Annotated in this window: 49 protein-coding genes and 2 pseudogenes; 26 read left to right on the plus strand and 25 right to left on the minus strand. The window is 71.5% G+C overall.

From position 1 onward, the window contains the following. From F6X51_RS22915 to F6X51_RS22970, 12 genes and pseudogenes are all read right to left on the minus strand, one after another. Nucleotides 1-161 (minus strand): annotated as a pseudogene (locus F6X51_RS22915) (peptide ABC transporter ATP-binding protein); the annotation flags it as partial. Between the two features lie 17 nt (nt 162-178). Further along, a complete protein-coding gene (locus tag F6X51_RS22920) occupies nt 179-1,015 on the minus strand; it encodes an amino acid ABC transporter permease (RefSeq protein ID WP_246696967.1) in 837 nt (278 codons plus the stop codon). Nucleotides 1,016-1,059: 44 nt separating this feature from the next. Further along, nucleotides 1,060-1,806 (minus strand): amino acid ABC transporter permease, encoded by a 747-nt coding sequence (locus F6X51_RS22925; protein ID WP_150966000.1) that lies wholly within the window; start codon nt 1,804-1,806, stop codon nt 1,060-1,062. A gap of 102 nt (nt 1,807-1,908) precedes the next feature. Next, nucleotides 1,909-2,739, minus strand: a complete 831-nt coding sequence (locus F6X51_RS22930; RefSeq protein ID WP_150966001.1) for a transporter substrate-binding domain-containing protein — start codon at nt 2,737-2,739, stop codon at nt 1,909-1,911. A gap of 221 nt (nt 2,740-2,960) precedes the next feature. After that, the gene (locus F6X51_RS29080) at nt 2,961-3,266 is read right to left on the minus strand and encodes an FAD-dependent oxidoreductase (RefSeq protein WP_407658666.1); all 306 of its coding nucleotides are present in this window, start codon (nt 3,264-3,266) and stop codon (nt 2,961-2,963) included. Nucleotides 3,267-3,400: 134 nt separating this feature from the next. Beyond that, the gene (locus F6X51_RS22940; protein WP_246696968.1) at nt 3,401-3,562 is read right to left on the minus strand and encodes a hypothetical protein; all 162 of its coding nucleotides are present in this window, start codon (nt 3,560-3,562) and stop codon (nt 3,401-3,403) included. A 73-nt stretch (nt 3,563-3,635) separates the two neighbouring features. Then, nucleotides 3,636-3,992, minus strand: coding sequence for a gamma-butyrobetaine hydroxylase-like domain-containing protein (locus tag F6X51_RS22945; RefSeq protein WP_150966002.1), 357 nt, complete (start codon nt 3,990-3,992; stop codon nt 3,636-3,638). 1,433 nt (nt 3,993-5,425) lie between these two features. Next, the gene (locus F6X51_RS22950) at nt 5,426-6,373 is read right to left on the minus strand and encodes a 2-hydroxyacid dehydrogenase (protein WP_150966003.1); all 948 of its coding nucleotides are present in this window, start codon (nt 6,371-6,373) and stop codon (nt 5,426-5,428) included. Between the two features lies 1 nt (nt 6,374). Next, entirely contained in the window at nt 6,375-7,664 is a 1,290-nt protein-coding gene (locus F6X51_RS22955) for an NAD(P)/FAD-dependent oxidoreductase (RefSeq protein WP_150966004.1), read from the minus strand. A gap of 47 nt (nt 7,665-7,711) precedes the next feature. Beyond that, the gene (locus F6X51_RS22960; RefSeq protein ID WP_150966005.1) at nt 7,712-8,443 is read right to left on the minus strand and encodes an amino acid ABC transporter ATP-binding protein; all 732 of its coding nucleotides are present in this window, start codon (nt 8,441-8,443) and stop codon (nt 7,712-7,714) included. Beyond that, complete coding sequence (locus tag F6X51_RS22965) at nt 8,440-9,093, minus strand: amino acid ABC transporter permease (RefSeq protein WP_150966006.1); 654 nt, start codon at nt 9,091-9,093, stop codon at nt 8,440-8,442. Before F6X51_RS22965 ends, F6X51_RS22960 begins: the two co-directional genes overlap by 4 nt. Before the next feature lie 32 nt (nt 9,094-9,125). Continuing rightward, nucleotides 9,126-9,893 (minus strand): ABC transporter substrate-binding protein, encoded by a 768-nt coding sequence (locus F6X51_RS22970; RefSeq protein WP_150966007.1) that lies wholly within the window; start codon nt 9,891-9,893, stop codon nt 9,126-9,128. Nucleotides 9,894-10,118: 225 nt separating this feature from the next. Here F6X51_RS22970 and F6X51_RS22975 point away from each other — a divergent pair, with 225 nt between their 5' ends. The 3 genes from F6X51_RS22975 to F6X51_RS22985 all read left to right on the plus strand — a co-directional run bounded on the left by F6X51_RS22975 (nt 10,119) and on the right by F6X51_RS22985 (nt 11,398). Continuing rightward, nucleotides 10,119-10,727, plus strand: coding sequence for a cupin domain-containing protein (locus tag F6X51_RS22975; protein ID WP_150966008.1), 609 nt, complete (start codon nt 10,119-10,121; stop codon nt 10,725-10,727). A gap of 165 nt (nt 10,728-10,892) precedes the next feature. Continuing rightward, nucleotides 10,893-11,084 (plus strand): hypothetical protein, encoded by a 192-nt coding sequence (locus tag F6X51_RS22980; protein WP_150966009.1) that lies wholly within the window; start codon nt 10,893-10,895, stop codon nt 11,082-11,084. Between the two features lie 95 nt (nt 11,085-11,179). Beyond that, complete coding sequence (locus tag F6X51_RS22985; protein ID WP_150966010.1) at nt 11,180-11,398, plus strand: hypothetical protein; 219 nt, start codon at nt 11,180-11,182, stop codon at nt 11,396-11,398. Between the two features lie 28 nt (nt 11,399-11,426). Here the strand turns inward: F6X51_RS22985 and F6X51_RS22990 are convergent, their stop codons facing one another. From F6X51_RS22990 to F6X51_RS23005, 4 genes are all read right to left on the minus strand, one after another. Further along, entirely contained in the window at nt 11,427-12,269 is an 843-nt protein-coding gene (locus F6X51_RS22990) for an EamA family transporter (RefSeq protein WP_150966011.1), read from the minus strand. Beyond that, nucleotides 12,266-14,734 carry a GcvT family protein gene (locus F6X51_RS22995; RefSeq protein WP_150966012.1) on the minus strand — a complete coding sequence of 823 codons (2,469 nt, stop codon included), beginning with the start codon at nt 14,732-14,734 and terminating at the stop codon, nt 12,266-12,268. The genes F6X51_RS22990 and F6X51_RS22995 overlap by 4 nt, the downstream gene beginning before the upstream one ends. Before the next feature lie 77 nt (nt 14,735-14,811). Continuing rightward, nucleotides 14,812-15,612 carry a DeoR/GlpR family DNA-binding transcription regulator gene (locus tag F6X51_RS28935; protein WP_281407656.1) on the minus strand — a complete coding sequence of 267 codons (801 nt, stop codon included), beginning with the start codon at nt 15,610-15,612 and terminating at the stop codon, nt 14,812-14,814. A gap of 77 nt (nt 15,613-15,689) precedes the next feature. Then, nucleotides 15,690-16,565 carry a LysR substrate-binding domain-containing protein gene (locus tag F6X51_RS23005; RefSeq protein WP_150966014.1) on the minus strand — a complete coding sequence of 292 codons (876 nt, stop codon included), beginning with the start codon at nt 16,563-16,565 and terminating at the stop codon, nt 15,690-15,692. A gap of 112 nt (nt 16,566-16,677) precedes the next feature. Here F6X51_RS23005 and F6X51_RS23010 point away from each other — a divergent pair, with 112 nt between their 5' ends. From F6X51_RS23010 to F6X51_RS23060, 11 genes are all read left to right on the plus strand, one after another. Then, complete coding sequence (locus F6X51_RS23010) at nt 16,678-17,790, plus strand: 2-aminoethylphosphonate--pyruvate transaminase (protein ID WP_150966015.1); 1,113 nt, start codon at nt 16,678-16,680, stop codon at nt 17,788-17,790. Between the two features lie 25 nt (nt 17,791-17,815). After that, nucleotides 17,816-18,643, plus strand: coding sequence for a phosphonoacetaldehyde hydrolase (gene phnX / locus F6X51_RS23015; RefSeq protein ID WP_150966016.1), 828 nt, complete (start codon nt 17,816-17,818; stop codon nt 18,641-18,643). 240 nt (nt 18,644-18,883) lie between these two features. Beyond that, nucleotides 18,884-19,903, plus strand: coding sequence for a putative 2-aminoethylphosphonate ABC transporter substrate-binding protein (locus F6X51_RS23020; protein WP_150966017.1), 1,020 nt, complete (start codon nt 18,884-18,886; stop codon nt 19,901-19,903). A 78-nt stretch (nt 19,904-19,981) separates the two neighbouring features. Beyond that, nucleotides 19,982-21,082 carry a putative 2-aminoethylphosphonate ABC transporter ATP-binding protein gene (locus F6X51_RS23025; RefSeq protein WP_150966018.1) on the plus strand — a complete coding sequence of 367 codons (1,101 nt, stop codon included), beginning with the start codon at nt 19,982-19,984 and terminating at the stop codon, nt 21,080-21,082. Between the two features lie 8 nt (nt 21,083-21,090). Next, complete coding sequence (locus tag F6X51_RS23030) at nt 21,091-22,827, plus strand: putative 2-aminoethylphosphonate ABC transporter permease subunit (protein WP_246696969.1); 1,737 nt, start codon at nt 21,091-21,093, stop codon at nt 22,825-22,827. 32 nt (nt 22,828-22,859) lie between these two features. Further along, nucleotides 22,860-24,218, plus strand: coding sequence for a (R)-1-hydroxy-2-aminoethylphosphonate ammonia-lyase (gene pbfA, locus F6X51_RS23035; protein ID WP_150966019.1), 1,359 nt, complete (start codon nt 22,860-22,862; stop codon nt 24,216-24,218). Nucleotides 24,219-24,434: 216 nt separating this feature from the next. Next, the gene (locus F6X51_RS23040; RefSeq protein ID WP_281407657.1) at nt 24,435-25,325 is read left to right on the plus strand and encodes a LysR substrate-binding domain-containing protein; all 891 of its coding nucleotides are present in this window, start codon (nt 24,435-24,437) and stop codon (nt 25,323-25,325) included. 179 nt (nt 25,326-25,504) lie between these two features. Continuing rightward, complete coding sequence (locus tag F6X51_RS23045) at nt 25,505-26,257, plus strand: sulfite exporter TauE/SafE family protein (protein ID WP_150966050.1); 753 nt, start codon at nt 25,505-25,507, stop codon at nt 26,255-26,257. A gap of 289 nt (nt 26,258-26,546) precedes the next feature. Then, nucleotides 26,547-27,740, plus strand: a complete 1,194-nt coding sequence (locus F6X51_RS23050) for a CaiB/BaiF CoA transferase family protein (protein ID WP_150966020.1) — start codon at nt 26,547-26,549, stop codon at nt 27,738-27,740. Next, nucleotides 27,737-28,687: a hydroxymethylglutaryl-CoA lyase gene (locus F6X51_RS23055; protein ID WP_150966021.1), complete on the plus strand. Its 951-nt coding sequence runs from the start codon at nt 27,737-27,739 to the stop codon at nt 28,685-28,687. Before F6X51_RS23050 ends, F6X51_RS23055 begins: the two co-directional genes overlap by 4 nt. Nucleotides 28,688-28,784: 97 nt before the next feature. Continuing rightward, a complete protein-coding gene (locus F6X51_RS23060) occupies nt 28,785-30,107 on the plus strand; it encodes an MFS transporter (protein WP_150966022.1) in 1,323 nt (440 codons plus the stop codon). A gap of 49 nt (nt 30,108-30,156) precedes the next feature. On the opposite strand, the gene F6X51_RS23065 is transcribed toward F6X51_RS23060, so the two are convergent. Continuing rightward, the gene (locus tag F6X51_RS23065) at nt 30,157-30,624 is read right to left on the minus strand and encodes an Lrp/AsnC family transcriptional regulator (protein WP_150966023.1); all 468 of its coding nucleotides are present in this window, start codon (nt 30,622-30,624) and stop codon (nt 30,157-30,159) included. Nucleotides 30,625-30,744: 120 nt separating this feature from the next. Here F6X51_RS23065 and F6X51_RS23070 point away from each other — a divergent pair, with 120 nt between their 5' ends. Both F6X51_RS23070 and F6X51_RS23075 read left to right on the plus strand, forming a co-directional pair. Next, nucleotides 30,745-33,120 (plus strand): transketolase, encoded by a 2,376-nt coding sequence (locus tag F6X51_RS23070; protein ID WP_150966024.1) that lies wholly within the window; start codon nt 30,745-30,747, stop codon nt 33,118-33,120. Nucleotides 33,121-33,258: 138 nt separating this feature from the next. After that, nucleotides 33,259-33,492 (plus strand): hypothetical protein, encoded by a 234-nt coding sequence (locus tag F6X51_RS23075; protein WP_246696970.1) that lies wholly within the window; start codon nt 33,259-33,261, stop codon nt 33,490-33,492. 13 nt (nt 33,493-33,505) lie between these two features. Here F6X51_RS23075 and F6X51_RS29085 read toward each other — a convergent pair whose 3' ends face one another. From F6X51_RS29085 to F6X51_RS23100, 6 genes and pseudogenes are all read right to left on the minus strand, one after another. Further along, nucleotides 33,506-33,751 carry a PTS sugar transporter subunit IIA gene (locus F6X51_RS29085; protein WP_246696971.1) on the minus strand — a complete coding sequence of 82 codons (246 nt, stop codon included), beginning with the start codon at nt 33,749-33,751 and terminating at the stop codon, nt 33,506-33,508. Nucleotides 33,752-33,872: 121 nt separating this feature from the next. Further along, on the minus strand, nt 33,873-34,568 hold the full coding sequence (locus F6X51_RS23085) for a response regulator (protein ID WP_150966026.1): 696 nt from the start codon (nt 34,566-34,568) through the stop codon (nt 33,873-33,875). A 125-nt stretch (nt 34,569-34,693) separates the two neighbouring features. After that, nucleotides 34,694-36,504 (minus strand): annotated as a pseudogene (locus F6X51_RS23090) (DUF4118 domain-containing protein); the annotation flags it as partial. Between the two features lie 21 nt (nt 36,505-36,525). Then, entirely contained in the window at nt 36,526-37,131 is a 606-nt protein-coding gene (locus F6X51_RS23095) for a K(+)-transporting ATPase subunit C (protein ID WP_150966027.1), read from the minus strand. Between the two features lie 19 nt (nt 37,132-37,150). Next, nucleotides 37,151-37,294 carry a hypothetical protein gene (locus F6X51_RS28135; protein ID WP_191970221.1) on the minus strand — a complete coding sequence of 48 codons (144 nt, stop codon included), beginning with the start codon at nt 37,292-37,294 and terminating at the stop codon, nt 37,151-37,153. Between the two features lie 175 nt (nt 37,295-37,469). Further along, complete coding sequence (locus tag F6X51_RS23100; RefSeq protein ID WP_150966028.1) at nt 37,470-39,410, minus strand: PhoX family protein; 1,941 nt, start codon at nt 39,408-39,410, stop codon at nt 37,470-37,472. 917 nt (nt 39,411-40,327) lie between these two features. On the opposite strand from F6X51_RS23100, the gene F6X51_RS23105 reads away from it, so the two are divergent. Next, on the plus strand, nt 40,328-40,630 hold the full coding sequence (locus F6X51_RS23105; protein ID WP_150966029.1) for a hypothetical protein: 303 nt from the start codon (nt 40,328-40,330) through the stop codon (nt 40,628-40,630). Between the two features lie 13 nt (nt 40,631-40,643). Here F6X51_RS23105 and F6X51_RS23110 read toward each other — a convergent pair whose 3' ends face one another. Together F6X51_RS23110 and F6X51_RS23115 are read right to left on the minus strand one after the other, a co-directional pair. Beyond that, the gene (locus tag F6X51_RS23110) at nt 40,644-41,699 is read right to left on the minus strand and encodes a zinc ribbon domain-containing protein (RefSeq protein ID WP_150966030.1); all 1,056 of its coding nucleotides are present in this window, start codon (nt 41,697-41,699) and stop codon (nt 40,644-40,646) included. Nucleotides 41,700-42,016: 317 nt separating this feature from the next. Then, nucleotides 42,017-44,731, minus strand: a complete 2,715-nt coding sequence (locus F6X51_RS23115; RefSeq protein ID WP_150966031.1) for an ABC transporter ATP-binding protein — start codon at nt 44,729-44,731, stop codon at nt 42,017-42,019. Between the two features lie 171 nt (nt 44,732-44,902). Between F6X51_RS23115 and F6X51_RS23120 the strand changes: the two genes are divergently transcribed. The 9 genes from F6X51_RS23120 (at nt 44,903) to F6X51_RS23160 (ending at nt 56,728) form a co-directional block, all read left to right on the plus strand. Then, a complete protein-coding gene (locus F6X51_RS23120; protein WP_246696972.1) occupies nt 44,903-46,168 on the plus strand; it encodes a glycosyltransferase family protein in 1,266 nt (421 codons plus the stop codon). Further along, entirely contained in the window at nt 46,165-47,469 is a 1,305-nt protein-coding gene (locus F6X51_RS23125; protein WP_150966032.1) for a glycosyltransferase family 4 protein, read from the plus strand. The genes F6X51_RS23120 and F6X51_RS23125 overlap by 4 nt, the downstream gene beginning before the upstream one ends. Then, nucleotides 47,451-49,400 (plus strand): glycosyltransferase, encoded by a 1,950-nt coding sequence (locus tag F6X51_RS23130; RefSeq protein ID WP_150966033.1) that lies wholly within the window; start codon nt 47,451-47,453, stop codon nt 49,398-49,400. Before F6X51_RS23125 ends, F6X51_RS23130 begins: the two co-directional genes overlap by 19 nt. After that, nucleotides 49,397-51,247 carry an ABC transporter ATP-binding protein gene (locus F6X51_RS23135; protein ID WP_150966034.1) on the plus strand — a complete coding sequence of 617 codons (1,851 nt, stop codon included), beginning with the start codon at nt 49,397-49,399 and terminating at the stop codon, nt 51,245-51,247. The genes F6X51_RS23130 and F6X51_RS23135 overlap by 4 nt, the downstream gene beginning before the upstream one ends. Then, nucleotides 51,247-52,164, plus strand: a complete 918-nt coding sequence (locus F6X51_RS23140) for a hypothetical protein (RefSeq protein ID WP_150966035.1) — start codon at nt 51,247-51,249, stop codon at nt 52,162-52,164. The genes F6X51_RS23135 and F6X51_RS23140 overlap by 1 nt, the downstream gene beginning before the upstream one ends. Then, nucleotides 52,161-54,062, plus strand: coding sequence for an ABC transporter substrate-binding protein (locus tag F6X51_RS23145; protein ID WP_150966036.1), 1,902 nt, complete (start codon nt 52,161-52,163; stop codon nt 54,060-54,062). The genes F6X51_RS23140 and F6X51_RS23145 overlap by 4 nt, the downstream gene beginning before the upstream one ends. Beyond that, nucleotides 54,059-55,075, plus strand: coding sequence for an ABC transporter permease (locus F6X51_RS23150; RefSeq protein WP_150966037.1), 1,017 nt, complete (start codon nt 54,059-54,061; stop codon nt 55,073-55,075). Before F6X51_RS23145 ends, F6X51_RS23150 begins: the two co-directional genes overlap by 4 nt. After that, entirely contained in the window at nt 55,039-56,229 is a 1,191-nt protein-coding gene (locus F6X51_RS23155; protein WP_407658667.1) for an ABC transporter permease, read from the plus strand. Before F6X51_RS23150 ends, F6X51_RS23155 begins: the two co-directional genes overlap by 37 nt. 259 nt (nt 56,230-56,488) lie before the next feature. Beyond that, nucleotides 56,489-56,728: a hypothetical protein gene (locus F6X51_RS23160; RefSeq protein WP_150966039.1), complete on the plus strand. Its 240-nt coding sequence runs from the start codon at nt 56,489-56,491 to the stop codon at nt 56,726-56,728. Nucleotides 56,729-56,810: the final 82 nt, after the last annotated feature.

Genomic DNA, 56,810 nt, shown 5'->3' on the forward strand with positions numbered 1-56,810 from the left:
TTGCCCGAGCCGGACGGCCCGATGATGCAGATCACCTCGCCCTTTTTGACGTCGAGGCTGATGCCCTTGAGGACCTCGACGGTCCCGAAGGATTTGTGGACGTCGATGAGCTGGACGATCGGCGGATCGGGGGTCCAATCGGGACGCGGGGTGCCGGTCATGGTCAGGAATGATGCTCTCAGCGGATCTGGAAACGCCGCTCCATGCGGGCGGTCCAGCGGTCGATCGGGTAGCAGTAGAGGAAGAAGCAGAGCAGGGCGAAGCCGTAGAGGGGCGCGAACAATTCGGGCCGCCCGCCCTCGGCCGCGTGAACCTGGGCCGTCAGCGTCAGCATCTCCGAGACACCGACGATCGAGGCCTGCACGGTCGCCATCGCCACGAGGGCGTAGATGTTCATCCAGGGCGGCAGCATCCGCTTCACGCATTGCGGCAGGATGATCCGCCACAGGATCTGGCGGCGGGTGAAGGCGAGGGACTCGGCCGCCTCCCACTGGGTCGTCGGGACCGAGCGGACCGCGCCGCGCACGACCTCGGCGACGTTGGCCATCACCGGCAGGGAGAACCCGAACGTCGCCTTGACCCAGTCCGGCAGCGGGATGCGGATGCCGAGCACGGTCAGCTGGAACGGCACCAGGAACATCACGAAGAACAGCAGCACCAGCCAGGGCGCGTTGCGGAAGAACTGCGTCACCCCCCAGGCGACCCGGCGCAGGATCGGCTGCTCGGACAGCATCGCGATGCCGAGCCCCACGCCCGCGACCGTGCCGATCAGCATGGCGAGGAGCGAGATCGCGATGTTGAAGGCGAAGCCCGTGAGGAGGAGCGGCGCCCATTTGACGATGACCGCGAGCGGCGAGAGCATCGCCGCGCCGGCCTGCGCCCAGGCCGAGGAGGCGACGAGCGCGGCGCAGATGCCGAGGAGGAGCCCGTGACGGGCGCGCAGGCGCGGCGCGAAGCGCGTGGGCGTCACCCGGAACGGATGCAGGACCGGGAGAACGTGCCGTGCCTCGGGCACTTCGCCCCACCCTTCCGGACGGTCGCTGATCGATCGCTTCTCCCTCATCGGCCGTAGCCCGGGATGTGCAGGGCCCGCTCCCAGCGATGCATGATCCAGACGAGCACGCCGACCAGGATGCCGTAGGTGGCGAGCAGCACGCACATCATCTCGAAGACGTTCTGCGATTCCGACCAGATCTGCTTGACCGCGTAGAGGGTCTCCGGGACCGCGATGGCGTAGGCCAGCGTGGTGGTCTTCAGGAGGTTGATGAGGTTGTTGTTCAGGGCCGGCAGGCAGATGCGCAGGGCGAGCGGCAGGATGACGAAGAGGTAGGCCTTGAGCCGCGTGTAGCCCAGGGCCTCGGCGGCCTCGACCGTGGTCTTCGGCACGGCCTCGATGCCGGAGCGGAAGATCTCGATGTTGAAGGCGCCGGCGAAGAGCGACAGCGAGATGATCGCCCACTGGACGTTGTTGAGGATCGGCTCGCGCAGGCCGGAGGCGCTCTGCGCCGCGGGCAGCAGGGTGCCGAGGCCGAAATAGAAGAAGAAGATCTGCACCAGCGGCGGCGTGTTGCGGAAGGTCACCACGTAGCCGTTGATCAGCCCGCGCAGGATCCGCGAGGGGCCGCCTTGCAGCAGCGCTCCGACCGCGCCGATGACGAGGCTGACCAGGATGGTGCTGATGCCGAGGTAGAGCGTGGTCTTCAGGCCGTTGAGATAGCGCTGGAAATCGTAGGAATCGTAGAAGACCGTGAAGTTGAGGCCCGTCGTCTCGTAGAGACGCTGGAACCAGTCCGGTATGACATCCATCGCGCAACTCGCGGCGGCCGGGGTTCAGCCCCCCGGCTCAGGTTGACGGTTCCGTCCCGGGCGGTCCGGCGCGAGGCCGTGCCGCCCGGGCGGGGCTCGGCCTCAGTTGGTGGCGTTCTTGTACTTCTCGTGCATCGCCTTCGAGTACTCGGTCGGCTCGATGCCCCACTTCTTCTCCGACGCGACGACGAGGCCGGTCTTCATCCAGTCCTTGGTCGTGGTCTCGAGGAGTGCCTGCAGGGTTGCGTTGCCGGGCGCCACCGCCATGATCCACGGCGCCTCGAGGACGCCCTTGAGCGGCATCGCGTAGTCCGTCTTCCACTCGTCGTCGAGCAGGCGGCCCTGGATGAAGGTCTGATCGTAGAGGTAGCCGACGCAGTTGCCCTGCTTCATCGCGAAGAGCGGCTTCTCCGACCCGTCGAAAGCCACGATCTCCGCCCCGTAGGTACGGGCGATGTCCTTGTTGTACCACGCGCCCGAGGTGGCGCAGACGGGCTTGCCCTTCAGCTCGGCCCAATCCTTGATGCCCGACTTCTTGGGCAGGAGCACGTTGACGAAGTCGGAGTAATATTGCGGGTCGATCGCCTGGACGACCTTGCGCCGCTCCGGCTTGTCGGAGACGGTCGCGATCAGCATGTCGACCTTGCCCTGCTGCAGGAACTCGATCCGGTTCGAGGAGACCACGGGCACGAGGTCCAGCTTGACGCCGAGGCGCTTGGCGACGTCGACCGCGAGATCCGGCTCGATGCCGATGATGTTGCCGCTCGGGTCGCGGAAACCGAAGGGCTTGTAATCGGCCTTCACGCCGACGACGAGCGTACCCCGTTTTTTGATCGCGTCGACGCCGTCGGCGGCGGACGCCGCCCCGAGCGCCAAGCCGAGTCCGAACAGGGCGGTGGTCGCGTGGATCAGGGCACGAGTCGTCTTACGCATGGGATCACGCCTTTCTGGAAGGATTCGGGGCCGGAACGTCGCGACGTCGACCCTGAGGATCGACCCTCATCGCGCGGAGCGCAACGTCTCACTGTATCCCGGCCCGGCGGTGCAGACCGCTTGTATACAAGCAAGCTGCAGGCCAGGGGCCCGTGGCCGGTCCGGGATGCCTACAGGAAGTGGCCGAGGCCGAAGGGCGCGAGGTCGATCGGGCTGCGCGCCTACGCGAGGAGCCCGGCCACGGCCTCGCCGATGCCGGCGGAGTGCTTGAAGCCGTGGCCGGAGCAGGCGGAGACGACGTGGACCCGGTCCTGCTCCGGGTGTCGGTCGGTAAGGAAGCCGCGATCGGGGGTCACGATGTAGAGGCAGGCCGCGGCCTGGGCGACCTCCGGCGCATCCACGCGCTCAAGCCCGTCCTGTGCTGCCGCGAGGGTGTTCCGACCGAGGATCGGACGCGCGGCGACCGCCTCGATGCCGCCGCCGATGCGGAACGGCTCGCCCGCCGGCATCGGGGTGCGGGCGTCCATGCGGCGGTTCAGTGCGGGTCGGCGGCCTCGCCGAGGGCGGCAACAGCCTCCTTGCGCAGGTTGCTGGCGTCGGAGCCGTCCTTCTCGAACTTGACCCCGAGCTTGTCGAGGTACTGGATCATCGGGAACGGGCTCTACGCGCAGGCCAGCGCGGCCTTCTGGTCGACGATGCCGTCATCGGCGACCGTGATCTCCGTCACGTACTGCTCCGGGGTGGCGTAGCCCGACCCGGTGCCGCCGCCGATCACCAGGATGTCGGCCTCGATGATCTCGGTCTTGGGTTCGGTGGCGCTCATGCCAGGCTGTCTCGCTTCCAGGACGCGGCCATGGGCCTCGCGCCGTCCAGGCGGAAATCGTAGGATCAATGGATCAGGCGGCGTCGGCGTCCGGCGCCTCGCGGGTGAGATCGCGCAGGTAGACCCAGGGAAAAATCCCGCGGACATGGCCGTCCGAGAATGTGATATGGGCGGCGTAGGTCCCCATCGGCTCAATGTGCTTGACCGCCACCGCCTTGAATTCCAAGGGAAAATGTCCTTGCACCCGATCACGGGTGCACCAGGCACAGCGGCAGTGCAGGCGTAGCGTCTCGGCCGCGAGAACGGCCGTCGCGCCGTCGCGCCAGGTCAGGCGCAGGCTGGCACCGGCGCGGGCCAGCACAACCTCGTCCGGCGTCGCCGTGGGGTCGAAAGGAGGTTGGGCCGGAAGCCTCGTCACGCCGCTCGCCATCCGCTGATCCTCTCGAGAACGCGGGTATTGGAGCGGATGAGCCTGCCCTTCGACAGCAATTAGTTGCCCGAGGGCCGATGCCGTCTCCCTAGCGGCAGCTCAGAGCATGCGGCTTCGCCACGAGGCTTCCGTCAGGGCCGACAGGGATGGTGCTCGCCGACCGCGACCGCGGGCCGGTCCGGTTCTCGCAGCCATCCGACGCAACGTCGGCGAGTCTCTGCCTAACCGTGGCGCGACCGGGACTCGCCAAGCTCACGACGTCGAGGGACGTCACCGACTGGCCCATATTGTAGCTCGCGGTCTCCAAAAGGACTTCGCCGAGTCCATCCCCGTCGCGGTCGACCGTACCGGCCACGCGTTGGTAGCCGGGCTGCGTCGCGAGCGCGTAAATTCCCGCAGCTTCGCCTCTCTCGAGGGCGACCAACACCTGCGGCGTGTCGGGGAACGGATCGGCGGCGACTGGCCCGGAGCGCGCCAGAAGGTACAGGTCCTGCTTGCGCCCTGCCGCCGAAAACGCGCCGCTGGCACTTCCAAGGATCACGGAACGCTCGCCGAGCGATTTGGCGAGGGGCGGATCTCAGCTCGCAACGGCCCGCCCGAGCGCGGCGCGAACCGCCGCCGGATCAGTGATCGACCGGGGGGCGGGGTCCTGCCGGCAATCCAGGATCTGCCAAGGCTCCGCGCGCACGGACGTCGTCACGGCGACGAAGGCAGCCAGGGCGAGACGTTGGGAAGAAACGGCCGTCATCGGTAGGTCCTCTGCGAAGGTTCGCCGCCGTGTCCGGTCCGGCGCCGGGTCCAAGGCGAGGCGCGAAGCGACAGGGGTCGCAATCCGCGCGACGAGTTCATGATGGACCCGGCCACGACTGCTCCGCGCTGTGGCGGCAGGGCTCCAGGGCCGCTCAGCGAAGCTCCGCCCGAAACGGGTGGCGCCTAGGGCGTCTCTGCAAACCTAAGTCGGGCACACGAAATCTGCGAGTTCACCCCCTTCGGCGCTCGGCAGACCGGGCGAAGCCACTGTCAAGTACACTCGAAAACAGCAGGAAGCTGACGCGCTCGCACGAATGGGGCAGTTTGCAGATACGGCCTAATCCGGGATGATGGAGCAGACCGGCTCAATGTCCTTGCCCACGACGCGGACGCCGCCCACGACCGCCTCTCCGACGCCGATGGCGAGATCAACCGCCTGTCCGGCGGTGTCGAGCACCGTCGCGAAATCGCTCCAGCTGCCGGATTCCTTGGCTCTGGCGGCACCTTCCTCGGTCGCTTACTGCACGGCGGCCTCGTCGGCGGCACTCGCCTCGGCGGTCTCAGGTTTCATCGAGCGCTCCCTTCCCGGGTAGTCCTTCGACACTCAGGTGGATGCGTCATCCTGGCATTATCAAGGCTGCCTCGCCGTCGAACGCGGCGGAGGAGCCTTCGTCCGAGCCGCTTCAATAGCCGCTCATGCGGTCCACCGTGTCGGGGAGTTCGCCGTTCCGGCGATAGCGGCGAACATTGCCGGCGACGATTGCCGCCGCCGACCGTCGGTCCGTCGGCGCTGAGATATGGGGCAGCACCGTCACCTTCGGATGGTCCCATTCAGGGGCGTCCGGCGGTAGGGGCTCAATGTCGAACACGTCCAGAACCGCATGCGCGAGGTGGCCGGAATTGAGCGCCGCGATCAGGTCTGTCTTCACGACGATCGGCCCCCTGGCGAAATTGATCAGGGCCGCGCCGGATTTCATCGCCGCCAGCCGTGCGGCATCCAGGAGACCCCGCGTTTCCGCCGTCAACGGCAGGAGGCAGACCACGATGTCACTGCGTGCAAGGAGCCGCGACAGCCCGTCCGCGCCGGTGAATGCCTCGATACCGGCCACGGGCTGCCCCGACCGACTCCAGCCCGCGACCGCGAAGCCGGCCCGGATCAGGCGCTCGGCGGCGGTTGCACCGAGCGCGCCGAGGCCGAGAAGCCCGACCTGAACCTGTGATGGCGGACGATAGGGCAATGCCTGCCAGATCCGTCCACGCTGCTGTCGCGCGTAGTCCGGCATGCCGCGGTGCAGATAGTAGGTCCAGGCGAGCACGGCCTCTGCCATGACACGGGACAGTTCCAGATCGATCAGGCGCACGATCGGCGGAGCACCCGCCCCCAATTCGCCGACGAGCCGCTCGACACCGGCCCACAAGCTCTGCACCCAGGCAAGATTCGGCAGCGCCGCCACATCCGCGGGATCGGGATTGGCCACGATCGCGATATCGGCACGACCGCGCTGCTCCGCGGTCAAGGTCCGGAACGGCAGGATCGTCTCGTCGGGCATGGCGGCGGCGAGCACCGCCTGCCACTCCTCCTCGGAAGCGGCATCCCCGCGGGTGACCAGGGGGATCGGGCTCGTCGTCATCTCAGCGCACGCCACCATCGTTCAGGCGGTACCACGCGATCACGGCCGAGACGTAGATTCGATGGAGCGCGTGGAGCGGAAGCCGAGCGACCGGCGACGGAGCAACGGGCAGCGCGTCGGCGTTGCCGGTGGCGACATATTCGGCGATCGCGCGACCCATCGTGGATTGCAGGCCGACACCTCGCCCCTGGCACCCGATATCGATGAGGAGGCCGGGCTCCGGTTCGTGCAGATGCGGCAGGAAATCGCGGGTGATGGCAACCCGGCCGCACCAGCGGTAATCGAAGCCGATCTTGCCGAGTTGGGGGAAGAGCTTGCCGACGATCCGCTCGAGATGGGCCCAATCCTCAGACCCGCGCGGCTCGCGGAATGGGCCGCGTCCGCCGAGCAGCAGGCGGCCGGTATGGTCGAGGCGGAAGTACAGAAGGAGCTTGCGCGTGTCGGAGGAAACGTGTCCCTCCGGCAGGATCGAGCGGCGCAGATTGTCAGACAGGGGCGCCGTCGCGACCTGGAAGGAATTCGCCGCGATGATGCTCTGGGCGAGGTCCGGCCAGAGCGCATCGGTGTAGCCGTTGGTGCAGAGGATCACCCGCTCGGCCACGATCTCCGCGCCCTGCGCGGTCGTCACCCGCCAGCCGTCGCGGCCGCGATTGAGGCCGGTGACGGGGGTGCAGCCATGGATGGCGGCACCGGCGGCCTGGGCGGCGCGCGCCAGACCACGGGCGTAGCTCAGGGGTTGGACGGCGCCCCCACGCCCATCGAGCCATCCGCCAAGGTACCGGTCTGTGCCGAGGAGCCGGTCCGTCTCCGCCTTGTCGAGGGCGCGTGCCGGAGCCCCGAGACGGGCCCATTGCTCCGCGCGCCGCCCGACCTCGTCGACGCCGGCCTGCGTGTGCGCGCCCTGGATCCAACCGTTGCGGCGGTGGGGCACGTCGAGGCCGTGCTTCTCGATCAGGCCGAATACGGTGTCGGCGGTGCTGCCGGCGAAGTGGGCGAGGCGCTCGCCGCGCTCCTGCCCGAACTTGGCGACGAGGTCGTCGGGATCGAACTTGAGGCCGGGGATGACCTGCCCGCCATTCCGCCCCGAGGCGCCGAAGCCGACCTCCTGCGCCTCCAGAACGGTCGCCCGGATGCCGCGCTCCGCGAGGTGCAGGGCCGTCGACAGGCCGCAATAGCCCGCGCCGATGACGACGACGTCAGCCCGACCGGAGGCTTCGAGGGGTGGCGTCTCCGGGGCTGGCACCGCCGTTGCGGCCCAGAGCGATGGGTCGAGAGGAAAGGGTTTCGCCACGCGTCAGCTCGCCTGTGTGCCCCGGGCTCGGTCGCCCTCGGGCCGGTCTAGAGAGGGTTCAGCACCCGGCGCAGGAAGTCCTGGGTGCGCGGGTGCGTCGGCCGGCTGAGGAGTTCGGCTGCCGGGCCCTGCTCCACCAGGATGCCGCCGTCGAGGAAGAGGACGCGGTCGGCCACCTCGCGGGCGAAGCCCATCTCGTGGGTGACGACGAGCATCGTCATGCCCTCCTCCGCGAGGCCGCGCATGACGCGCAACACGTCGCCGACGAGCTCGGGATCGAGGGCGGAGGTCGGCTCGTCAAACAGGATCGCGTCCGGCCGCATGGCGAGCGCCCGCGCGATCGCGACGCGCTGCTGCTGGCCGCCGGACAACTCGCGCGGATAGGCATCCTCCTTCCCGGTAAGGCCGACTTTGGCCAGGAGGGTGCGGGCGCGGGCTTGGGCTTCGGCGCGGGATTCGCGCTTCACGTGGATCGGGCCCTCGACGATGTTCTCCAGCGCCGTGCGGTTCGCGAACAGGTTGAATCGCTGGAACACCATCGAGACCCGGGTGCGGATCTCCCGGATGCTGCGGGCGTGGCGGTCGACGCGGGTGCCGGAAACCCGGATTTCCCCGCCATCGTAAGCCTCTAGCCCGTTGACGCAGCGCAGCAGCGTCGACTTTCCGGAGCCCGACGGCCCGATGATGCAGACGACCTCGCCCTTGGCGACCTCCGCCGAGACGCCCTTGATCACCTCGAGGGACCCGTAGTGCTTGTGCACATCCGTGAGACAAATCATGAACGATCCGTCCGTTTCTCGAGGTGGCGCACGAGCAGGATCAGCGGCAGGCTGAGGGCGAGGTACATCAGCGCCACGAGGCTGAACACGCTGGTGTTCTTGAAGGTCGAGGAGGCGATGAGCTTGCCCTGCAGCGCCAGCTCCGCGACCGTGATGGTCGAGGCCTGCGAGGAATCCTTGAGCATCATGATCATCAGGTTGCCGTAGGGCGGCAGGGCGATGCGCACCGCCTGCGGCAGCACCACCCGCCGCATGGTGAGCCACCAGCCCATCCCGATGGCCTGTGCCGCCTCGATCTGCCCCCGGTCCACCGCCTCGATCCCGGCCCGGAAGTTCTCGGCCTGGTAGGCCGAGTAGGCGATGCCGAGGCCGATGATGCCCGCCTGCACGGCGGTGAGCGACAGGCCGAATTCCGGCATCACGAAGTAGATGTAGAACAGCTGCACGATGATCGGGATGCCGCGCAGGATGTTGACCATCACCACGCTGAAGCCCGACAGGAGCCGGATGCCCGAGACCCGGAGCATCGCCCAGAACAGTCCCAGCACCGTCGAGACCGCGAGCGACGCGACGGTGATCAGGACCGTGAGCTGCACGCCCTGGAACAGGATCGGCAGGAACTCGCGTGCGTCGGTCAGGAACTCGCTCATCCCGCGGCCTCTCGCTCAGGGTCCGGGCCGGCTCACGACGGGTCGGCGGAGGGCTGCAGGCCCCACTTGTCGAGGATCGCCTTGAGGCCGCCGTCCTGCTTGAGCTTGGCGATGGCCGCGTTGATGCGCTGCAGGAGGTCGCCCTCCCCCTTGCGCAGGGCCACCCCGACGGAGGCGGTCACCCGGGGCTTGAAGCCCTCGACCATGCGCACGCCCTGGAAGGTCCCCTGCTTGACGTAGTAGGCGAGGATCGGGCTGTCGGCGAAGCCGGCCTTGAGGCGCCCGGAATTCACGTCGCGGATGATGTCGGGGATCGTGTCGTAGATCTTCACCTCGGCGAAGAGGCCGGACTTCCTCAGCGGCTCGACGAAGGCGGTGCCGACCTGCGCGCCGACGGTCTCGCCCTTGAGGTCCTCGAAGGAGGTGTAGGCCTTGCCGTCGGCCTTCGGGACGATCAGGCCCTCGCCGTAGCTGTAGACCGGCTCGGAGAAGTCGACGACCTCCTTGCGCTGGGGCGTGATGAACATCGCCGCCGAGATCAGGTCGATCTTCCGGGCCGTCAGGGCCGGGATCAGGGTCGAGAATTGCAGCGGCTCCACCGCCGGCACGAACCCGGCCTCCTTGCCGACCGCCCCGATGAGGTCGACCATGACGCCCTGGATGCTGTTCGTCTTGGTGTCGAGGAAGGTGAAGGGAAGCCCGGTCGGGGTGGCGCCGACCCGGAGCGTCGGCTCGGCCTGCGCGGGCGCGGCGACCAGGACCGCCAGGGCCAGGCCGGCGGCGCGAACGAGATACCTCATCTCTCCATCCTCCTGCGGCGGGAACGCCGCCACGGCTCGATCGGCACTTTCATGTACGTGAAGATTACGGCATAACCGGCGACACTAAGCAAGCTGATTTCACGTGCATGAAAGCGCGTTTCAGCCGCAAGCGGTTTCGGCCCGGGCAGTTCGGCTTGGGCCCTGCGGCTTGGGCAGTTCGGCTTGGGCGGTTCGGTATGGACAGTTCGGGATGGGCAGTTCGGCATGGGCAGAACGAGCGGTCAGGTCCTGTCATCGGGCGAAGCCGTCGATGTGGCCGTCGGCCAGCGCCTCAGGGCCCTGCGGCTGGCCCGCGGATTGTCCCTCGAGAAGGTCGCGGCGAGCACCGGCGTCTCGATCGGCTTCCTCAGCCAGGTGGAGCGGGGGCTGTCCTCCCCCTCCCTGCGCATGCTCGCCCTCCTGGCCGACACGCTGCAGACGGGGCTGGCGGGCCTGTTCGGGGGGGAGACGCAGGGGCCCGACGACGCGATCGTCACCCGCGAGCAGGACAGGCCGAACCTCTGGCTCTGGCGGGCCGGGATCACCAAGCAATTGCTGACGCCGAGCGGCACGGCCGGCGGGCTCAGCCTGTTCCGCACCGTCCTCGAGCCGCGGGCGAGCACGGGGGACGACCCGTTCAGCCACGACGGCGAGGAGGCGGGCCTCGTGCTCGAGGGAGACCTCGTGCTCACCGTCGAGAGCCGGACCCTGCGGCTCGTGGCGGGCGACAGCTTCCGCTTCGCGAGCCGCCGGCCGCACCATTTCGCGAACCCCTCGGCGACGGAGCGCACCATCGTGCTCTGGGTCAACGCGATCCCGGCCAACGGCGCCTGAGCCCACCGCGCCGGCCCCCTGCCCCAGCCCCTCGCCCCAGCCCCTCGCCCCAGCCCCTCGCCCCAGCCCCTCGCCCCAGCCCCTCGCCCTTGCCCCCGATCGGGACGTCGGGTCCGGCACCGCTCTTGCGGCCCGGCCCCCATGACACGCGGCAAGGCGACGGGAATGTCTCGAAATCCGACGATCGGCCGGTTCGGCCAGATCGGGCAGGTCGGCCAAGTCAGCCAAGTCGGCCAGATCGGACGAGCCGGCCGGGTCGACGTGGTGGCGGTCCGCCTCGTCCTGGCGATGGCCGGCATCGTGTCGGCGACCGGGCTCGCGGGACTCGTCTATCTCGGCCTGCATTGGGCCGGCTGAGCCGCGCCCGAGGGCGCGATCGCTGGAATTGACGCCTCTCGTTAGTTGATCGCTAACCGCAATCGCAGATCCTCGCGTGTAGCGAGGGTTCGGCGATGCTCGGTGTATTGCGTCAGGTGTGGCGGGCCGTGAAGGCGACGCTCGCGATCGGGGCGCTCGTGGGCGCAGCCCTCTACTCGGCCGACCTCGCCGACCGCCGCGGCGTCAACCCGTTCGCCCTGCCGGTGGCCGACCCGGAGACCACGGGCTCGATCGGCCCGAAGGTCGCCCCGAAGCCGCTGCAGCGTCCGAGCTGGCTCGGCATCCGGGGCTGAGGGCCCGGGCTTCCGTTCAGGCCGGGGCTCAGGCGAGCCGCATCGTGGCGACGCCGGCGACGACGAGCAGGGCCGCGGCGGCTCGGGTCGCCAGAAGCGGCTCCTTGAGGATCGTCACCGAGATCAGGACCGCGAAGAGCACGCTGGTCTCGCGGGTGGCGGCGACGAGGGGGATCGGCGCCACCGTCATCGCCCAGATGGCGATCCAGTAGGAGCCGAGGGACAGGAGCCCGCCGATCAGGCCCGGCACCAGCACCCGCCCCATCGCGTCGAGGGCCGCCCGGCCCCGGCGCCAGAGCACGAACAGGAACAGCGGCACCCCGTCCACCACGAACAGGGCGGCGGAATAGGCGTGCGGGTCCTCGGCCACCCGCGCGCCGATCCCGTCCACCAGGGTGTAGCCGCAGATCATCACGGCGGTGAGGCCCGCATAGGCCAGGGCCTGGGGCCGGAGCGGCGCGGCGCGGCCGCGGCCGAGGGCGATCAGCCCGACGCCGCCGCAGAGCAGCGCGATGCCGAGCCCGGCGAGCGGCGCCACCGCCTCGCGCAGCACCACCACCGAGACCAGCGTCGTCAGGAGCGGCGCGCTGCCCCGGGCGATCGGGTAGACCTGGCCCATGTCGGCGCGCCGGTAGGCCTCGGTCAGCGCGACGTAGTAGCCGAGATGCAGCAGGATCGAGCCGATCAGCCAGGGCCAGGATTCGAGCCGCGGCAGGCCGAGCCAGGCGAGCGCCGGCAGGGCGATCACGCCGGCCGCCGCGGTGATCAGCGCCATGGTCAGGATCGGCTCGAGGCGCAGCTTCACCATGGCGTTCCAGCCCGCATGCATGCAGGCGCCGGCGAGCACCGCCGTGAAGACCAGGGGGCTCATGCGGCGTCGTCCCTCCGGTCCCTTCGGTCCCTCAGGTCCGCCCGGGCGTCGTCCGGCGTCAGCCCGAGCCGGGCCGGGAAGCGGCGCCCGGCGATCTCGATCTCGAACCGCCCGGCATCGAGGGCGGCCCGGTCGATCGCGGCCCCGCCCGTGGCGATCCGGCCGAGGCCGACGAGGCCGCCATGGGCCGCGCTCAGCGCCGCGGAGGTGACCTCGCCGACCGGGCCGCCATCGGCCAGGATCAGCTCGCCGCCCCAGGCCATCACGTCGCCGGGCAGGTCGGCGAAGAGCGCGACGAGGCGGTGGGCCGGCGCGGCTTGGCGCGCGGCGAGGAGTGCCTCCCGGCCCGCGAAGGCCGGCTTGTCGAAGCACAGGACGTGGCCGAGGCCGGCCTCGAAGGGCGTCACGTCGGGGCCGAGGTCGCGGCCCCAGGCGGAATGGCCCATCTCGATCCGCAGGGCGTCGACCGCGTAGGCGCCGACGTCGCGCAGGCCGAAGGGGGCGCCCGCCGCGACCAGCGTGTCGTAGAGTCCGGCGCCGAACTCGGTCGGCGCGTAGAGCTCGAACCCGTCGCCGCCGACGAAGCTGCGGCGCACCGCCCGGAGGGTGGCGTAGCCGACATCGACCTCGCGCACCCCCTCCTGCGGGATCGCGGCGACGTCCTGGCGGCTGACGCGGGCCAGAAGCTCCGCGGCGCGCGGGCCGACGAGCGCCAGCACCGCGTAGGCGGACGTCACGTCGGTGACGACGGCGCAGGCCTCGGCCGGGATGCGGCCGCGCAGGAGATGCGCGTCGCGGGTCGTCTGGCCGGAGCCGGTCACCACCAGGTAGGCGTCGGTCTCGAGGCGCGCCACGGTGACCTCGCTCTCGAAGCCGCCGCGCGCGTTCAGGATCGGGGTGTAGCGGCTCTCGCCGACCGCGATGGCCATGTCGGCCGCGCAGATCTCCTGGAGCGCCGCGCCGGCGTCGCGCCCCTGGACCAGGAGCTTGGTCAGGCTCGTCATGTCGGCGAGGCCGACGCCCTCGCGGACCGCGCGCTGCTCGGTGGCAACGGCCTCCGTCCAGGCGCCGCGGCCGAAGGTGTAGGCCGGGCCGGCTTCCGCGAGCCCCGCATCGAAGACATTCGCCCGCTCCCAGCCCATCTTCGAGCCGAACACGGCGCCCCTGGCCGCGAGCCTGTCGTAGAGCGGGGAGCGCCGCAGCGGCCGGGCCGAGACCAGCTCCCGGTTCGGCCAGGGCATGGCGTAGTGCAGGCCCAGCGTCTCCTTGACCCGGTCATGCAGCCAGGTCGGGTTGGCGTTGAACCGGGCGAAGCGCCGGATGTCCACGGCCCAGAGGTCGTCGGTCGGCTCGCCCGCCACGAGCCACTCGGCGAGCGCCCGCCCGGCCCCGCCCCCGAGGGCGATCCCCGCCGAGTTGAAGCCCGCCGCGACGTAGACGCCCGCGCAATCCGGCGCGGGACCGAGCAGGCAGTTGTTGTCCGGGGTGAAGCTCTCCGGCCCGTTGAGGAACAGCTTGACCTGCGCGGTCTCCAGGGCGGGCACGCGCCGGATCGCGTTCTCCATCAGGATCTCGAACTGGTCCCAGTCGTCCGGCAGGAGCTGGAACTCGAAGTTCTCGGGGATGCCGTCCATGCCCCAGGGCTTGGCCTGCGGCTCGAACCCGCCCATCACGAGGCCGCCGACCTCCTCCTTGAAGTAGATGTAGCCGTCGGGGTCGCGCATCACCGGCAGGTCCGGCGTCACGCCCGGGATGGCGTCGGTGACGATGTACATGTGCTCGGCCGCGTGCAGCGGAACCGCGACGCCGCAGAGCGCGCCGACCTGGCGCGACCATTGCCCGGCCGCGATCACCAGGGTCTCGCAGGCGATGCGGCCCTGGTCGGTGACGACCGCCCGGACCCGGCCGCCGGCGGTCTCGATCGCCCGCACCCCGGTGCGCTCAAGGATGCGGGCGCCGCCGAGCCGGGCCCCGCGGGCGAGGGCCGCCGTCACGTCGGAGGGGTTCGCCTTGCCGTCCCCCGGCAGCCAGACCGCGCCCAGGAGGTCGTCGTGCCGCATCGGGGCCCAGCGCCGCCCGGCCTCGGCCGCGTCGAGCATCTCGATCTCCACCCCCTGCGCCCGGGCGCTGGCGACGTTGCGGGCCAGGACCGTCATGCGCTCGGGGGTGCGGGCGACGGTGAGCGAGCCGCAGCGCTTCCAGCCGGTGGCGAGCCCGGTCTCGGCCTCGAGCCGCTCGTAGAGCCCGGTCGAGTAGCGGATCATCCGGGTCAGGCTCGCCTGCTGGCGCAACTGCCCGACGAGGCCGGCGGCGTGCCAGGTCGTCCCGCCCGACAGGCGCCCCTGCTCCAGGAGGACGACGTCGCGGTGGCCGAGGCCGACGAGGTGGTAGGCGATCGAGGTCCCGACGATGCCGCCCCCGATGATCACCGTGCGGGCCTGCGTCGGACATGCGCTCGCGGTCATCGGCGGCCTCCCCTGCGGAGATGTGGCTTTAGTCGAGTGCCTGGCCTAAATGCAACAAAAAACCACAAAACATCACATCAGCGGGCGATCAAAACCTCGATGCCGCGCTCGGCGAGCGCGGCGGCCATGGGCGGCGGCGGGGCCGCGTCGACGATCAGGCCGGTGCCGCGCGGGATCGGCTGGAGCCGGATCGGGGTGAGCCGGTCGAACTTGGTGCGGTCGGCCACGATGTAGGCGCGCTCGGCCGAGGCCAGCATGCGGGCGCGCAGGTCCGAGGGGATCAGCGCGAAGTCGGTGACCTCGCCCGCGGCCGAGATGCCGCCCGCGCCCACGAAGGCGATGTCGGCCCGGAACCGGGACAGGGCCGCGAGCGCCTCGGTGCCGAAGGCGGCCTCGTCGCCGACGCTCACCTCGCCCCCGAGGATGTGGACCCGGATGCCCGGCACCCGGCAGAGGCAGAGCCCGACCGGCAGGCTGTTGGTGCAGATCGTGAGCCCGGTCCAGGCGGGCTTGTCGCGGGGGCCGACCGGGGCGAGCCCGGCGAGCGCGTGCGCCAGGGCGAGGGTGGTCGCGCCGGAATCGAGGAGCACGACCATGCCGTCCTCGACGAGGCGGGCGCCGGCCCGGCCGATCGCGGCCTTGCCCTCGGGGTTGTCGCCCTGCCGGTCGGCCAGCGCCGGCTCGTCGGCGCGCCGGGTCGCGCCCCCGTGCACGATGGCGAGGTGCCCGCGGCCGGCGAGCGCCTTGAGGTCGCGCCGGACGGTCTCGCGGGAGACCGCGAAGCGCAGGGCCATCTCCTCGACGCTGACATGGCCGTCGGCGGAGAGCCGCCGCAGGATCTCGTCGTGCCGCCGGGCCGCGATGGGGCGGGGAGCCATGGAACGGGGGGCCATGGAACGGGGGGCGACGGGAGGGGGGGCGCCGGGAGGGGGGGCGCCGGCCCCGGGCATCCGGCTCATGCGGTCACCGGCGCCGCCGAGCGGGCGATGTCGAAGACGGCGCGGATCAGCCGCAGGTTGCGGCGGCGCGCCAGGCACGCGATGGCATGCCGGTTCACGAGGTCGGGGCCGCCGATCGGAACCGCCCGGATGCGGGCATCCTCGCCGCGCTCCAGGGAGGAGACGATCCCGATGCCGAGGCCGGAGGCGGCGGCCTCGATCACCGCCTCGCGGCTGTCGAGCTCCATCAGGATCGCGGGCGCCACGCCGCGGCGGCGGCAGGCCGCGTCGAAGGTCCGGCGGGTGACGGAGGTGGGCTCGCGCAGGACCATCGCGGCGCCCGCGAGGCGCGCGAGGTCGATCTCCTGCTCGCCCGCCAGCGCGTGGCCCCGCGGCAGCACCGCGCAGACCCGCGAGACCGCGATCTCCTCCACGTGCAGGTCGGGATGGGGCTGCACCTCGGTCACCACGCCGATGCTGGCGCGCTCGGCCAGCAGCGCCTCGCAGGTCTCCGCGGCGTTGCCGAGGATCAGGCTCACGGTGATGCCCGGGTGGCTCTCCCGCAGGCGGGCGAGCAGGGGCATGACGATGTGGGGGCCGTCCACCGCCATCTCGACGCGGCCGGTGACGAGGTCGCGGTTGGCGAGGAGCAGGTCCTCCGCCTGCTCGACGAGGCCGAAGAGCGGCCCGGTCAGCTCCGCGAGGGCGCGGCCCTCGGCGGTCAGCTCGACGCTGCGCGCCGTCCGGCGGAACAGCACGAGGTCGTAGCGCTCCTCCAGCGCCTTGATGTGCCCGGTCACCGCCGGCTGGCTGACGCAGAGCCGCCGCGCCGCCCGGGTGAAGCTGCCCTCCCGCGAGACGGCGTCGAAGGCGCGGAGCTGGAACAGGTTCATGGGTGCCCATCGGCGAGACTGATGGCAGGCATTACGACAAACGATTTGATCTGATGGATGCCCGGAACGCAAGATCCGCCCGACCCCGCGGACCGTCTCAGGCAGGACGACTATGACCCCTCCCCCCGTGCCGATCCTCCTGACGCCCGGGCCCCTCACCACCTCGGAGCGCACCCGCGCCGCGATGCTGACGGATTGGGGCTCCTGGGACGGCAGCTTCAACGCGCTCACGGCCCGCGTCTGCGACGCGCTCGTGGCGATCGCGAACGGCACGGGCAGCCATGCCTGCGTCCCGCTCCAGGGCAGCGGCACCTTCGCGGTCGAGGCCGCCATCGGCACCTTCGTGCCGCGGGCCGGCAAGGTCCTGGTCTGCGTCAACGGCGCCTACGGCAAGCGCCTCGCGCGGATCTGCGAGGCGCTCGGGCGCGACCACGCGGTGCACGAGACCGCCGACGACGTCCCGACGACGCCGGACGCCGTGGACCGCCTCCTCGCGGCGGACCCCGCGATCACCCATGTCGGGCTGATCCACTGCGAGACGAGCACCGGCATCCTCAACCCGCTCGCGGCGATCGCGGAGGTCGTGGCCCGCCACGGGCGCGGCCTGATCATCGACGCGATGAGCTCCTTCGGGGCGCTGCCGATCGACGCGCGCCGGATCCCCTTCGAGGCCCTGATCGCGGCCTCCGGCAAGTGCCTCGAGGGCGTGCCCGGCATGGGCTTCGTGATCGCCCGGACCGAGGCGCTCCTCGCCAGCGCCGGCAACAGCGCCTCCCTCGCCCTCGACCTGCGCGACCAGCACCTCTACATGCAGCGCACCGGCCAGTGGCGCTTCACCCCGCCGACCCACGTGGTCGCGGCCCTGCACGAGGCGCTCGTCCAGTACGACGAGGAGGGCGGCCTGCCCGCCCGCCACGCCCGCTACGCCGAGAACTGTGCGGTTCTGATCGCCGGCATGGCGCGGCTCGGGCTGCGCAGCTTCCTCCCCCCCGGGATCCAGGCCCCCATCATCGTCACCTTCCACGCCCCCCGGGACGGGCGCTACCGCTTCACCGAGTTCTACGAGGCGGTGCGCCGCAAGGGCTTCATCCTCTATCCCGGCAAGCTCACGGAGCTCGAGACCTTCCGGGTCGGCTGCATCGGCAGCGTCGGGCCGGCCGAGATGGAGCGCGCGGTCGCGGCGGTGGCCGAGACGTTCCGCGCGCTGAACATCGAGACCATCTGACCTCCAGAGATCCGGGACAACGCCCATGCCCTACGAGACCCCGCGCAAGCTGCAGGCCGCGATCCTGGACTGGGCCGGGACGGTCGTGGATTTCGGTTCCTTCGCGCCGACCCAGATCTTCGTCGAGGCCTTCGGCGAGTTCGGCGTCGCGGTCAGCCTCGCGGAGGCCCGCGGGCCCATGGGCATGGGCAAGTGGGACCATATCCGGACCCTGTGCGACGATCCGGCGATCGCCGCGCGCTACGCCGCGCAGTTCGGGCGCACTCCCACGGATTCGGACGTGACGGCGATCTACGAGCGCTTCATGCCCCTCCAGATCGAGAAGATCGCCGACCATTCCGCCCTGATCCCGGGGGCGCTCGAGGCCATCGGGGCCCTGCGCCGGAAGGGGATCAGGATCGGGTCCTGCTCCGGATATCCGGCCCGGGTGATGGAGCGCGTCGTCGCGCTGGCGCGCCAGAACGGCTACGTCGCCGACCACGTCGTGGCCACCGACGAGGTCCCGAACGGGCGCCCCTGGCCGGCCCAGGCGCTCGCCAACGTGATCGCGCTCGGGATCGACGACGTCGCCGCCTGCGTGAAGGTCGACGACACGGTGCCGGGCATCCTCGAGGGGCGGCGCGCCGGGATGTGGACGGTGGCGCTCACCTGCTCGGGCAACGCGCTGGGCCTCGGCTACGACGATTACCGGGCGCTGCCGGCGGACCGGCTCGACGCGGAGCGGACCCGCATCGCGGACTTGTTCGCGCCGTCCCGGCCCCACTTCCTGATCGACACGATCGCCGACCTGCCGGGCGTCGTGCAGGACATCGAGGGGCTCCTCGCCGCGGGCCGCATGCCGCAATCCTGCTGAGGCGCCCCTCCGCGCAGGGGCCGCCTCACGGCGCCAGGACCCGAACGGCCATCCCTGCCCAGCACGCCGTGCCGGGCAGCGCAGACCCATGTCGAAACAGGTCGTTCTCATCACGAAAGCTGCCCAATTACTAGACGTGGGCTGCGGAAACAAAGATCTTTCCGAGGAATGAATTTGTCGCTCTACTGTCATGCGGCCGGGCATATAGCACTATGACGGTACGACATCGGAGCCAGATTCATGAAAGCCCTCGGAGCCCTCGCGTTCGCCCTCGCCCTTCTTGGATCGGCGGCGCAGGCGGCCGATCGCACCAAGCTCACGATCTACACCGCCCTCGAGAATGACCAGCTCGGCCCCGTCAAGGTCAGCATCGAGCGGGCGGTGCCGGAGGTCGAGGTGGTCTGGGTCCGCGACTCGACCGGGGTGATCACGGCCCGCTTCCTCGCCGAGAAGGAGAACCCGCGCGCCGACCTGGTGATCGGCCTCGCGGCGTCGAGCCTGCTGATGTTCGAGAAGCTCGGGCTGCTCGCCGAGTACAGGCCGCAGGGGGCCGACGCCCTCAAGCCCGCCTTCCGCGACGCGACGGCGCCCTACACCTGGACCGGCATGGACGCCTATCTGGGCGTCGTCTGCTTCAACACCGCCGAGGCGACCCGCGACGGCATCAGGACGCCCGAGCGCTGGGCCGACCTGCTCGCCCCCGGCCTCAAGGGCAAGATCGTGATGCCGCATCCGGCCTCCTCGGGCACCGGCTACCTGATGGTCGCCGGCTGGCTGCAGAGCATGGGCGAGGAGAAGGGCTGGGCCTTCATGGACAAGCTCCACGAGAACATGGCCGCCTACCTGCACTCGGGCTCCGCGCCCTGCGTCCAGGCCGCCCGCGGCGAGCGGGTCGCCGGGCTGTCGCTCGACATGCGCGGCGCCTCCGAGAAGAGCAAGGGCGCGCCCCTGGAGGTCGTGGTCCCGGCGGACGGCACGGGCTGGGACGAGGAAGCCCTCGCGGTCGTCGCCTCGAGCAAGAACCCCGCGCTCGCCCGCAAGGTCGCCGATTGGGGGGCGAGCAAGGCCGCCAACGAGGTCTACGCCAAGAGCTACGCGATCGTCGCCTATCCGGGCGTGGCGAGCGCCCCGGCGAACTATCCGGCCCAGGCGGAGGCTGCCATGATCAAGAACGACCTCGGCTGGATGGCTGAGAACCGCGAGCGCATCCTGGCCGAATGGTCGCGCCGCTACGAGAGCAAGGCGGCCGCCAAGAAGTAGGCCGCCGAGAAGTAGGATCCGGGCGCGCCGGCTCGGCACCGTCCGGCGCGAGCGGGCGAGACACGGAGGATGAACGCCATGACGGATGCCGACGCGACGTCGCCGTTCCTCAGGGTCCGCGGGCTGTCGAAGCGCTACGGCAGCTTCCGGGCCCTCGAGGCGATCGACCTCGACGTCGCGCGCGGCGAGTTCGTCTGCTTCCTCGGTCCCTCGGGCTGCGGCAAGACCACCCTGCTGCGGATGATCGCCGGGCTCGACCGCCAGGACGAGGGCCGGATCGAGCTCGGCAGCGTCGACGTCTCGACGGCGCCGCCCGCCGATCGCGATTTCGGCATCGTCTTCCAGTCCTACGCGCTGTTCCCGAACCTGACGGTCGAGGCCAACATCGCCTACGGCCTCGTCAACCGGCGGACGCAGCGGGCGCGGGTCAAGGCGCGCGTGGCCGAGCTCCTCGCCCTGATCGGCCTGCCCGAGCAGGGCGACAAGTATCCGGGGCAGCTCTCGGGCGGGCAGCAGCAGCGCGTGGCGCTCGCCCGGGCGCTGGCGACCTCGCCCTCGCTCCTCCTCCTCGACGAGCCCCTCTCCGCCCTCGACGCGAAGGTGCGCACGCGCCTGCGCGAGGAGATCCGGCTCCTCCAGAAGCGGCTCGGCATCACCACCATCATGGTCACGCACGACCAGGAGGAGGCGCTCGCCATGGCCGACCGCGTCGTGGTGATGAACCGGGGCCGGATCGAGCAGGTCGGGACGCCGGAGGCGATCTACCGTGATCCCGCGAGCGCCTTCGTGGCCGACTTCATCGGGGCGATGACCTTCCTGGACGCCACCGTCGAGGGCGAGCACGCGCTGCGCGTCGGCGCGGTCGACCTCGTCTGCGAGGGCGGCCGCGGCTTCATCCCGGGCAGCCCGATCCGCCTCGGGCTCCGGCCGGAGGAGATCCGGGTCGGCAACGTGGCGCCGGGCGACGTCAACGCCCTCGAGGTGCGGGTGCGCAGCCTCGAGTTCCTGGGCTCGTTCTACCGGGCCCGGCTGGAGCCGAGCCGCGACCTCGGCGGCGGCCTCGTCGCGGACCTGTCGGCGAACCTGTCCGGCGATCTCGGTCTGGCGGAGGGCCAGTACCTCTACGTCTCCCTGCCGCCGAAGGCCCTGCGGGCCTTCCCGCAGACCTCCGCCGCGTGAGCGGCGCCGTGAGCGAGAGCCCGCGCATGGCCGAGGGCGCCCCCGCCATCCCGCTGCCGGCGGCCCTGCCCCGGGCCCTGCGGCGGATCCCCGAGAGCGCGGTCGCGACCCTGCTCATCGCCCTCCTGTGCGGGGTGCTGGTCCTGATCATCGCGCTGCCGCTCGGCGCGCTGCTGGTCAAGAGCCTGGAGGCCCCCTCGGGCGGGCTGGCCGGCCTCGACAATTTCCGCACCTACTTCGCCACGCCGACCCTCGTCGGGGCGCTCGTCAACAGCCTCACCATCGCGGGGCTCACCGTGGCGATCGTGGTGCCGCTCGCCTTCGGCTACGCCTACGCCCTCACCCGCACCGCGATGGCGGGCAAGGGCCTGCTCTTCGCCGCCGCCCTGCTGCCGATCTTCGCGCCCTCCCTGCTCTCGGGCATCGCCCTCACCTACATCCTGGGCAACCAGGGCATCCTGCGCGGGCTCCTGATGGGCCACTCGGTCTACGGGCCGATCGGCATCGTCGTCGCCGAATGCCTCTACGCCTTCCCGAACGCCCTCATCATCCTGGTCACCGCCCTGTCCCTGTCGGACGGGCGCCTCTACGAGGCCGCCGCCGCCATGGGCACGGGCCGGCTGCGCACCTTCGCCACCGTGACCCTGCCGGGCGCCCGCTACGGCCTCGTCAGCGCGGCCTTCGTGGTCTTCACCCTGGTGGTGACCGATTTCGGCATCCCGAAGGTGATCGGCGGCCAGTACTCGGTCCTGGCCACCGACGCCTACCGGCAGGTCGTCGGGCAGCAGAACTTCCCGATGGGGGCCGTCGTCGGCCTGCTGATGCTGGTGCCCGCCGTGATCGCCTTCGGGGTCGACCGGGTGATCCAGCGGCGCCAGACCTCGCTCCTGTCGGCGCGCTCCGTCCCCTACGAGCCGAAACCCCGGCCGGGGCGCGACCGGGCCTTCCTCGCCTACGCCCTCGCGGTCGCGGGGGTGATCGTGGCGACCTACGGCGTCGCGGTCTGGGCCTCCTTCATCCGCTACTGGCCCTACAACCTCGCCCTGACCCTCGACCATTACGACTTCGCCGGAGCCGACGCCGACGGCTGGTCGCCCTACTGGAACTCGCTGGCGATGGCGGCCTCGGTGGCCGGCATCGGCACGGCGGTGGTCTTCTGCGGCGCCTACCTCGTCGAGAAGCTCAAGACCTTCGCGGCGGGCCGGATGCTGGCGCAGTTCCTGGCGATGCTGCCGCTCGCGGTGCCGGGCCTCGTGCTCGGGCTCGGCTACGTGTTCTTCTTCAACGCGCCCTGGAACCCGCTCAACGTCCTGTACGGGACGCTGGCACTCCTGGCGATCAACACGCTGGCCCATTACTACACGGTGGCGCACGTCACCGCCTCGACCGCGCTCAAGCAGATCGACCCGGAATTCGAGGCGGTCTCGGCCTCGCTCAAGGTGCCGTTCTGGCGGACCTTCACCCGGGTGAGCCTGCCGATCTGCCTGCCGACCGTCCTGGAACTCGCCGTCTACCTGTTCGTCAACGCCATGACGACGGTCTCGGCGGTGATCTTCCTCTACGGCGCCGACACCAAGCTCGCCTCGATCGCGATCGTCCACATGGACGAGGCGGGCACCACCGCCTCGGCCGCCGCGATGGCGAGCGTGATCATGGCCACCGCCCTCGGGGCCCGGCTCCTGCTCGCCCTGGTCAACCGCGGCGCGGTGAGCCGGCTCCAGCGCTGGCGCCGCCGCGAGGCCTGAACCGGCAGCATCCGGGTGGGAAGGCCAGACCGATGATCGCCGAATCCGAGAGCGACACCAACCTCACCGACCGCCGCGCCGCCTGGCAGGCCCGCAGCCTCGACCCCGCGACCCGCACCCTGCTGGCGCGGGATTCCGCCGCCTTCCTGCACCAATCCGTCTCGACGCCCTGCCTCAACGCGGTCGCCCGGGCCGAGGGCATCTGGATCGAGGACGTGGCCGGGCGCCGCTTCATGGATTTCCACGGCAACAACGTCCACCACATCGGTTACGGCCACCCGCGCCTGAAGCGGGCCATCGCCGAGCAGATGGACGCCCTGCCCTTCGCGCCCCGCCGCTACGCCTGCGCCCCCGCGGTGGCCCTCGCCGAGAGGCTCGGGGCGATCAGCCCGGGCAACCTCGGCAAGGTGCTGTTCACCACCGGCGGCTCGGACGCCATCGAGGTCGCCGTGAAGGTCGCCCGCGCGGCGACCGGGCGCCACAAGACCCTGTCGTTCTGGGATTCCTTCCACGGGGCCGGCACGGGCGCCTCCGCGATGTCGGGCGAGATGCTGTTCCGCTCCGGGCCCGCCGGCCCGATGGTGGCGGGCGCCCTGCAGGTCGCGCCCTTCGGGGGCTACCGCTGCCCTTACGGCACGGATTCGGCCGAGGCGAGCGGCCGGGCCTGCGCCCGCATGATCGACTACGTGCTCGCCCGCGACACCGACGTGGCGGCCCTCGTGGCCGAGCCGACCCGGGCGGTGCCCTACATCCCGCCCCCGGGCTTCTGGGCGGAGGTGCGGGCGATCTGCGACCGGCACGGCGTGCTCCTGATCTTCGACGAGATCCCGACCGGGCTCGGCAAGACCGGCCGCATGTTCTCCTGCGAGCATGACGGGGTGACGCCCGACCTCCTCGTCGTGGGCAAGGGGCTCGGCGGCGGCATCCTGCCGATCGCGGCGGTGATCGCCGACCGGCGCCTCGACGTCGGCGGGGACTGGGCCTTCGGGCACTACACCCACGAGAAGAACCCGGTGACGGCCCGGGCCGCCCTCGAGACCATCGCGATCATCGAGGAGGAGGGCCTCGTCGAGAACGCCGCGCGGGTCGGGGACCTCGCCCTCGCGCGGCTCGCGGAGATGAAGCGCCGCCTGCCGGCGATCGGCGACGTGCGCGGGCGCGGCTGCCTGATCGGGATCGAGCTGGTGCGGGACCGGGAGGGCCGGGAGCCGGACGGCGCGCTCGCCGAGGCGGTGCTCTACCGGGCCCTCGATGCCGGCCTCTCCTTCAAGACCACCATGGGCAACGTGCTGACCCTGACCCCGCCCCTGATCGTGAGCGAGGCGCAGATGCTCGCGGCCCTCGCCATCGTCGAGGCGGCCATCGCCGGGGCGTCGGCGGCGGGGCCCTGAACCGACCGGGCCCGGCCCCCGGCGCCGGCCCCCTTGAAGCCCGGGGCGCCGAGGCGGATCATCGCGACGGCCGGGCCGCTGCGCGCCCGGCCCGCCCAGGATGCGCGGCGCCGTGCCCGCGCGGGGCGCTGAGACAGTCCGGACGCTCCCCTGAAGACGCCCCTCCCCTCCGACGCCGACGCGCAGGCCCTGTCCCGGGAGGCCGCGCGGGCGGCCGTGCTGCGGCGGCTCGACCTCACCACCCTGAAGCTCTTCGTCGCCATGTGCGAGGAGGGCACCCTCACGGGGGCGGCCCGGCGGGAGGCGATCGCCCCCTCCGCGGTGAGCAAGCGGCTGGGGGAGCTGGAGCGGACGCTCGGCATCAGGCTGCTCGAGCGCCGGGCCACCGGCATGGCGATCACGCCCTCCGGCGACACGCTCCTCCACCATGCCCGCCGCATCCTGCGCAACGCCGAGCAGGCGGCGCTCGAGCTCGCCGAGCACGCCAAGGGCGTGCGGGGCTTCGTGCGGATGCTCGCGAACCTCTCGGCGATCGTGCAGTTCCTGCCCGAGGACCTGCGGGGGTTCCTGGCGGCGCAGCCCGCCATCCGGGTCGAGCTCGAGGAGCGGCCGAGCACCCGCGTCGCCGCCGGCGTGCGGGACGGGGTGGCCGATCTCGGCATCTGCGCGGGCGACACGCCGACCGGCGGCCTCGCCAGCCTGCCCTACCGCCGGGACCGGCTCGTCCTGGTGATGCGGGCCGACCACCCGCTCGCCGGGCAGGCGGAGCTCCCGTTCTCCGAGACCCTCGAGCACGACCATGTCGGGCTCCACGCCGAGAGCTCGATCTACGGCAGCGTCCGGGCCGAGGCGCAGAGGCTCGGACGCCCGCTCCGGCTACGGGTGCACGTGCCGAGCTTCGACGCGGTCTGCCGGATGGCGCAGGCGAATATGGGCCTCGGCGTGGTCCCGTCGGGGGTGTTCGATCTCCTCGGCCCCCAGATGCGGCTCACGGCGGTGCCCCTGACGGATGTCTGGGCGCGGCGCGAATTGCAGATCCTCACCCGGCACGCGGCCCTGCCGCCGGCCGCGCGCCTCCTCCTCGACCACCTCGCGGTGGAGCCCTGACGCGGGGTGCCGACCTCCGCTCCGCGCGACCTGTGGGCGGGGTGCCGCCCGCCGGTCCGACGGATGCGAGGGCCGCGAGGCGATCTTTCACGTTGTGCCGGGGCGGCGCCCGGAACAGGGTCGGCGCTGACTGAGCCTCGCTTCTCCGAGACCTCGCGCCCCTGAAACTCCCGGTCATGATGCCGCTCGCACTCGAACCCCTTCCCCTCGCTGTCGCGGCCTTCGCCTTCTTCCTGGCCGGATTCGTCAAGGGCGTGGTCGGGCTTGGGCTGCCGCCCGTGGCGATGGGATTGCTCAGCTTCGTCATGGCGCCCGCCCAGGCGGCCGCGCTCCTCGTCGTTCCGGCCTTCGTCACCAATGTCTGGCAACTCGCGGCCGGTCCGCGTTTCGGGGCGATGGCGCGCCGCCTCTGGCCGATGCTCGCGGCGAGCATCGTCGGGACCCTGGGGGCGGCCGCCTACCTCCACGGCTCCTTCGGGGGTGAGGCCATCGTCGCCTTGGGCTTTGCCCTGATCGCCTCGGCAATCCTCGGGCTTGCCGCCCCGCGCCTCGGGGTGTCGCCGGGCACCGAGCGCTGGCTGGCGCCGCTCGCCGGGGCGGCGACAGGGCTGGTGACGGCCGCGACCGGCGTCTCCTCGATCCCTGCCGCGCCGTTTCTCGGCGCCTTGGGCTTCGACCGGGAGGATCTCATCCAGGCCCTCGGGCTCTCCTTCACGGTGTCCACCGTGGCGCTGGCCGTGGCCCTTGCGGGCAGCGGGATCCTGGGCTTCGGCGTTGCCGGTGTCTCGACCCTGGCACTGGTGCCGGCACTCCTCGGTATGAGGCTGGGAGGCTGGGTGCGCGGCCGTGTCAGCGAGCCCGTCTTCCGGCGCTGCTTCTTCATCGGCCTCCTGGGACTCGGGCTCCATCTCGCTGGCCGGGCCCTGATCTGACACGAGATCCGCGCTGTCCTGGCCGACGGCGGATCCCGACCGGGTCGCCCTGCTGGCTCGACGCCCGCTTCGCCGATCCCGCGCTCGAAGGCGGTCCGCCCCGAATCCACGCCCGATGGGCATCCGACGATCGCCGGCAGGCATCGGATCTCCACGCTCCGAGCCCCCGAGGCGTGCCGGAGACCCGTCGGGCGTTCTCCTTTGGAGAACGCCCGGTGGTGCATGACGTTTGGACACGTCCTCCGCTTCTCCGGTAGATATCGGGAAAATCAGACAGGAGGAGACGTCGATGAGTGGACCGCTTGCGGGAATCCGTGTGCTGGAACTCGGAAACCTGATCGCCGCGCCCTTCGCCGCCCGCCTGCTGGCCGAGTTCGGGGCCGACGTGGTGAAGGTCGAGACGCCCGGCAGCGGCGACCCCTTGCGCAAGTGGCGCAAGCTCCACGAGGGCACCTCGCTCTGGTGGTACCTCCAGTCCCGCAACAAGAAGTCCATCGCGGTCGACCTCAAGGCGCCGGACGGCCTCGCCGTCGTCAAGGCGCTCGCGGCGAGCGCCGACGTGGTGATCGAGAATTTCCGCCCCGGCGGCCTGGAGAAGCTCGGCCTCGGCTGGGACGTCCTCTCCGAACTCAACCCGAGCCTGACCATGGTGCGGATCTCGGGCTACGGCCAGACCGGGCCCTACCGCGACCGCCCGGGCTTCGGCGCCATCGGCGAGGCCATGGGCGGCATCCGCTACACCACCGGCTCCCCGGACAGCCCGCCGGCCCGCGTCGGAATCAGCATCGGCGACACCCTCGCGTCGCTCCACGGCGTCATCGGCGCCCTGATGTCGCTCCTGCACGTGAAGACCCAAGGCGGGCGCGGGCAGGTGGTCGACGTCTCCCTCGTCGAGAGCGTGTTCAACGTCATGGAGAGCCTCGTGCCGGAATACGACCTCCTGGGCGAGGTCCGCACCCGCACCGGGGGCGCCCTGCCCGGCATCACGCCCTCGAACACCTACCCGACCCGTGACGGCGGCTACGTGGTGATCGCGGGCAACAGCGACCCGATCTTCCGGCGGCTGATGACCGCGATCGGCCGGCCCGACCTCGCCGAGGATCCCGCGCTTCGCAGCAACGACGGCCGCTCGGCGCAGGCCGCCATGCTGGACGCCGTCATCGCCGAATGGTCGAGGGGGCGCGCGGTCGAGGAGGCGCTCGCGATCCTCGAGGCCGCCGAGGTCCCGGCCGGACGGATCTACTCGGTCGCCGATATCGTGGCCGACCCGCATTACGCCGCCCGCGAGATGATCCTCCCGACGGAGCTTCCCGGCGGCACGCAGGTGAAAATGCCCGGCATCGTGCCGAAGCTCTCGGGGACGCCCGGCGGCGTGCGGTGGTCCGGCCCGGCGCTCGGCGCCCACACGGACGCGGTGCTGGCCGGCCTCGGCTACGACGCGGACGCCGTTGCGCGCCTGCGCAAGTCGGGAGCCGTCGCATGACCTCCGCCAGCAAGAGCCTCACCGCCGAGACCCTGATCGTGCAGGAGGTCGCGCCCCGCGACGGCCTCCAGATCGAGCCCGTCTTCGTGCCGACCGAGGCGAAGATCGCCCTCGTCGACGCCCTCTCGGCCGCGGGCTTCACCCGCATCGAGGTGAGTTCGTTCGTCTCCCCGAAGGCCGTGCCGGCGCTCCGCGACGCGGCGGAGGTCTTCGCCGGGATCGCGCGGCGCCCGGGCACGGTCTACGTGGCCCTGGTGCCGAACCTGAAGGGCGCCGAGCGGGCGCTCGCCGCCGGAGCCGACGAGATCAACCTCGTGATGTCGGCGAGCGAGACCCACAACCGCGCGAATATGGGCATGTCCTGCGAGGCGTCCCTGGAGGCCTTCGGCCACATGGTCGCGGCCGCGCGGGGAACGCGGGCGACGATCAACGCCACCATCGCCACCGCCTTCGGCTGCCCGTTCGAGGGCCCGCAGGCGGTCGAGAAGGTGGAGGCGCTCGTCGCGCGCTACGGCGACCTCGGGGTCGACGGCGTCACCCTCGCGGACACCACCGGCATGGCGAATCCGCGCCAGGTCGCCGACCTCGTCCGCCGGACCCTGGCGCGGGTGCCGGCCGAGCGCCTGACCCTGCATGTCCACAACACCCGGGGCGCCGGCATCGCGAACGTGCTCGCCGCGCACGGGGCCGGGGCGCGCCGCTTCGATGCGGCGCTGGGCGGCCTCGGCGGCTGCCCCTTCGCGCCCGGGGCCACCGGCAACGTCTGCACCGAGGACCTCGTCAGCCTCTGCCACGAGATGGGCCTCGAGACCGGCCTCGACCTCGCCGCCCTGATCGGCCTCGCGCGGGGCCTGCCCGCCCTCGTCGGGCACGAGGTGCCCGGCCAGGTGGCGAAGGCCGGGCGCCCCTGCGACCTCCACCCCGCGCCCGCGCGCAAGGCGGCCTGAACCGCGCCGCCATCCCCGAAACCACGCCGCCGGACCGAACCGCCCGCCAGAGGCGGACCGGCCGCGAGCCCCCGACCGTCCCAGGGAGAAACAACCCATGTCCGTCGCCATGCCGGCCGCGCTCGACACCATCGACGCGGCCTCCGAGCCCGCCGTCTTCCGCAAGATCGCCTGGCGGCTGATGCCGCTGATCATGGTCTGCTACCTGTTCGCCTTCTTCGACCGGATCAACATCAGCTTCGCCAAGTTCCAGCTCCAGAGCGATCTCGGCTTCAGCAACACGGCCTACGGGCTCGGGGCGAGCCTGTTCGTGGTCGGCTACGTGATCTTCGAGGTGCCCTCGAACCTGCTGCTCTACCGGGTCGGGGCGCGGCGCTGGATCGCCCGGATCATGATCTCCTGGGGGCTGGCCACCGCCGCCATGATGTTCATCACCAGCGAGTGGCACTTCTACACCCTGCGCTTCCTCATCGGCGCCATGGAGGCCGGCTTCGCGCCGGGCATCCTGTACTACCTCACCCTGTGGTTCCCGGCCTCGCACCGGGGGCGCATCACCTCGCTCCTGTTCGTCGCCTCGGCCTTCTCCGGCATCTTCGGGGCGCCGATCGCCGGAATGATCCTGACCTACCTCAACGGCGTGGCGGGGCTGGCCGGCTGGCAATGGCTGTTCATCGCGGGGGGCCTGCCCTGCCTCCTCCTCGGCGGCCTCGTCCTCAACCGGTTCGACGACCGGGTCTCGGATGCCCGCTGGCTCACCGAGGCCGAGAAGTCCCTGGTGGCGTCCCGGATCGCGCAGGCGAACCGCGGCATCGGCGACCACTCGCTCCTCGGGGCCCTGCGCTCGCCGGGCTTCCTGATGATCGGGCTGATCTACTTCCTGCTCCAGGTCGGCTCCTACGGGCTGAACTTTTGGGGGCCGGACCTGATCAAGACGGCGAGCGGCGCCAGCGCGGGCGTCGTCGGGGTGCTCGCGGCCATCCCGTATATCTGCGGCGCCATCAGCATGGTGGTCGTCGGGCGCTTCTCGGATGCCTCGGGCGAGCGGCCGAAATTCGTGGCCGGCCTCGCCATCGCGGCGGCGATCGGGTTCTTCAGCGCGGGCCTGTTCGACCGGCAGATCGTGCCGCTGATGGTCGCCCTGGCGCTGCTCGGCGCCGGCATCGTGGCCTCGATCCCGACCTTCTGGACCCTGCCCCCGAAGCTCGTCACCGGGGTGGGGGCGGCCGGCGGCATCGCGCTCATCAACACGCTCGGCCAGTTCGGCGGCATCGTCAGCCCGGTGATGGTCGGCTGGATCAAGGACCTGACCGGCTCGACGACGCCGGCCCTGTACGTGATCGGCACCGTCTGCCTCGTGGCCGCCCTCCTGGCCCTGTTCGCCCTGCCGGCGAGCCTGCGCCGGAACGACCGGACGGCCTGACCGCCCCGCGGCTCCGGCCGGGCGGCCGGAGCCGCAGAGCGGGGGGGCCTCAGACCGGCAGCACGTTGGTGTACTTGACCTGCCCGAGGGCGAAGCTCGACTCGATCGAGCCGACGCCCTCGAGGCGGGTGAGCTTGTCCTTCAGGAAGCGCTCGTAGGCCGCGAGATCGGGCACGACGACCCGCACGAGGTAATCGTGCCGTCCGGTCATCAGGTAGCACTCGACCACCTCCGGCCAGCGCGCCACCGCCTCGGCGAAGCGGTCGAGTTCCTCCTCGCGCTGCCGCTCCAGCTTCACCGAGGCGAAGACGCTCATCGGCAGGCCGACCTTGGCCTGATCGACGAGGGCGACGTAGCCCTTCAGGATGCCCGCCCGCTCCAGGATCCGGATGCGCCGCAGGCAGGGCGAGGCCGAGAGCCCGACGCGGCCCGCGAGGTCCTGAATCGTGGCGCGCCCGTCCCGCTGGAGCTCGGCCAGGATCCTCCGGTCGATGGCGTCGATGCTCGGTTTTGGCATGAATTGCCCGCAGGTCCCCCTGGAATTGGCCGATCCTGCCAAAGATCTTGCCCGGTCCGCGTGATTTGGCAACTTCCGCCGCGAGCCCGGTGGCATGATCGGGCCGTTTCGGAGATCCCCATGCGCCACGACCCGCGCCAGCCCCACCTGACCGAGCTCGAGCGCAAGGCGCTCTGGCTCTCGACCTGGATGATCCACAACGCCAACCATGTCCGGCCGAATCCCGACGGCATGAAGGTCGGCGGCCACCAGGCCTCCTCCGCCTCCCTGGCGACGATCCTCACCGCCCTCTACTTCGCGGTGCTGCGCCCCGAGGACCGGGTCGCGGTGAAGCCGCATGCGAGCCCGATCTTCCACGCGATCCAGTACCTCGCCGGGCGGCAGAGCCGGGACAAGCTCGAGCGCTTCCGCGGCTTCGGCGGCGCGCAATCCTACCCCTCGCGCACCAAGGACACCGACGACGTCGATTTCTCGACGGGCTCCGTCGGGCTCGGCGTCGCGCAGACGCTGTTCGGCGCGCTGGTGCGCGACTACGTGCGCGCCCACGGCTGGGGCCTCGACAGGCCGGAGGGCCGCATGGTCGCCCTGGTGGGCGATGCCGAGATGGACGAGGGCAACATCTTCGAGGCCCTGATGGAGGGCTGGAAGCAGGGCCTGCGCCGGACCTGGTGGATCATCGACTACAACCGGCAGAGCCTCGACGCGGTGATCCGCGAGGGCCTCTACACCCGGTTCGAGCAGATCTTCCGCGCCTTCGGCTGGGACGTCGTGGTGCTGAAATACGGCTCGCTCATGGAGGCGGCCTTCGGGGAGCCGGGGGGCGAGCGCCTGCGGGCCTGGATCGACGGCGCGCCGAACCAGCTCTACGCGGCGCTGACCTTCCAGGGGGGCGCCGCCTGGCGCCGCCGGCTCGAGGCGGACCTCGCCGGGGACGCGCAGGCCCTCGCGCTGATCGGGCGCCGCAGCGACGAGGCCCTCGCGCTCCTCATGGGCAATCTCGGCGGGCACGACATGGTCAGCCTGCTCGACGCCTTCGCGGCGGCCGACAACGACCGGCCGACGGTGTTCATCGCCTACACGGTGAAGGGCTACGGCCTGCCGCTCGCCGGCCACAAGGACAACCATTCGGGCCTGCTGACCCCGGCCCAGGTCGAGCTCCTGCGGGACAAGGCGGGGGTGCGCCCGGGCCAGGAATGGGAGCCCTTCGAGGGCGCCGCCCTGCCGGCGGAGGATCTCCGGCGCTTCATCGCGCAGGCGCCCTTCTTCCGCGAAGGCCCGCGTCTGCGGGAGGCCCCGCGCCTGCCGGTGCCCGAGGCCTTCCCGGCGCCGCGCCAGCCGGTGATGTCGACGCAGGCCGGGTTCGGCCTGATCCTGAACGAGCTCGCCCGCTCCGACGCGCCGATCGTCGAGCGCATCGTCACGACCTCGCCGGACGTCACCGTCTCGACCAATCTCGGCGGCTGGGTGAACCGGCGCGGGCTCTTCGCCCGCGAGGAGTTGCGCGACCTGTTCCGGGCCGAGCGCATCCCCTCGACCTTCACCTGGGACTTCTCGGCGAAGGGCCAGCACATCGAGCTCGGCATCGCGGAGATGAACCTGTTCATCCTGCTCTCCGGGCTCGGCCTCTCGCACCGCCTGTTCGGCGAGCGGCTGATCCCGATCGGCACGCTCTACGATCCCTTCATCGCCCGCGGCCTCGATGCGCTGAACTACGCCTGCTACCAGGACGCGCGCTTCATCATCGCGGCGACGCCCTCCGGGGTGACGCTGGCGCCGGAGGGCGGGGCGCACCAGTCGATCGGGACGCCGCTGATCGGGCTGGCGCAGGACGGCCTCGCGACCTTCGAGCCCGCCTTCGTGGACGAGTTGTCGGTGATCCTGGCCCACGCCCTCGACTACGTTCAGCGCGACGGGCAGGAGGGCGCGGAGCGGGGCGGCTCGGTCTATCTGCGCCTCTCGACCCGGACCCTGGCGCAACCGCAGCGCAGCCTGTCGGCGGATCTCACGGCCTCCATCGTCGAGGGGGCCTACTGGCTGCGCGAGCCCGGCCCCAACGCCGAGATCGTGGTGGCGTATACGGGCGCGGTGGCGCCGGAGGCGATCGAGGCGGTCGGCCTGATGGCGGAGGACCGCCGCGATGTCGGGCTGCTCGCCGTGACCTCCGCCGACCGCCTCCACGCGGGCTGGACCGAGGCCCAGCGTGCCCGCGAGGGCGGACGGGACCAGGCGCGCAGCCATGTCGAGGCGCTCCTCGGCGGTCTGCCCCCGCATTGCGGCCTCGTCACGGTGATCGACGGCCATCCGGCGACGCTCGGCTGGCTCGGCGCGGTCCAGGGGCACCGCACGCGGGCGCTCGGCGTCGAGCGGTTCGGCCAGACCGGCACCGTGGCGGACCTCTACCGTCACTACGGCCTCGACGCGCGCGGCATCGTCGGCGCGGCCCTCGCGCTGGCGCCGGAGCGCCCGATCCGCCACCTGCGCGGCGCCTCGGCCTGAGGCGGCGGGCCCGCGGTAGCGCGGATCCTGATGAGATGCTGATGCGGAGGGGGCCCGTGCCCGCTCGATTCCTGATAGGGAGGCGACGAGATTTCGTCGGCGGTCCCGCGGATGGATCGCGCGAGACCCCCGAATTCCATGTCGAACTCCCTCTTCACCGGCACGACCCGCCCCGAGCCCGTCCTGGGCCCGGGTCTCCACTTTCTCGTCGGCCAGGACGCGCAGGGGCGCTGGGTCGCGGTGGAGGCGCGCGGCCTCGCCGGCGGCATCTTCCGCAGCCGCCGGGACGCGATCCACTACGCCGCCGCCGAGACGCGCGGGCGGCCGGATGCGGTCGGCCTGTCGCTGGAGCGGATCGACCTTCGGATCTGAGCGGCGCGGCGGGTCAGGTGCTCGGGTGCGCGGCCGGGTACGCGACGGGGTGCGCCCCGCCCATCGCCGCGTAGAGGCCCGCGGCGTCGCGGGCCCGGCGCATCGCCGCGGCGGCCTCCGGATCGCGCAGGCGCCGCGCGACGCCGGCCAGCGCGTTCAGGGACGCGTCCGGGGTCCCCATCGGCAGGAGCAGCAGGAAGACGAGGTCGACCGGCTGCTCGTCGACCGCGTCGAACGCGACCGCGGCGCGCGGGCCCACGAGGACCTGTCCCGGCGCGAGGAGATCGGGACGCCTCGTCGGGACGCGCCGCGGCGGGGGTGGACGGAACAGGTCACGGGAACTCCGGAACGCGGGGGGCCATGCGGCCGGCGGCGGCGCATCAGGAGCGCGGCGCGTCGTCGGGGGCCCGCAGGCGGTAGCCGACGCCGGTCTCGGTGAGGAGGATGCGCGGCCGCTCCGGATCGGCCTCGAGCTTCTGGCGGAGCTGGCGCATGTAGACCCGCAGGTATTGCGGGTCGGAGGAGGTCGAGACCTCGCTCATCAGCTGGGCATGGGTCAGGACCTTGCCGGCATGCTGCACCATCACCCGCAGGAAATCGTACTCGCGCGGCGTCAGCTTCACCTCGGATCCGTTCAGCCGCACGATGCGCCGCACGAGGTCGACGCTGAGGCCGTCGACCTGGAACAGGGCGCGCTCGCCCTGCACGGCCAGCTGGTGGCGCAGGGCCGTGCGGATGCGCGCGAGGAGCTCGCCCATGCCGAAGGGCTTCGTCACGTAGTCGTCGGCGCCGAGATCGAGGGCCTCGACCTTGCCCGTCTCGTCGTCGCGGCTCGACAGCACCACCACCGGCAGGTCGGGATGGCCCTCGCGGATGAGGCGCAGGAGGTCGTGCCCGCGCATGTCCGGGAGGCCGAGGTCGAGGATCACGAGATCGACCGTGTCGCGGGCCAGCACCTCGCGGGCGGTCCGGGCGTTCGGGGCCTCGACGACCCCGTACCCTTGCGTCGCCAGCCCCATGCGCAGGAGCTTGCGGATGGGCGGCTCGTCGTCGATCACGAGGATCTGCAGGCTCATGCGGCGATGGTCCGGGCGGGATTGCGCGATCCGGAGGGGATCGGCAGGGTGAGGGTGAAGACGGCCCCGCTCCGGTCGCGCCGGTTCGCGGCCGTGATCCGGCCGCCCATCGCCTCGATGAAGCCCCGCTCGATGGCGAGGGCGCCCTGGTCGGCGAGGGCATCGAGGAGCCTGCGGCTCTCCGGCGTCAGGATCGGGCCGGAGCCGTCGGCGTCGAGGCCGATCACCCCGATGGTGCCGCGCCCGGTGCGCATCGGCAGGAACAGGCGCCTGGCGCCAGGCAGCGTGTCGGCGCCGCGCCCGGTCGGCCTGTCGTTGTCGAAGGCCCATTGGGCCGCCGCGAGATCGGCCTCGTCGAGGCGGTCCTCGGGCGGGTAGCCGCCCCGGACCGCGACGGAGCCGCCCTCCGGCAGCAGCAGGACGACGCGGACCCGCAGCATGGCGGCGACCTGGGCCGAGGTCGCCCAGAGCACGTCGTCGAGGGTGCCGCAGCCCGCGAGCTTGCGGCTGAAGCCGTAGAGGCGCTCGGTGGACCGGGCCCGGCCCTGGCTGATCACCGCCGCCTTCCGGGAGCGGGAGGCGAGGTTCGAGACCAGCACGGCCACGATGGTGAAAGGCAGGAAGGCGGCGACATTCGTCGGGTCCGCGATCGTGAAGGTGTAGACCGGCGGCAGGAAGAAGAAGTTGTAGGACAGGGACGCGGCGACGACCGCGGCGAGCGAGGGCCCCAGGCCGAAACGCACCGCCACCGCGACGACGGCGGTGAGGAGGACGAGGTCCGCGTTCTCGACCCCGGTATAGGGCTGGAGCAGCAGGGCGAGGCCGAGGCCGGCGGCGGTCGCCAGCACCGCGAGGCCGTAGCTGCGCAGGCCCAGGACCGGGTCGCCTTGCCGACCACGATGTGGTTGACGTTGGCCGAGCGCGCATAGGCCAGGATGTCGTCCGCCGTCCGGCGGCTGCCGGGCAGGGTCACGGCGTCGCCGCCCAAGCGGTCGGCGAGCCGCAGGGTGTCGGCGATGCGGTCGCGCTCGGGCTCGCTCAAGGTCGTGCTGCGCGGCCCCGCGACGCTGAGCGCGGTCCAGGGGGCGAGCAGGCGGTCGGCCAGACGCTTGGCGTAGCGCACGAGCCCGGCCGAGCGCGGATCCTCGCTGATGCAGACGAGGACCCGCTCGCCCGCGCTCCAGGGGCCCGGGATCGCGTTCGCCCGCATGTGGCTCAGGAGCTCGTCGTCGACCCGGTCGGCGGTGCGCCGCAGCGCCGGCTCGCGCAGCGCCGTGAGGTTGCCGCGGGAGAAGTAGTGCTTCAGGGCCCGCTCGGCATTCGTCGGGACATAGACCTTGCCGTCCTTCAGACGCTGGATCAGGTCGTCGGGGTTGAGATCGACCACCTCGATGTCGTCGGCCCGGTCGAGGATGCCGTCCGGCACGGTCTCGCGGACCCGGATGCGGGTGATCTGCGCCACGACGTCGTTGAGGCTCTCGACGTGCTGGATGTTGAGCGTGGTGTGCACGTCGACGCCGGCATCGAGCAGCTCCTCGACGTCCTGGTAGCGCTTCGGGTGGCGCGAGCCCGGGGCGTTGGTGTGGGCGAGCTCGTCGACGAGCGCGAGGGCCGGACGGCGCGCGAGCAGCGCGTCGAGGTCCATCTCCTCCAGCACCGTGCCGTGATAGGGAACGCGCCGGCGCGCCAGCACCTCCAGCCCCTCGACCAGCGCCTCGGTCTCGGCCCGGCCATGGGTCTCCACCACGCCGACCACCACGTCGGCTCCGGCCTTCCGCCGCGCCAGCGCGACGGTCAGCATCTCGCAGGTCTTGCCGACGCCGGGGGCGGCGCCGAGGTAGACCTTGAGGCGCCCGCGCGTCCGCTCCGCCCGGCGCGCCGCGTCGAGCAGGGCGTCGGGCGAGGGGCGGTTCGGGTCTCGGCCGGCCTCGGACATGCGCGATCTTAGACGAAGGGACTACTTCCGGGCGAGATCGTCGAGGGCGAGGTTGAGGGCCAGCACGTTGACGCGCGGCTCGCCGAGCACCCCGAGGAGCCGGCCCCGCACCTGCCCGCGGACGAGGTCGCGCAGGCGCTCCTCCGGGAGGTTGCGCGCCCGGGCGATGCGCGGCACCTGGAACAGGGCGGCCTCGGGCGAGATGTCGGGGTCGAGCCCGGACCCGCTCGTCGTCACGAGGTCGACCGGGACCGGCTGCCCGGGATTCTCGGCCGCGAGGGCCGCGCGGTCGGCGGTCACGCGCTCGGCGAGGGCGGCGCTCGTCGGGCCGAGATTCGAGCCGCCGGAATTGGCCGCGTTGTAGGGTGCCGGCACGGTCCTGGTGCTGTCGGCCGGGTCCGGGGCGAGCGTGGCCGAGGGGCGGCCGTGGAAGCTGCCGGCCCCCGCGAAAGGCTGGCCGATCAGCGCCGAGCCGACGACCTTGCCGTCGCGCTCGACCAGGCTGCCGGCGGCCTGGGCCGGGAACAGCACCCCCGCGAGGCCGGTCATCGCCAGGGGATAGGCGAGGCCGGTCAGCGCCGTCAGGGCGGTCAGCAGGACGAGGGCGGGACGAAGCTCTTTGAGCATGGGAGTCATCTCCGGGAGGTCAGGCGAGGTGCAGGGCGGCGCCGAAGAAGGCGAGGCCCGCGGCGATGAAGACGATGTCGAGCATGGTGCGTGCGAATCCGATCCCGGCCCTCGGGGCGACGTCCGGCGGGCCGGGGCCGTCGCTTGGCCGAGGCCCGATCATGGCCGGGAAGCGCGTGAGGATTCGAGACGGAGGCGGCGGCGATCTTATATGGGAGCCGTTAGGATCCGGGCGCCACCCGCACGGGCGGGCGCAAAGCCCCCCCGGTGGCCCGCTCCGGGGCGTTGCCCGTTCGGGCGACCCCGGTTCGGGCGATCTTGGTTCGGGCAATCTTGGTTCAGGCGATCTTGCCGCTTCCCTTGCGCGTCACGGCGACGATCGAGGGGCGCGGCGGCAGGTTCGGCTGGAAATCCGGCCAGCGCGTCGCGGGCTGCTCGAAGCTCGCGGGCGCGGCCTCGTCCTCGGATTCACCGGGGTGCTGCACGGCGACGAAGAAGGTCTGGTCGTCGGGGGTGAAGCACGGGCCGCACATCTCGGCGCCGACGGGCACCCGGAAGAAGTGCCGGGCGGTGCCGCGGCGCGGCCCCTCGGTCTCGAGGGCCCAGATCCCGTCGGCGCGCCCGGTCGCCTTGCGCGAGTTCCCATCGGTGGCGATCCAGAGGCGTCCCCGGCCGTCGACCGTGCAATTGTCGGGCATGCCGAACCAGCCGTTCGCGCTGGTCTCCGCCGAGAAGGTCGCGCCCGCGGCCGGGCTGCCGCAGCGCACCAGCACCTCCCAGCGGAACCCCGTCGCCGCGTGGTCCGCATCGTCGGGCATCATCTCGACGATGTGCCCGAAGGCGTTGTTCGGCCTCGGATTGGCGGCATCGACCTGGTCGGCGGTCCGCTTGCCGTTGTTCGTCAGCATCACGTAGACGCGGTTCGTCAGCGGGTTGGCCTCGATGTCCTCGGGGCGGTCCATCCGGGTGGCGCCGAGCCGGTCCGCCGCGCGGCGGGTCTCGATCAGCACCTCCGCCTGGCTCTCGAACCCGGCGGCGGCATCGAGGCCGCCCTGCCCGTGGACCAGGGGCAGCCAGGTCCCCGTCCCGTCCGCGTCGTAGCGGGCGACGTAGAGCGTGCCGGAATCGAGGAGGTCGCGGTTGGCGGCCCGGCTTCCCGGGTCGACCCGGCCCGCGGTCACGAACTTGTAGACGTAGTCGAAGCGCTCGTCGTCGCCGAGATAGACGACGTAGCGGCCGTCCCTGGCGAGGATGCCGGCGGCCCCCTCGTGCTTCACGCGCCCGAGCGCCGTGCGCTTCTTCGGCACCGAGCCCGGGTCGAAGGGATCGATCTCGACGACCCAGCCGAAGCGGTTCGGCTCCCGGGGCGTCCTGGCGAGATCGAAGCGCTCGTGGACGCCGCCCCAGCTGTATTGCGGGGCGCCGAGGCCGTAGCGCTTGGCGTTTCGGGCCTCGGGATGCCCCTCGGGCAGCTTGCCCTGGAAGTAGTAGTGGAAGTTCTCCTCGCCCGAGAGCCAGGTTCCCCACGGGGTGAGCCCGCCCGAGCAGTTGTTGATGGTGCCGCGCACCAGCCGGCCGGTCGGATCCTCGGCGGTCTGCAGGCGCGGGTGACCGGCGGCCGGGCCGGTGATCTCCATCGGGGTCTCGGCGGTGATGCGGCGGGTGTAGGGCGAGCCGAGTACCGGCTGCCACTTGCCGCCCTCGCGCCGGATCTCGACCACCGATCCGCCATGCGCCGCGATCTCGACCGCGATCTGGGCCGGCGAGAGCGGCAGGGGGCCGTTCTTGCGGCTCAGCGTGGCAAGTCCCGGAAACATGAGTTCGGCATTCGTGTACTCGTGGTTGACCACGAGGAGGCCGTGCGCGCTCGAATTCTCGATCGGGATGTAGCCGACGAAGTCGTTGTTGTAGCCGAACTGGCGCGCCTGGGTCGCGGCGCTCTGGGTGGCCGGGTCGAGGGCGGGCGCGTCGGGAAAGAGCGGGTCGCCCCAGCGCAGCAGGATGTCGGCGTCGTAGCCCTCGGCGACGTGGTGGGTCTCGTCCGAGCCGGCCTCGATCTCGGAGAAGTCGAAGGACGAGGCCAGACCGGCGGCCCCCGCCTCGGGCGGCAGCAGGACCTCGGCGCCGAGCGCCGCCGAGAGGCCCACCGCCATCGAGCCGCGCATCAGGTCCCGCCGGCTGAACCGGCGCGCGATCACCTCTCCGAGGGTCGTGCCGGGGGTGGCCTCGGCGGCGGGGTCGTTGAACCCGGAGGTCGTGGCATCAGGGGCGGGCGACATCGCGCGGATCGGACCGGTGCGTTGGGACGGGAGCGCCGAGGCTCCAGCACTTCCGTGTCAGGGATGTGACACGCAGGCCGCGATGACCCGGCAATCCGGCGCCCGATCCTCCGATCCCGGCGCGTGCCGGCACCCTCGGGGCGCCGCGGAGCGGCGGGCTCGGCGACGTCACCTGCGCGCTGCACCAAAGCGAGGCCGGCGGGCTTGTTCGCGCCGGGTCCCGCGCGAAACCTCGCGCGGAGCACCGGCCGACCGCCATCGCGCAATGGAGTTTTGCAAGATCCGGTCTAGCGTGGCCGTTGTGCCGGTGCGACGATGCCTGCGTCGGGTTCTTCGAACCTGACAGGGCCCCGCCGGCACTCACGTCCTGTCTCGCTGGCGGGACCCCTTGCCGCTGCGGTCCGTCATCGTTGGCCGATGCCACAACTTTGGTCGAATGGCCGGCGTGCCGGGCGCCGGCTACCATTCGGGCCGTCGCATCGTCCCGGCATGTTCGGTCGGTGTGGCCGGCGGGCCTGCAGCCTCCGAACCCACGATGCCGCACGGCCCGCTGCTCCCTCGTCCGCAGCACTCCATCCTGCGGCCGGTCCGACCCGGTGGCCGCGACGCCTCCCGGGCGGCCCGGCCGTTCCATCCTCCGTGCTCCGGCGCCGCGATGCGGGAAGGTTCTCCGGCGTGATCGCACCGGTCCCTCGCGGTGCGAGACATACGCTCCGAAAGCATCTCCACGTGCCGGGCAGCAAAAACTCAACAAACGTTAATACGATCGCGAAGATCGCGTTATCTATCCGAAACGAATGCAAATGGTACAGGCATTGCGATCGAACCGACAATGCGTGTTTTTGTACCGGAATGATCCCGACTCGGGCTATAAGTCCGAAAGCGCAGAGCTGAAGAACGCCGCAAGGGGCAAGGCTGTGACCCGTTTTGAGACTTCTGAGCTTGCGAGAGACATCCGCCCGCGCGAGGTCGCGGAGGATGGCGGGGACGACGAGCCGGCCTGCCTGAGCGCCGCGGCGGAGGCTACGCTGCGGCAGGTCTCGGATGCCCTCGGCATCACCATGGCCCTGTTCTCGTCGAACGTGGTCCCGCTGCGCGTACAGGCCGGCGAGACCGTGGGCCTGCACGAGGCCTCGGCGCTGATCCAGGCCTACCTCCGGATCGACGATGCCACGACGCGGCAGCGCTGCCTCGCCTTCGTCCAGTCGGCGGCCGTCTAGATCGAGGCCGACGTCATGCCGGCTGCGCGGTGGGAACCGCGGCCGGTTCGCCGCAGGCGTGGCAGAAGCGGTCGAACGTGCTCTTGCGCTGCTCGCAGCGACCACACCGCTCGAAGACGCCGATCCCGCAATGCGGGCAGAAATTCGTGCTCGGATCCGTCAGGTTGATCGGCCGCTCGCAGCCGGGGCAGACTTTCTTCGCCAGGTTCGCCAGGGCCTGATCGGTCGCGATCTCGGTCCGCCGCTCCTCGTTGGGGCGCGCCTCGGCCTCCTTCTGCCGGCTCAGATAATCCTGGAACGCGTTGATGCCGGCCCGGCCGGCGATCAGCGTGACGATGATCCCGACGCCGTACTGCACGTAGCCGCCGTAGCTCGGCAGGTAGGGGACGAGTTCGACGAAGAAGGCGAATGCGGCGAAGAACGCGAACCCCCAGATGAAGGGCCAGTTGCGCGTGTGCCGCCGCTTCAGCAGGAGCCAACCCGCGAGGCCCAGGAGCGGCAAGGTCAGGGCGAGCCGGTAGCCGAAGACGCGCAGCTCCTGCGCGGTCTCGGCCGACCGCAACTTGTCGGCGGCGGCGATGCGGATCTCGGTCTCGACGCGCTCCTGCGCCGCGGCGCGCTCCGACAGGTCCAGCCCCTCCCGGGTGAAGCCTTCGAGCCGGGTCTCGATCGCGCGCTCGGCGTCCTTGAGCGCGTCGAGCCGCTCGGTGCGGCTGACGAGGCCCGGATCCTGGTCCACGCGCTGCGTCGCGTCCCGCGTCTTGAGCCAGTTCGAGAAGGTCTCGCGCGCGGCGGCGGAGGCGGAGCGCGCCGCCTCGAGGGCGAGCTCGGCCTGCTCGCTGCGGCGTCGGTTCTCCTCCTGCTCGCGGCGGATCTGCCGCAGCGCCTCGGCGGTCGGGCCGGCGCGCTCGCGATCGAGGAACTGCTCCAGGGTGTAGTGCTGCTCGACCTGGGGAAGGTCGCCCACGATCAGGGAGCCGAGCGCCGTCAGGAACCACGCGAAGGCCAGGGCGACGAGCCAGAGCGCGCGGTTGAACCAGCGCTCCGAGGATCTGGATCCGACTTTCACGCGAGCTCTCCCCTTCCGCGCCGACGCGGACCCTTGCCTTCCGCGCCGACGCGGACCCTTGCCTTCCGCGCCGGCGCGGACCCCTGATCACGTGCCCGGGCGAACCCGCTCGACGTCCCGCCGCGTTGTCCCCATCGGCGGGATTCGCGCGGCGCGCAACAGGCGGATGGTAGCTGAGCAGGGCGCGAACCGACACGCGGTGTTCGCCGGCACATCGGGGATGGCGCGGGCAGTCGCTCAAATCCGGTTCGGCGCACGCCGCCCGGGGCGATCCCGCTTTGGACGCGGGCCTATCCCGGCCGGGGACGATCCGGCGCTTACTCGGCCGCCGAGGCGCGCCGGGGTTCCCGCTCCGGCAGGGCCTCGATGCGCGCGACCCCCGTCCGGTCCTCGATCGCGACGGAGCCGCCGGGATCGAGGCGGAGGATCCGGTCGAACCGCTGCGCCTGCGCCTCGCTCTCGACCACGGCCACCACCGTCATGTCCGGGTCGAACCCGAACAGGGCCTGCGCGGTGCCGTGCAGGCCCGCGCCCTCGAGGCGCTCGATCGCGCCGTCGACGATGAGCAGTTCGGGCCGGCGCACCAGGGAGCGCACGAGATCGATGACGATGCGCTGGTAGGCAGCGAGGCTCTGCCCCTTGTTGCCGACCCGGAAATCGAGCCCGCGCAGGTTCACGTCGCTCTCGAGACCGAATTCCTCGATGACCGCGTGGATGTGCCGGTTCACCTGCGCCTCGGCATGCACCTTGGTGAGGTTGATGCGCCCGAACAGGAGGTTGTCCATGATCGAGCTGCGGCAGTTGATCGTCTCCGGGTCGTAGAGCTCGATCGCCTCCTCGCCATCGGCATTCAGCGCCTCCTCGACGGCATGGCGGGCCTTGACGACCCGGCCCATGATCACGGGTTCGAGCAGGCCGAGGCGCCAGCGCGGCTCGACATAATAGAGCGCCAGCGCGAGGAACGCCTCCGTGTCGGCGTGCCGGAGGGAGCGGTGCTGCTGCACCCGGCCGATTCGCTCCTCGAATTCGGGCAGCTCGTCGGGGGCGATGATGGAGAAGCGGCGCCAGAGCGGATGGCCGACCGGCAGATCCCGGAAGATCTCGATCAGGTTCCCGGCGATGTTGATGCCCATGGTGACGAGATCGTCGAGGAGCCCCTGGCGCACGAGCACGGCGCGCAGGTGCGGCTCGCTGGCCAAGCGGCGTCCGACCAGGCTCGGCACCCGCGGCAGGCCGAACAGCAGGTTCTCGGCGACCGAGGCCTGCACGTTGTAGACCCGGCGATCGAAGGGGATCACGAGGTCGCCGAGGCGGTGCTCGACGAGATGGGCCCGCAGGCTGTGGCGCGCCGCGATGATGCGCTGGGCAAGGTCGCTCTCGGTCTGGAAGCTGCTCTGCGCGGACAATCCGAAGCGGTAGAGATCCTCCTTCATGCCGAATTGCGAGAGGAGGTCAATGATGCGCCGGTCGAGTTCGGCGAGGTCCGCGACCCCGGGGATCGCGAGGTCGATCCAATCACCCGAGAGGCTGTCGGGCTCGGTGCCGGTCGCCATCGCCTCGAAGAGCTGCCGTTCGCGCGCGCCGGAGACCGGCACGCCGTCCGCCGGGCGGCGGCGCAGGCCGTACACGATGTTGTCGCGGATGGTGCCCGCGAACAGGGTCGGCTCCGCACCCGCATAGGCGATCCGGCGCGACAGGACGGCGCGCGGCAGCGTCGCGAGGTCGTGCCCGCCGATCCGGACCGTCCCGGACTGGGGCGTGTGGAGGCCCGTGAGCACCCGGGCGAACAGGTGCGGGATCTCGCTGCCGGGCGAGAAGACGGCGATGCGCGACGGCAGCGGGAGACTGAAGGACCCGAGGCTCTGGGCGTTGCCGCCGTGAGGGCTGCGCAGGCTCAGGGCCTCGGCCGCCAGGGGGCTGCCGAGGCGCGGCACCGCGCCCTCCACCTCGGGATCGGCCTGGCGCAGCCGCTGCGGCGCGAAATGGGCCGCGATGGTCTCGTACTTCACCTCGACGTCGAGGCGCTGCTGATCCCAGTCGATCAGCTCCTTCAGGGGCGGGGGAAGGTCGCGATAGGCCGCGAGCACGGCCACGAGCTGGCCGACATCGAGCTCGCCGCGCAGCGCGAAGACGCCGCCGACCGCGTAGAACAGGAACGGCGTGATCTGCGCCAGCATGTTGTTCAGGTACTTGACCATGAACTTGCGCTTGTAGATCTGCAGCCTCAGGTTGAAGAGGCTGTAGAGCCGGGCGCCGATCTCGGCCTGCTCCCAGCGCCCGGAATCGTTGATGCGCACGGCCTCGATGCCGTCGAGCACCTCGCCGATGCGCCCGGCGAACATCCGCGAGGCGAGTTGCCGCTCGCGGTTGAGCTTGAGCAGCTGGCGGCGCAGCCGCGGGATGATGACGACCTGCAGACCGACGATGGACGCGGCCGCGAGGCCCAGGACCACGTTCTGCATCAGGATGAAGGCGAGGGCGGTCGTCGCCTGCGCGCCGAGGAAGGCCGGGACCACGATGGCATCGCCGATGAAGGAGCCGATCGGCTCGACCTCGTCCTTGATGATGGTCGCGGTCTCGGACGGCTTGATCTCCCGGAGGGCCTCGGGCTTGAAGCGCAGCATCAAGGTGAAGAGCTGGAAGCGCAGCCGCCGCAGCATGCGCTCGCCGAGCGCGCCCTTCGCCAGGTTGATCCAGTACTTGAACGCGCCGTTGATCAGGACGAGGAGGAGGAACAGGCCCGAGAGACCGAGCAGCAGGTCGAGTCGGCTGACCTGAAACCCCTCGAAGGCGTGGAGCACACCGCCCCCGAGCCAGGCCGGGCGATGGATCGTGAATTCGAGGAAGCTCGAGGTGTTCTCGCCATGCGCGAAGGCCTTGCCCATGATGGCGTCGTTGACGATGCGGCGGGGCAGGTCGAGCGAAGCGAAGTAGAACGGCAGTGACGCGACAACAACACTGCAGATCAGCAACTGATCGCGCTTCGAATGACGCCAGATATACCCGAACAACCTCGGTTCGAGTTCATTCATCGCAACGGTTCCATGCGGTGGCGTGCGGCCGGCCAACTCGGTGGGCAGGGCTCCCGTCGGGTCGGGGCGGCCGCGCACAGACAAATGCACGCTGCCCGTGAAATGGCAAAGCCTGGCGTGCGAAAACCCATCGTATCATATAGGGTGCCGACCGGGCGCGCGGGCTCGATGATGACCGTTCTGGAAAAGCCGTCAGTCACGAAGGCATCGCACACGGAATCCGGCGCCCCGCGCCTGGTCCGGCGCGTCCTCATCTACAGCCACGACACGTTCGGGCTCGGCCATCTGCGCCGCTCCCGTGCGATCGCGAACGCTCTCGTGGGGTGCTCCCGCGACCTGCAGATCCTCATCGTCTCCGGCTCGCCGGTCGTCGACAGCTTCGCCTTCCTGCCGGGCGTCAGCTACGTGCGGCTTCCCGGCGTCACGAAGCGCACGGACGGTGGATACGCGAGCCTCGATCCCGCCACCCCGCTCGACCGGACGGTCGCCGAGCGCACGGCGATGATCCTGCGGACGGCGGAGGCCTTCGACCCGGACCTCGCGATCATCGACAAGGAGCCGACGGGGTTCCACGGGGAGATGCTGCCGAGCTTGCGCCGGCTCGCGGCGCGCGGCTGCCGCCTGATCCTCGGCCTGCGCGACATCCTCGACGACCCGGCGCTCCTTGTGCCCGAATGGGAGCGCAAGGGCGGCGCCGAGGCCGTGCGGACCTTCTACGACGAGGTCTGGGTCTACGGCATCGCCCGCATCCACGAGCCGGCCGCGGCCCTCGGGCTCGGCCCGGAGATCGAGGCGCGGCTTCACTATACCGGCTACCTCCGGCGCGAGGCGGCGCGCGCCGCCCCCGTGCGGCATGACCCGGACCTCACCCGTGCGCCCTTCATCCTCGTCACTCCGGGCGGCGGCGGCGACGGGGCCGGGCTGATCGATTGGGTGATCTCGGCCTACGAGGCGGATCCCGGCATCGCGCTGCCGGCCCTCATCGCCTTCGGGCCCTTTCTCGATCCGCGGATCCGGCACGATTTCGAGGCGCGGATCGCCCGCACGGGGAGGCTTGCGGCCATCACGTTCGACAGCGAGATCGAGGTGCTGATGCTGAAGGCGGCGGGGATCGTCGCCATGGGCGGCTACAACACCTTCTGCGAGATCCTCTCCTTCGACCTGCGCAGCATCCTCGTGCCCCGCACGGAGCCGCGCCGCGAGCAGTTGATCCGGGCCCGGGCCGCCGAGGCGCTCGGCCTCGCGCAGGTGCTCCTCGAAGAGGACGGACGCGATCCGCTCCAGATGGCCGCCGCGTTGCGGGCCTTGCCGACGCAGGCGCCCCCCTCGCGGGTGGTGGTGCCGGGCCTCCTCGACGGGCTCGCGGTGATCCGGGCGCGCGTCCTCGGGCAGGCGGCTCCCGTCGCGGCTCTCCGTCGCGCGGGATCGCGTTCATGACGGCATCCGCCCGAAGCAACGGGGCAGCGCGCATCGGCATCGTCGTCAAGGGGTATCCCCGCCTGTCGGAGACCTTCATCGCGCAGGAGATCCTCGCCCTCGAGCGTCGGGGCCTCGCGCTGGAGATCTGGGCCCTGCGCCGGCCGACGGATGCCCTGCGCCACCCGATGCACGCGGCGGTGCGGGCGCCCGTCGCCTATCTGCCGGAATACCTCCATCAGGCGCCCTGGCGCGGCCTGAAGGCCCTGGCGTGGGCCATGCGCCAGCCGGGCCTCCGTCGCCTCCTCTCGGTGTTCTGGCGGGACTTGCGCCGCGACCCGACGGCGAACCGCGGACGGCGGCTCGGGCAGGCCCTGATCCTCGCGCGCGAGCTTCCGGACGCGGTCGGGCATCTGCACGCCCATTTCCTGCACACGCCCGCGAGCGTCACGCGCTACGCCGCTCTCCTGACCGGCCGGAGCTGGAGCTTCTCCGCCCATGCCAAGGACATCTGGACGACGCCGGATTGGGAGCTCACCGAGAAGATGGCGGCGGCCTCCTGGGGCGTGACCTGCACCCGCGACGGCCTCGCGCGCCTCGAGGCGTGCGGCGGCGCCGGCACGGTGACCCTCGCCTATCACGGGCTCGATCTCGGACGCTTTCCGGCCCCCGCTTCCCGCGCGCCGCGCGACGGCGCACGGGAGACGGAGCCGTTCCGGATCCTCACGGTCGGACGCCTCGTCGCCAAGAAGGGGTTCGACGACCTGATCGCGGCCCTCGCGGGATTGCCGCCGAGCCTGCACTGGCGCGCCTCGCTGATCGGCGGCGGCGAGCTGCGCGCGGAGCTGACGGCGCAGGTGCGGGCGGCCGGATTGTCCGAGCGCGTCACGTTCCTCGGCGCCCGGGCGCAGCCCGACGTGATCGCGGCGATGCGCGAGGCCGACCTGTTCGTGCTGCCGACGAAGCGCGCGCCCACCGGCGACCGGGACGGCCTTCCGAACGTGCTGATGGAGGCCGCGAGCCAGGGGCTTCCCATCCTGGCCACGGATTTCGCCGGCACGCCCGAGTTGATCCGCAACGGCACGGACGGGCTCCTCGTCCCGCCGGGGGACGTGTCGGCGCTCGCCGCAGCGATCACCCGCCTCGCGGGCGACCCGGAGGAGCGCGCGCGCTTGGCGAGGTCCGCCTACGCGCGCCTCACCCAGGATTTCACCGTCGATCGCGGCATCGACGTGATGGCGGCGCGCTTCGGCCAGGCCGGCCCCGGTGTCGCCGCCCCTGCCCTTCACGAGCCGGGGGCCGCATGCGCCTGCGGATCCTGATCGCGGTCACGCATCTTCTCGGCGCCGGCCATCTGACCCGCTCGGCGGCGCTGGCCCGCGCCCTCGCCCGCGCCGGTCACGGGGTGACGCTGGTCTCGGGCGGACTTCCGGTCCCGCTCGTCCGGCTCGACGGCGTCGAGACGGTCCAATTACCGGCCGTTCAGGTGCTCGGAACGGATTTCGGGGCGCTCCTCGATCCGACCGGGCGGCCGATCGGCGTCGAGACCCTGGCGCGGCGGCGGGCGATGCTCGTCGAGATCCTTTCGCGCTGCGCGCCCGACGTCGTCGTCACCGAACTGTTTCCCTTCGGCCGGCGCGGACTCGCGGCCGAATTCCTGGCGCTCGTCGAGGCGGCGCGGGCGCGCCGGCCGGCTCCCCTCGTCCTCGCCTCGATCCGCGACGTGCTGGTCACCCCGGACCAAGCCGGGAAGGTTGCGGCGACCCACGAGCGGATCGCGCGGCTCTATGACGGCGTCCTCGTCCACGGCGATGCCGATCTCGTGCCCCTCGACGCGTCCTGGCCCGTCGATGCCGCGCTGTCGGAGCGGCTGCGCTTTACCGGCTACATCGACGAGGGCGCCTCGATCCCGCCCGCATCCGGGCCGCGTGCGGGGATCGTGGTCTCGGGTGGGTCGAGCGCCGCCGGGCTCGGGCTCTATCGGGCCGCCGCCGAGGCCGCGCGCCTGGCGCCGGACCGGGGCTGGCGCATCCTCGTCGGGCAGCGGCTGCCGGAGGCGGAGTTCGCCGCCCTCGGCGCCGGCTTGCCGCAAGGGACCGTCGCGCGGGCCCGCCCCGATTTCCGGGCGCTCCTCTCCGGAGCCGCGCTCTCGGTCAGCCAAGCCGGCTACAACACGGTCGTCGATCTCCTGGTTGCGGGCCCCCGCGCCGTCCTGGTTCCCTTCGAGGCAGGGCGCGAGACCGAGCAGCGGGCCCGTGCGGAGCGTCTCGCCGCACGCGGCCTCGCCCGCGTGCTGCCGGAGGCCGCGCTGAGCGCACCCGCCCTTCTCGAGGCTGTGGCCGCCGGGCTCGCCGCGCCGCCGCCCGGAGCCCACGGAGTGGATCTCGACGGGGCCGCGCGCTCGGTCGCGATCATCGAGGCCCTCGCGGCGGAAGCGGCGCCCAGGCGCCGGGCGCACCGGACCCGCACGAGCCTGGGCAGCGATGCCCTGCGCCGCGCCCTCGACGCCGCGGCCGATCGCGGCCGGACCGTCCCGTTCTGGTGGCGCGACGACGACGCCATCGCCCGGACCCCGGCCCTCGATACCCTGCTGGCCCTCTCGGAGAGCCATCGCGTCCCGATCCTGATCGCGGCGATCCCGGCGCTCGCCGAGGCGTCCCTGGCCGATCGGCTGGCAGGCGCGCCCCGCCACCGGATCGCCGTGCACGGCCTCAGCCACGCGAACCATGCGCCGCCGGGGGCGAAGCCCGCCGAGTTCGGGCCGCACCGCCCTCCGGCCGCGCTGATCGCCGACGCGGCCGAGGCGCTGCGCCTCGCCCGGGAGCGCTTCGGGCCGAGCCTGCTGCCGGCCTTCGTGCCGCCCTGGAACCGGTTCGCACCGGATCTGGAAGACGCTCTGGCGCGCCTCGGCTACGTTGGCCTCTCGGCCGCGGAGGGCGCGGCGGCATCGGAGATCGCCCGGGTGGACATCCATCTCGATCCCGTCGACTGGCGCGGGACCCGCGGCCTGCGGGATCCCGACCAGCTCGTCGGTCGCCTCGTCCGCCGGATCGCGGAGCATCCCGGTGCGCCGATCGGTCTCCTGACGCATCACCGCGTCCACGATGCGGAGATCTGGGATTTCCTCGACGGGCTGCTCGCCGTGCTCGCGCCCCACCCGACGGTCGAGGTGCTGGGGCCGCAGAACCTGTTCGGGCAGGATCAAGAGCGCCCGCGGCCGAGCGCGCGCCGGACCCTGGATGCGCCCGCATGACCCCGCTCCTGTCGATCCGCGACCTGACGATCGATTTCCGCACCGACCGTCAGAACTTCCGGGCCCTCGACGGCCTCTCCCTCGACGTCGCTCCGGGCCGGACCCTCGCCCTTGTGGGTGAATCCGGCTCCGGCAAGTCGGTCACCGCCCAGGCGATCCTGCGCATCCTCCCGCGATCCGCCACGATCACCGCCGGGCGCATCCTGTTCGCCGAGCCGGAGCAGCCGGGCACCGTCCGCGAGATCACGGCCCTCCCGGCGGACGGACCGCAGATGCGCGAGCTGCGCGGCGGGCGCATCGCGATGATCTTCCAGGAGCCGATGACCTGCCTGTCGCCGCTGCACACGATCGGCGATCAGGTCGGCGAGGCCCTGCGCGTCCATACCGGCGCGAGCCGGGCCGATGCGGACGCCCAGACGCGCGATGCCCTGGCCCGGGTCGGGTTTCCCGATCCGGAGCGGGCGCTGCACACCTATCCGTTCGAGCTGTCCGGCGGTCTGCGCCAGCGCGCGATGATCGCCATGGCGCTGATCATGCGCCCGGCGCTCCTCGTGGCGGACGAGCCGACCACCGCCCTCGACGTCACGACGCAGGCGCAGATCCTGGCGCTGCTCGGGCGGCTCCAGGCCGAGACGGGCATGTCGATCCTTCTGATCACCCACGATCTCGGGGTGGTCGCCAACATGGCCCACGACGTCGCCGTGCTCTACCGGGGGCGCCTCGTCGAGGCCGGCTCGCGGGAGGACGTGCTGCGCCGGCCCGGCCACCCCTACCTGCGGGCCCTGATCAAGGCCGTGCCCCGGTTCGACATGGCGCCCGGCGAGCGCCTGACGCCGATCACGCCCGCGCGGGTGACGATCCCGCAGCGGCCGCCGCCCGTGCTGCGGCCCGGCCCGATCCTGTCGGTGGCTGGCGTCAGCAAGGTCTTCGCCCTGCGCTCGGCCAAGGCCTCCGGCGAGGCCGGGCTGATCCGGGCGGTCACGGACGTCTCCCTCGCCGTCAAGGCGGGCCAGACCCTCGGCCTCGTCGGGGAATCGGGCTCGGGCAAGACCACCCTGTCGAAGATGGTGATGCGGGCGGTCGTGCCGAGCGCGGGCCGGATCCTGTTCGATGCCGGGGCGGGCCCGCGCAACGTGCACGCGCTCTCGGGGGCAGACCTGTTCGCCTACCGGCGCGCGGTGCAGTTCGTGTTCCAGGATCCCTATTCCTCCCTCGACCCGCGCATGACGGTCGGCGAGCTCCTGGGGGAGCCGATGAGGATCCACGGGATTCCGAAGCGCGAGCGCCAGCAGCGGACCCGCGATCTGATGGCGATGGTCGGGCTCGACCCCGGCGGCCTGTCGCGCTACCCGCACGCCTTCTCGGGCGGGCAGCGCCAGCGCATCGGCATCGCGCGCGCCCTCGCGCTGGAGCCGCGCGTGCTTCTCCTCGACGAGCCGGTCTCGGCCCTCGACGTCTCGGTCCAAGCCCAGATCCTGAACCTGCTCAAGGACCTGCAGGCCGCCCTCGGCCTCACCTACCTGATCGTCTCCCACAACCTCGCGGTGATCGACTACATGGCCGACACGATCTCGGTGATGTGCCGGGGGCGGATCGTGGAAGCGGCGCCGAAGGCCACCCTGTTCCGGAACCCCGCGCATCCCTACACCCGGGCGCTCCTCGCCGCCGTGCCCGATCCGAGCCTCGATCACCCCCTCGACTTCGCCGCCGTCTCCGGCGAGCATTCCGACCCGACCGCGTGGCCCGAGCCCTTCCGCCTCACCGCCGCGGAGTCCGGCGCGATGCGGGAGATCGAGGCGGGTCACGAGGTCCGGATGGGCGGGACGGAGGCATTGCGAGCGGCGTGATGGCGGGTCCCCCTCCCCTTCTGCTCGAGCGCCTGCGCCGCCGGGTGCTCTCGCCCCTGTTCGACCGGCTCGGCTACGACCTCGTTCCGGCCAATCCCGACTGGTCGCACAGGCCCCTGTCGCGGCGCGAGGTCGACACGCTGATCGCGGGAGCCGCCCGCAGCCTCGCGCACGACCTTGCGGCGGCCGGGATCACGCTGCCCGGGACCGTCGCCGACATCGTGCGCGAGTTCTGGGAACGCATACCCGCGGCCCCCGTGCGGCAGCGGCGGGGCGGCAGCGGCTTCAACGGTGCCCTGCAGGTCTTCGTGGTCATGCGGGCGCTGCGGCCCCGGGCCGTCATCGAATCCGGCGTGTTCCGCGGCCTGACCACCTGGGTGATCCGGCAGGCCTGCCCCGAGGCGGAGATCCGCTGCTTCGATCCCGACCTGTCCGGCCTGCAATACCGCGACGGGGCCGCCCGCTACAGCAGCGGCGACTGGTCCGAAGCCGACCTGTCCGACCTCGATCCGGCCGCGACGGTCGCCTTCTTCGACGACCACGTGGCGCAGGGACGCCGCGTCGTCGAGGCGCGGGCGCGCGGCATCGGCCGGCTCCTGTTCGACGACGACGCGGCCGGCCACCGCATCCACGCCCATGGCGGCCCGGCGCACCCGACCATCGCGATGATCGAGGCGGTTCGCAACGCCGCACCCGCACCGGGCGGCAGCGAGCCGATCCGCTGGCTGCGCAACGGGCGCGCCTTCGAGCAGGCCGTGGACGACGCTCTCCTGCGCGAGGCCGGAGCCTGCATCGCCCGGAGCCACGCCTTCGACGACCTGCACCGGGCCACCGGCTACTCCCCCGCGCGCCTCACCTACGTGGCGCTCGATCTGGAGGCGGCGTCGCGGCAGCAGGAAGAGGTTCAGCGACGATGACCGAGCTGTCGCGCCGCGCACTTCTCGCGGGATTGACCGCCGCCCTCGGGCCGGCCCTGCCCTTCGCGCCGGCGCGCGCCGCGGCGGCCCCGGACGGCCCGGCGGCCGATCGCCTGCCCCGTCCGCCGCTCGTGGTGGACCTCGCGGGCCGCGGCCGGCGGCCGGGACAGGCGGGGGGCGCCGTGCGGATGCTGATCACGCGCGCCCGGGACGTGCGCTACCTCTCGGTCTGCGCCTACACGCGGCTCGTCGGCTACGATGCGGCGCTGGCGCTGCAGCCCGACCTGCTGGAGGGGATCGAGAGCGAGGGCGGCAGCCTCACCTTCCGCCTGCGCGAGGGCCATCGCTGGTCGGACGGGCATCCATTCACGACGGAGGATTTCCGCTATTACTGGGAGGACGTCGCCAACAACAAGGAACTCAGTCCGGGCGGACCGCCGGATTTCTTCCTCGTCGACGGGCGTCCACCCCGCGTGGAGATCCCGGACGCGCGCACGATCCGCTATATCTGGGACCGGCCGAACCCGCGCTTCCTGCCGAACCTCGCCGCCCCGCGCGATCCGCTGATCTACCGCCCGGCCCACGTCCTGAAGCCGGTCCATCCCCGCTACGCCGGGCGTGAGGCCGCGACCGCCCTGGCGAAGGCCCAGAGCCTCCGGAGCTGGACCGCCCTGCACAACCGGCTCGACGACATGTTCGAGATGGCGAACCCCGAGACCCCGACCCTGCAGCCGTGGCGCCCGCGCACCCGCGCGCCCGCGGCCCGCTTCGTCTTCGAGCGCAATCCCTATTACCACCGGGTCGACACGGAGGGCTGCCAGCTTCCCTACCTCGACCGGATCGTCATGGACGTCGCCTCGCAGGGGCTCCTCGTCGCCAAGACCAACGCGGGCGAGGCGGACCTGATGTTCCGCGGCCTGACCATGGCGGACATCCCCAACCTGAAGGAGGGCGAGCGGGCGCACGACTACAAGACGCATCTCTGGCCCGTGGCCCGCGGCTCCGAACTCGCCCTCTACCCGAACCTGACCACGGCCGACCCGGGCTGGCGCGCCCTCAACCGGGAGCCCCGCTACCGGCGGGCGCTGTCGCTCGCCATCGACCGGCGGACATTGAACAACACCCTGCTGTTCGGCCTCGGCAGCGAGGGCAACGACACGATCGTGCCGGAGAGTCCGCTCTTCGTGCCGGAGTTCCGCACCCTGAATGCCGGCTACGACCCGGCCGAGGCCTCGCGCCTCCTCGACGCCCTCGGGCTCGTGCGCCGGGATGGCGCCGGCACCCGGCTGATGGCCGACGGGCGCCCGCTCGAGATCGTGGTCGAGAGCGACGGCGAGGCCTCGATGATCCTCGACGGGCTCCTCCTGATCACCGAGTTCTGGCGCGAGGTCGGCCTCAAGCTCCTGGTCAAGCCGCAGGAGCGCACGAACCTGCGCCGCCGCTCGGTCGCCGGGATGACCGTGATGGTGGCGGCGCAAGGCCTCGACCTCGCGGTGCCGACCGCCATCATGCCGCCGACGGAGCTGAGCCCGGCCCAGCCCGACCATTATTCCTGGCCGCGCTGGAGCATCAACGTCGAGAGCCACGGCGCCAGCGGCGAGCCCTGCGACGTGCCGGAGGTGCAGCAGCTCCTCGATCTCAACGCGCAGTGGGCCGCGACGGGAGATCCGGACGCGCAGGCCCGAATCTGGCGGGAGATGCTGATGAACCACGCCCGGAATCAGTGGGTGATCGGCACCGTGGCGGGCGCGCTGCAGCCGGTCGTCGCCGGCAACGCGCTCGCCAACGTGCCGCGCCGCGCCCTCTACAGCTGGGACCCCTCCGCCCTCATCGGCGTGCAGCGGCCCGACGAGTTCTTCTGGGATCAGGCCGCCAAGCGGACGGCCTCCGCCCGATGATCGGCCTCGTCCTCCGGCGCCTGCTGACCATGGCGGCGAGCCTCCTGGTGATCTCGGCCCTCGTCTTCCTGGTCATCAAGCTGCCGCCCGGCGACTTTCTGACGAACCGCATCTCCGAACTGCGCGCGATGGGCGAGGCGGCCTCCGTGGCCAAGGCCGAGCTGCTGATCCGCCAGTACGGCCTCGACCGGCCCGTCATCGAGCAGTACCTGATCTGGATCGGGCTGATGCCGGGACCGGCCGGCTTCTCGGGGCTGCTCCAGGGCGATTGGGGCTGGAGCTTCGAGTACGACAGGCCGGTGGCCGAGGTCGTCGGCGACGCCCTCTGGCTCACCCTCGTGGTCAACCTCGCGGCAGTGGTCTTCGTGCACCTCGTGGCGATCCCGATCGCCCTCTACTCCGCGACGCATCGCGGCACGTTCGGCGACGCCCTCGTGACGCTCCTCGGCTATGTCGGCCTCGCGGTGCCGGGCTTCCTCCTGGCCCTGCTTCTCCTGTTCTACGCCAACCGCTGGTTCGGGCTCTCCATCGGCGGCCTCTACGACGCCGAATATGCGGGGCAGCCCTGGAGCCTCGGCAAGGTCCGCTCCCTCCTCGGGCACCTGGTGGTGCCGACCCTGGTGATCGGGCTCGGGGGGACGGCGGCCATGATCCGGCGGATGCGCGCGAACCTCCTCGACGAGCTCGCCAAGCCCTACACGGTGACGGCCCGGGCCAAGGGACTTCCCCCGACGCGGGCCCTCCTCAAATATCCGTTCCGGATGTCCCTGAACCCGTTCGTGGCCGATATCGGCAACCTGCTGCCGCACCTCGTCTCCGGCTCGGTCCTCGTCTCCCTCGTGCTCAGCCTGCCGACGGTCGGTCCGCTGCTCCTCGAAGCGCTGAAGACGCAGGATCAGTTCATGGCGGGCTTCATCCTGATGTTCGTCGCCGTGCTGACGATCGTCGGCCTCCTGATCTCGGACCTGATGCTGGCCTGGCTCGACCCGCGCATCCGCATGGGCGCCCGCTGATGCAGGAGGCAGGTAGGCGTCACTTCGTGGACACCGCCCCGTTCGATCCGGCGACGGGGCCGGCCCACGGGCACGACGCGGCGACGGACACGGCCTCCGCCTGGCGCCTCATCGCCCGCAAGTTCCTGCGCCACCGCCTCGCGGTCGCCTCCCTGATCATTCTCGCGGCGATGTACGCGACGATCCCGGTCGTCGAGTTCCTCGCCCCCTACGAGCAGAACAAGCGCCACGGCGACATGCTCTATGCGCCGCCCCAAGCCGTGCACCTGTTCCACGAGGGAGCCTTCCGCGGGCCCTTCGTGTATCCCTACCGGGCGCATTTCGACCTCGAGAGTTTCCAGCGCAGCTATATCGCCGACACGAGCGCCCCCCAGCCGCTTCGCTTCCTCTGCCGCGGCGAGCCTTATCACTACTTCGGCCTGATCGCGGGTGACCGGCACCTCCTCTGCCCGCCCGAGGGCGGGAGCCTGTTCCTCCTCGGCACCGACAAGCTCGGGCGCGATCTCCTGTCCCGGATCATCTACGGCGCCCGCATCTCGCTGGTGATCGGGCTCGCGGGCGTGGCGATCTCCTTCGTGCTCGGGCTCTTCTTCGGTGGAATCGCGGGCTATTTCGGCGGCCTCACCGACGCCGCCGTGCAGCGCCTGATCGAGATCGTGCGCTCGGTCCCCGAATTGCCCCTCTGGCTCGCCCTCTCGGCGGCGCTCCCGCCGAACTGGAGCCCGCTGGCGATCTTCTTCGGCATCACCCTCATCCTCGGACTTCTCGACTGGCCGGGGCTCGCCCGCGCGGTCCGCTCGAAGCTCCTCGCCCTGCGCGAGGAGGATTTTGTCGCCGCCGCCGAGCTGATGGGCGCCTCGCCCCGGCACGTGATCCAGCGCCACCTGATCCCGAACTTCATGAGTCACCTCATCGCCTCGGCGACCCTGGCGATCCCGACCATGATCCTCGGCGAGACGGCCCTGTCCTTCCTCGGCCTCGGCCTGCGGCCCCCCGTGACGAGCTGGGGCGTGCTCCTCAACGAGGCGCAGAATCTCGCGGCGGTGCAGCTCTATCCCTGGCTGCTGCTGCCGACCGTCCCGGTGCTCGTGACGGTCCTCGCCTACAACTTCCTGGGAGACGGGCTGCGGGACGCGGCCGACCCCTACCATTGAGGCGCCCGTGCCGCCGGTCGCGGCGGCCGCTCCCCGTGTGCGGACCGGAACGGTCTCGTGATCGCATCCGCCGATCCCCGTTCGCACCGAACCGGTGCCCAAGCACGCCCGCGCCGAGGAGAACGGTCCCTGGAATTTGCTCTCACGGGTTGCAGACATGCGCGCGGTAGCGAACTCAGGTCGCAAAATTGTCGCGAGCCACCTCAAAATCCGTCTCAGGCCTGCTAGTTCTTGAACTTGACCATTCGAGGAGGCGACCATGTCCTTCGACATTGTCTTCACGCAATCGGCGCGCATCGCCGCCACCGTCGTGGGTGACCTGCCCTCGCTGGAGGAGCGGACGCGCCGGGAGCTCGCCGACCTGCCGGGGGACGGTCTTTCGGCCCTGGAGGAGCGGCTGTTCCACGCCTTCGCGACCGAGGCGGGGCAGGAATGCATCTGCACATTGCTGGCAGGACATGTGGTCCAGGTCGACGTCTGCGGCGTATCGGCCAGCTGAGCGCCGCACCTTACTCAGGGGATCGCGAGCCCGGCGAGCCGCCTCCACGCGCACGAGACGGCAAAACCCACGAAGGCGTGGA

The organism is Methylobacterium planeticum (genome assembly GCF_008806345.1).
In the GTDB taxonomy this organism is placed as follows: Bacteria; Pseudomonadota; Alphaproteobacteria; order Rhizobiales; family Beijerinckiaceae; genus Methylobacterium; species Methylobacterium planeticum.

Coding starts and splice junctions, on each gene's coding strand:
- F6X51_RS22925 (WP_150966000.1), bottom strand. CDS start 1,806: ATGGATGTCATACCGGACTGGTTCCAGCGTCTCTACGAGACGACGGGC.
- F6X51_RS22930 (WP_150966001.1), bottom strand. CDS start 2,739: ATGCGTAAGACGACTCGTGCCCTGATCCACGCGACCACCGCCCTGTTC.
- F6X51_RS29080 (WP_407658666.1), bottom strand. CDS start 3,266: ATGGACGCCCGCACCCCGATGCCGGCGGGCGAGCCGTTCCGCATCGGC.
- F6X51_RS22940 (WP_246696968.1), bottom strand. CDS start 3,562: ATGAGCGCCACCGAACCCAAGACCGAGATCATCGAGGCCGACATCCTG.
- F6X51_RS22945 (WP_150966002.1), bottom strand. CDS start 3,992: ATGGCGAGCGGCGTGACGAGGCTTCCGGCCCAACCTCCTTTCGACCCC.
- F6X51_RS22950 (WP_150966003.1), bottom strand. CDS start 6,373: ATGACGACGAGCCCGATCCCCCTGGTCACCCGCGGGGATGCCGCTTCC.
- F6X51_RS22960 (WP_150966005.1), bottom strand. CDS start 8,443: ATGATTTGTCTCACGGATGTGCACAAGCACTACGGGTCCCTCGAGGTG.
- F6X51_RS22965 (WP_150966006.1), bottom strand. CDS start 9,093: ATGAGCGAGTTCCTGACCGACGCACGCGAGTTCCTGCCGATCCTGTTC.
- F6X51_RS22970 (WP_150966007.1), bottom strand. CDS start 9,893: ATGAGGTATCTCGTTCGCGCCGCCGGCCTGGCCCTGGCGGTCCTGGTC.
- F6X51_RS22975 (WP_150966008.1), top strand. CDS start 10,119: ATGGGCAGAACGAGCGGTCAGGTCCTGTCATCGGGCGAAGCCGTCGAT.
- F6X51_RS22980 (WP_150966009.1), top strand. CDS start 10,893: ATGTCTCGAAATCCGACGATCGGCCGGTTCGGCCAGATCGGGCAGGTC.
- F6X51_RS22985 (WP_150966010.1), top strand. CDS start 11,180: ATGCTCGGTGTATTGCGTCAGGTGTGGCGGGCCGTGAAGGCGACGCTC.
- F6X51_RS22990 (WP_150966011.1), bottom strand. CDS start 12,269: ATGAGCCCCCTGGTCTTCACGGCGGTGCTCGCCGGCGCCTGCATGCAT.
- F6X51_RS22995 (WP_150966012.1), bottom strand. CDS start 14,734: ATGACCGCGAGCGCATGTCCGACGCAGGCCCGCACGGTGATCATCGGG.
- F6X51_RS28935 (WP_281407656.1), bottom strand. CDS start 15,612: ATGGCTCCCCGCCCCATCGCGGCCCGGCGGCACGACGAGATCCTGCGG.
- F6X51_RS23005 (WP_150966014.1), bottom strand. CDS start 16,565: ATGAACCTGTTCCAGCTCCGCGCCTTCGACGCCGTCTCGCGGGAGGGC.
- F6X51_RS23010 (WP_150966015.1), top strand. CDS start 16,678: ATGACCCCTCCCCCCGTGCCGATCCTCCTGACGCCCGGGCCCCTCACC.
- phnX (WP_150966016.1), top strand. CDS start 17,816: ATGCCCTACGAGACCCCGCGCAAGCTGCAGGCCGCGATCCTGGACTGG.
- F6X51_RS23020 (WP_150966017.1), top strand. CDS start 18,884: ATGAAAGCCCTCGGAGCCCTCGCGTTCGCCCTCGCCCTTCTTGGATCG.
- F6X51_RS23025 (WP_150966018.1), top strand. CDS start 19,982: ATGACGGATGCCGACGCGACGTCGCCGTTCCTCAGGGTCCGCGGGCTG.
- pbfA (WP_150966019.1), top strand. CDS start 22,860: ATGATCGCCGAATCCGAGAGCGACACCAACCTCACCGACCGCCGCGCC.
- F6X51_RS23045 (WP_150966050.1), top strand. CDS start 25,505: ATGCCGCTCGCACTCGAACCCCTTCCCCTCGCTGTCGCGGCCTTCGCC.
- F6X51_RS23050 (WP_150966020.1), top strand. CDS start 26,547: ATGAGTGGACCGCTTGCGGGAATCCGTGTGCTGGAACTCGGAAACCTG.
- F6X51_RS23055 (WP_150966021.1), top strand. CDS start 27,737: ATGACCTCCGCCAGCAAGAGCCTCACCGCCGAGACCCTGATCGTGCAG.
- F6X51_RS23060 (WP_150966022.1), top strand. CDS start 28,785: ATGTCCGTCGCCATGCCGGCCGCGCTCGACACCATCGACGCGGCCTCC.
- F6X51_RS23065 (WP_150966023.1), bottom strand. CDS start 30,624: ATGCCAAAACCGAGCATCGACGCCATCGACCGGAGGATCCTGGCCGAG.
- F6X51_RS23070 (WP_150966024.1), top strand. CDS start 30,745: ATGCGCCACGACCCGCGCCAGCCCCACCTGACCGAGCTCGAGCGCAAG.
- F6X51_RS23075 (WP_246696970.1), top strand. CDS start 33,259: ATGTCGAACTCCCTCTTCACCGGCACGACCCGCCCCGAGCCCGTCCTG.
- F6X51_RS23085 (WP_150966026.1), bottom strand. CDS start 34,568: ATGAGCCTGCAGATCCTCGTGATCGACGACGAGCCGCCCATCCGCAAG.
- F6X51_RS23095 (WP_150966027.1), bottom strand. CDS start 37,131: ATGCTCAAAGAGCTTCGTCCCGCCCTCGTCCTGCTGACCGCCCTGACG.
- F6X51_RS28135 (WP_191970221.1), bottom strand. CDS start 37,294: ATGATCGGGCCTCGGCCAAGCGACGGCCCCGGCCCGCCGGACGTCGCC.
- F6X51_RS23100 (WP_150966028.1), bottom strand. CDS start 39,410: ATGTCGCCCGCCCCTGATGCCACGACCTCCGGGTTCAACGACCCCGCC.
- F6X51_RS23115 (WP_150966031.1), bottom strand. CDS start 44,731: ATGAATGAACTCGAACCGAGGTTGTTCGGGTATATCTGGCGTCATTCG.
- F6X51_RS23120 (WP_246696972.1), top strand. CDS start 44,903: ATGACCGTTCTGGAAAAGCCGTCAGTCACGAAGGCATCGCACACGGAA.
- F6X51_RS23125 (WP_150966032.1), top strand. CDS start 46,165: ATGACGGCATCCGCCCGAAGCAACGGGGCAGCGCGCATCGGCATCGTC.
- F6X51_RS23130 (WP_150966033.1), top strand. CDS start 47,451: ATGCGCCTGCGGATCCTGATCGCGGTCACGCATCTTCTCGGCGCCGGC.
- F6X51_RS23135 (WP_150966034.1), top strand. CDS start 49,397: ATGACCCCGCTCCTGTCGATCCGCGACCTGACGATCGATTTCCGCACC.
- F6X51_RS23140 (WP_150966035.1), top strand. CDS start 51,247: ATGGCGGGTCCCCCTCCCCTTCTGCTCGAGCGCCTGCGCCGCCGGGTG.
- F6X51_RS23145 (WP_150966036.1), top strand. CDS start 52,161: ATGACCGAGCTGTCGCGCCGCGCACTTCTCGCGGGATTGACCGCCGCC.
- F6X51_RS23150 (WP_150966037.1), top strand. CDS start 54,059: ATGATCGGCCTCGTCCTCCGGCGCCTGCTGACCATGGCGGCGAGCCTC.
- F6X51_RS23160 (WP_150966039.1), top strand. CDS start 56,489: ATGTCCTTCGACATTGTCTTCACGCAATCGGCGCGCATCGCCGCCACC.